Below are 57,671 nucleotides of genomic sequence, written 5' to 3' on the forward strand. Positions count from 1 at the left end.
ACCCTATTTCTTAACCAAATCAACTAATCCAACTTATTTAAACATCCTTATCTATTTAATATAGCTGTAGAAATTCAAATATTATTCAATATCTATTGCCATTCTATATCAATACAACCCCTATAATCTTACTATAATACCAATAGAAAGGCATTAAATTGGAATATCGTAAATACTTTTTGGATATAACTCATTAACATCACTTTCTTATTCTACACTATATAGAGTAGGCATACCTTTTTGAATTCCTTCTATGATATAGTATAGAAAGCTCAAACATTCAAACTCCCGCCGGGATAGCAGCACAAAAACACAGCTAAACAAAATAGTGTTCTGCCCAGAAATAGTACAAACAATTATAAAAAAAGCAGCAACCACCCATCTGGTAATTGCTGCTTTATACATAAGGAGAAATACTAAAAAGGAAATTACTCCTTTAATTTATTTTTTTGACTATCTATTGTCATATTAGAAATGACAGATTTATCTTGAAGCAAAATGTCCCTACCACTAGCATGCCTATCTTTTGATTTTATCAAAAGCCAGGTATTGGCCTGTTTTGTTTTTAATTTCAGTAAAGTAAATTCTCCTTTTAGCTTGTTTCCTTTTAAAACAAAACTAAGATGGCCGTTTTTTAAATCCTTTTTTATTTTATTCTCTCTATTATCAACACCCTCTCCCTCTACTAAAGAATATGTTCCATTATCCCACACAATAACATTTCCAGCGCCATAGTTTCCTTCTGGTATTACGCCTTCAAAATCTTTGTAATTGTAAGGATGATCTTCTACCATAATCGCAAGTCTTTTATCCTTTGGATTCATAGAGGGTCCTTTGGGTATGACCCAACTTTTTAATACTCCATCACTTTCCAAACGAAAATCGTAGTGTAAATGGGATGCAGCATGTTTTTGCACAACAAAAATCAATTCGGATCTTCCCTTTTTTATTACACCTTTTGGTTCAGCAGTAGCATTAAAATTACGGTTTTGACCGTATTCCTGTAAAGACATTTCAATATGATTCACATTTCAATTAATAAAAAACGCAGACTTTATCTTAACCCTTCAACTCTTCCCATCGGTATTCTCCTCTAGATTAGTGTGATCATCTCCCCCAATACTATAATGATTGTTCTCCTCATCTTCATTCCCAGAAATTTCTTTATCATCATCCAACTCTGAACCCGGAATGTCTAAATCAGCTCCAGACACATCATCCTTAAAATCTTTTTGATTCAATTTAGCACCATTATTCACTTCAACTGGCACCTTATTTTTAGAAATATCCTCTGGATCAATTTCCGTTTCTTTATGAAACTGATTGTAAATATCTTCGCTAGGAGGATACAAAAGAGAATCTGGTATCGTGTTTTTATCTTTCTTTCCTGATTTTCTTTTATCAAAATTCAACTTATCGTTTTTATTATTCATTCTGAATTTATTTAATTGATTTACATTACACTAAGTTAATCATTTATAAATGAAGCAAATACTAATACACTTAATTATTTTAAGTAAACAACTTATTTTAAACCCGTTAAATAAAAATTGAATCATATGTTTGATTTAAAAAAAATACAAACCCTATCAAGAAACCATGTTGTACCAAGAAACTGTATTCCTGTAGAACAACGCTAGATACTATTATGATCTACTTAAATTGTTAAATAATAAAGGACCCATTACAGTTTTTGTTATCGAATATTAATAGTTTTCTAAGAAGATTAACTGTAAAGAATTCCAATAAATCTCCATAAGTCCTATTTTAAAAAAAAACCTCTCAACATGTTTGTTTTAAATAATTATAATCGTAATATTGCAATATAAATATATAGCGATGGGAATTACTAAGTCACAACATTTTACAGAAGAGCAAAACGAATTGGCAACTTTGGCTAAAGCCATTGGTCATCCAGCACGTATCGCCATTATTCAACATCTCATTAAAGTTAATAGTTGTGTGTGTGGCGATATTGTCAATGAACTGCCTCTAGCCCAACCTACTGTTTCTCAACACTTGAAAGAGCTCAAAAATGCAGGACTAATAAAAGGCAACTTTGAAGGAAATGCTATTTGTTATTGCCTCAATGAAGATGGTTTTGAAAAAATAAAAGGCTTTTTTCAGCACATTAGTGCCTATTTAGAAAATAAAAAAAATCAATGTTGTTAATTTTTAAAATTATAAAAAATGAAGCTATCCGAAATAAAAAAACAATTGAGCCTACTCGAAAATGTTACTTTTGTTTTACCTAACGGGACATTTGTTCCAGAACATTTTCATGTAACTGAAGTAGGATTGATCACAAAACACTTTATTGATTGCGGTGGAAAAGTTAGAAAAGAGATTCTTGCCAATTTTCAATTATGGGATGCCAATGATTTTGATCACAGGTTAAAACCTCAAAAACTTTTGGATATAATCACCCTTTCAGAAAAAATATTGGGTATCGAAGATTATGATGTTGAAGTCGAATTTCAAGAAGAAACAATAGGTAAATATAGTATTGGTTTCGATGGTGTAAATTTTAAACTTTTAAACAAACAAACCGCTTGCTTGGCCCAAGACGATTGTGGCATTCCTTCAGATAAACAAAAGATAAAATTAGAAGCGATCTCTAACCAAAACAACAATAGCTGCTCTCCAGGCGGAGGATGTTGCTAATTTTTAATACCACACTTAAAATGAGTACTACTCCAACTATCATATACCCAGCAATCAACAAAGTAATTACCCGTTTTGATTTTAAAAGTATTTCTGATGAACGCATACTAACTTTACAACCGCTTATTGATTATATTCAAGCCAAGACCACTAGTCATAAAGAAGTAAGGCTGAACTTGATTTGTACACACAATTCCAGAAGAAGCCATTTGGCACAAGTCTGGGCACAAACAGCGGCGGCATATTATGGGATAAAAAATGTGTTTTGCTATTCAGGTGGGACTGAAACAACCGCTTTATTTCCAGTAGTAGTTCAAACTTTAGCACAAACAGGTTTCAAAATAAAAACAATTTCCGAAGGGAAAAATCCTATTTATAGTATAAAATATGGGGATAATGAACTTCCTATCATTGGTTTCTCTAAAACATTTGATGACGACTTTAATCCTCAAAGGGAATTTGCAGCGATTATGACTTGTTCGCAGGCAGATGGAGGTTGCCCCTTTATTTCTGGTGCCGAAAAACGCATTCCTATCACTTTTGAAGATCCAAAAGTATTTGATGGTACACCACAACAAGCAGAAAAATATGAAGAACGTAGTTTACAGATTGCAACCGAATTATTTTATGTGTTTTCCAAAATTAAAAAATAAATATGTCAGCAACTAATTGCGCTCCAGTAGTCGAGAGAAAAAAATTAAGTTTCTTAGATCGATTTTTAACACTATGGATATTTCTGGCCATGGCAATAGGCATTGGAATTGGGAATTTAATTCCTTCTAGTGGTAATTTTATCAACTCCTTTTCCAGTGGAACCACTAATATTCCGCTTGCCATTGGATTAATCTTAATGATGTATCCGCCATTAGCCAAAGTGAATTACAGTAAAATGGGTGAAGTCTTCCAAAACACAAAGGTATTAGGTGCTTCCTTGTTGTTAAACTGGGTGGTAGGACCTATCTTGATGTTTTCTTTAGCCTTACTTTTCCTAAACGGCTATCCAGAATATATGATTGGAGTTATCCTAATCGGACTAGCTCGTTGTATCGCTATGGTAGTTGTTTGGAATGATTTAGCCGATGGTAATAGAGAATACGCAGCGGGATTAATTGCTTTGAACAGTATTTTTCAAGTATTGCTTTATAGCGTTTACGCGTATGTATTCATAACGATTTTACCTCCTTATTTTGGCTACACTGGTTTTGAGGTAACAATCAGTATTGGTCAAATTGCAGAAAGCGTGGGGATTTATTTAGGAATTCCTTTTGCATTGGGAATCATTAGTCGTTACAGTCTTATTAAATTTAAAGGGGAAAACTGGTTTCAAAATAAATACATTCCATTTATTTCGCCTATTACTTTAGTGGCATTATTATTTACCATCGTATTAATGTTTAGCCTAAAAGGAGAATTAATTGTACAAATTCCTATGGATGTAATTCGCATCGCCATTCCTTTAGTCATTTATTTTACCCTAATGTTTATAATCAGTTTTTTCTTAGGAAAGTATTTTGGTGCTGATTATTCAAAATCTACCGCAATAGCCTTTACTGCAACTGGTAATAACTTTGAGTTAGCCATTGCAGTTGCAATAGGGGTTTTCGGTATCAACAGCGGACAAGCTTTTGCTGGCGTAATCGGACCATTGGTAGAAGTACCCGCATTGATTGCATTGGTAAATGTAGCTTTTTGGTTGAGAAAAAAGTATTATCCCTCCCCGATAGAATGACGAAGACCAAATTTACTATTTAACAAATAGTCCCAAAATCAAGAAAAAGATTTTGGGACTATTTGTTTGGTCACTTATTTAAAAACTATTCCACCGGGACAATAAGTTCCGAAGTAATTGCTTCTAAAACTTCAAATGCGGTTTCCGCCATCTTATTTCCTTTAGTGTCTAATAACGGATTAATCTCAACAAACTCAATACAAACCACTTTTTTGGTTTGAATAATTTGATTGATAATCGCAATCACTTCATATTGATCAAAACCTTTGGGAACAGGAGTTCCTGTGCCGTAGGAAATCATATCACAATCCATAGAATCTACATCAAACGAAATATATAAGACCTCACAATGTGCTAATTTAGTCAATGCTTCAGAGACACACTTTTCTAAGCCTCTATACCTAACTTCGGCTACTTTATAATTTTTGATGTGCAACTTTTCAATTTGCCTGTCTTCTTCTTCTTCTGTATCACGAACACCAAAATAAACTAAATTTTCAGCCAAAACTTTAGGGCCTTTAAAACCTATGTTTTTCATTGCTTCCCAATGTTGTTGCGTTTCCGCAGCCACTTCATTATTTTGACAATTTAAATTATCTTCGGCAAGCGCAGCTGACAAAGGCATTCCATGAATGTTTCCAGATGGTGATGTATAAGGAGAATGTAAATCAGCATGAGCATCAATCCAAAATACGCCTATATTTTGTTCTGGAAAAGCTGCTTTTATACCGCTTAACGTTCCTAATGCAGAAGAATGATCTCCTGATAAAACAATTGGAAAATAATTTCCTTCTATATTTTTCCTTACCGCATTACAAACCCGAGTACATTGTTCTACAACATGCTCAATCCTTTTAGCAGATGAACTTCGGTTTTTATCATAAATGGATTCATTGTGCGTTTTTACATCTTCAAATTCAAATTGATTAAAATAATCACTGTTTTTATTGATTGCAGCAATTTCGATAGCGTCGATTCCCAAATCAGATCCTCGAGTACCAGCCCCTATATCGGATCTGTTCTTTATTAATTTTAATGCTTTTCCCATTGTACTTAAATTATCTAAAATCATTTAAAGCTCTTTCAATAATAGCCAGACATTCCTGAATTTGAGATTCCGTTATTACTAGTGGCGGAGCTAAACGAATTTTATTGCCATGTGTTGGCTTCGCTAATAATCCGTACTCACTGAATTTCATACAAATATTCCAAGCTAAATCCGATTCTTCATCACAATTGATAACAATAGCATTCAACAAACCTTTGCCTCTAACCAATGTAATTAATGGGTTTCTTGAAGCAATCTCATTAAGACCCGTTCTTAATACTTCCCCTAGATGAGCGGCATTTTGTGCTAAATTTTCATCTTTTACAACTTCTAGAGCAGCAATAGCTACAGCTGCAGCAATAGGATTTCCTCCAAAAGTTGAACCGTGTTGTCCTGGTTTAATGACATTCATTATGTGATCATTTGCCAAAACAGCCGAAACTGGATAAACGCCTCCTGAAATAGCCTTTCCTAAAATAAGAATATCTGGTTTAACTTCTGGTTTGTTTTCACACCCTTTTTTACAGTCACACGCTCCACAAGTGGCCAATAATCTTCCTGTTCGGGCAATCCCAGTTTGCACTTCATCCGCAATAAATAAAACATTATGAGCTTCACAAAGCGCTTTAGTTTTAGCTAAATACCCATTCGCAGGAACATAAACACCCGCTTCTCCTTGAATTGGTTCTACTAAAAATCCTGCAATATTTTTGTTCGATTTTAATACCTTTTCTAAAGCTTCAACATCATCGTACGGAATTTTAATAAATCCGGCTGTGAAAGGCCCAAAACTTTTACGAGCGCTTTCATCATTTGAAAATGAAATAATTGTTGTTGTTCTTCCGTGAAAATTATTTTCACAAACAATGATTTGCGCTTCATTTTCAGCAATTCCTTTGACTTCATAAGCCCATTTTCTACATAATTTCAAGGCTGTTTCAACTGCTTCAGCACCAGTATTCATAGGCAATACTTTATCAAAATCAAAATACTTGGTTACATATTCTTCATACGGACCCAATTGATCGTTATGAAATGCACGTGAAGTCAATGTCAATGTTTGCGCTTGTTTTACCATAGCACCAACGATCTTTGGGTGACAATGCCCTTGATTTACCGCCGAATAGGCTGATAAAAAATCATAGTATTTTTTTCCATCTACATCCCAAACATAAACGCCTTCCCCTCGTTCTAGAACTACAGGTAAAGGATGGTAATTGTGGGCTCCGTACTGATTCTCTTTTTCGATAAGCGATTCCGATTTCGAAGAAAGGTTTTGTTGTGAATGTGTCATGGTATTTTACTTTAAAAATAATTAAAAAACAAAATTAGTATTTTTTTTTAGTTTAACAAAAAAAATAAACGTTTTGACTTTTTAAAGATATTATTTAAAAATATTTCTTTAATTTACATTGTAAATAAGTCATTTTAAATTATCGATTTGATTTACTGCTGTTTTTCAAATAAATAAAAAATAAGTACTTTTATACCAATACAAAACCACATTTATAATTAAAATAACATGGACTTATTAGACGAATTCGATATCAAGATCATAAAAGAGCTAGAAAAAGATGGAAGAATGGCCTATTCAGCAATAGCAAGCCATCTTAAAATATCAAATACAATGGTGCACCAACGCATCAACAGATTAACCGAACAAGGAATACTTACTGGAATAAAACCGGTGATTAATGAAAAAAAAATTGGATATGATTGGGGTTCATTTACCGGTATTACGTTGAATAAAGACCAAGATTCCGACAGGATTATTGAAGAATTAAAAAATATTCCAGAAATAACAGAGTGCTACTACATTACCGGATCGTTCACTCTTTACATTAAAATCATCGCCAAAAATCATGAACACATGCGAAAAGTCCTTTATGAAAAAATAGACACTATTCCGGGTATTGCCAAAACGGATTCTATAATTGAATTGGGGTGCGCCTTTAAACGAAATGTAAGTCTCTAATTTAACTATTGAATAAAAATGAAATATTTCAAAAATCATCTACCGCTTGCAATTTTAGTTTTTTGTTATAGTTTCTCGATGTTTGCACAAAAAATATCAAATCAAGAAACAGCAAGATTAAAAAAACTCTCGCAACAAGTAACGATTATCAGGGACAATTGGGGAATTGCTCATGTTTATGGCAAAACGGATGCCGATGCCGTTTTTGGAATGCTGTACGCGCAATGTGAAGACGATTTCAAACGTATTGAAATGAATTATATTGAAAAACTGGGACGTCTTTCAGAAATAAAAGGGCAGTCCGTTTTATATAACGATTTAGAAATTAAACTTTTAATTGATACCGATGAAGCTAAAACAGACTATAAAAATGCAGCTCCCTGGTTGAAAAAACTACTTAACAGTTATGCGGACGGAATCAACTTTTACCTCTACAATCATCCTGAAATAAAACCTGCTTTATTGACTCATTTTGAACCATGGTTTCCGTTACTCTGGACAGATGGTAGTATTGGTGCTATAAGCACTGCGGGACTTTCGACCGGAGAATTAAAAGCTTTCTATTCCGGGAACACTGATAAAGTCTCCTATATAGAAAGAGAAAAAGACGTTCAAACCGGTTCCAATGGCTTTGCAATCGCTCCTTCAAAAACAGCTTCAGGAAATGCGATTTTGTATATCAACCCCCACACCACTTTTTATTTTCGTCCTGAAATTCAAATGAACAGCGACGAAGGATTAAATGCATATGGAGCTGTAACCTGGGGACAATTTTTTATTTATCAGGGATTCAACGAGAATTGTGGCTGGATGCACACCTCTTCGAGCGTGGACGTAGCTGATATTTATGCTGAGAAAATTGTGACTAAAAACAACCGACTATTTTATGAATACGATAGCAAATTAATACCGGTTATAGAGAAAAAAATAACCATACAGTATCTAGAAAATGGGAGACTTGTTCCTAAAACATTCAATGCCTATTATACCAATCACGGACCAATAATGGCCAAAAGGGATGGGAAATGGATTAGCCTAAAATCGAATAATCGCTCGATGAAAAGTCTGGAACAAAGTTGGGTGAGAACAAAATCAAAGGGGTTTGAAGAGTATAAAAAAGCAATGGATTTAAAAGCCAACACCTCAAATAATACAGTTTATGCAGACAAAGAAGGAAACATAGCGTACTGGCATGGAAATTTTGTTCCTATTCGAGACAAAAAACTAAATTGGTCTAAAGTGATGGACGGCACAACATCAGCCACGCAATGGAAAGGATTACACGAGATTTCAGAAACGGTTCATTCCTATAACCCTACCAACGGCTGGCTACAAAATTGTAATTCTACACCTTATACTGTTGCTGGAGAAAATAGTCCAAAAGAGGCAAACTATCCTACTTACATGGCACCAGATGGGGAAAGTTTCAGAGGATTAAATGCTGTTCGATTATTGAACAAGGGCAATACTTATACCCTGGATAAAATTATTGCGGACGGTTATGACACAAAACTCACGGCTTTTGAAGTTTTAATTCCATCCTTACTTTCCAGTTTCGAAAAAAATATCAGTATCGAGGATCCACTCTATCAAGAGCTAATAGCACCAATAACCCTTTTAAAAAATTGGGATTATTATGCTAGAGAAAATTCTGTTGCTACAACTTTAGCGATAGAATGGGCCTATAAATTAGATCCAATTATTCAAAAAGTATACATTGATGAAGGTGAAATGGACCAAGTTGAAAACACGCTCAATTTTGCGAAAAATGCTTTTCCAGATCAATTGATTCCTCAGCTACAAATGGTGGTAAGTGAATTGAAAATTAAATTTGGTACTTGGCAAATTCCTTGGGGAGAAATTAATCGTTTCCAGAGAACTTCTGGAGATATTGCTATGATTTATAACGATGCCTTACAAAGTTTGCCTATCGGATATGGACCGGCGCTTTGGGGTAGTTTACCGGCTTTTAAGAGCAATTATCAAAAAGACACTAAAAAACGCTACGGCTTTAACGGAAACAGTTTTGTATGCGCTGTAGAATTTGGCCCTAGGATAAAAGCAAAGTCATTATTAGCAGGAGGAAATAGCGGTGATCCAAAATCAAAACATTTTTACGATCAGGCTGAAAGGTATCAAAAAGGGGAATTCAAAGATGTATTATTTTACAAAGAAGACGTTCAAAAAAATGCAGAACGAACGTATCATCCAGGAGAATAATACTCTTTTTTGATCATAAGATTAAAATATGTCATTATAAGAGAAACAAATTATGGGACACGTTTTATGATAAATTATTTTAGATATTTGTATAAACTAAATAAACTGATATGAAAAACATTTGCTTTTCCCTTTTAGGATTTCTATTACTATCCTATAGTTCATTTGCACAATTGAAACCAGTGAAATACACTGATAATAATCAAAAATTAAACGGATTGTTGAGTACTCCAAAAAATGGAGGTAAAAACAAACCCGGAATTCTTATACTTCCCGCTTGGAAAGGTATTGATACTCATGCTAAAGATTCCGCAAAAAAACTTTCCAATATGGGATATTATGCATTTGTCGCTGATATTTATGGGGAGGGAAATTATCCTACAAGTGTACAAGAGGCCGGAAAACAGGCTGGCTTTTATAAAAATAATGTAAGTGATTATCAAAGACGCATAAAATTAGCTTTAGATCAGTTAGTTAAAGCAGGCGCAAATCCGGACAATATTGTTGTAATTGGTTATTGTTTTGGAGGTACAGGAGTACTTGAAGCAGCTAGGGCAGGTATGAAAATTCAAGGAGTAGTTTCTTTTCATGGAGGCTTAGGGCGTGATGCTACTAGAATGAATAATCCTATCAGGACAAAAGTTTTAGTGCTACACGGTGCAGATGATACCTATGTTCCTCCTGCAGAAGTAACTGCTTTTCAACAAGAAATGAGAGATACTAAAGCCGATTGGGAAATGATTTATTATGCAAATTCAGTACATGCTTTCACAGATCCTGAAGCTGGGAATGATAACTCTAAAGGAGCCGCTTACAATGAAAAAGCCGCAAAACGTTCTTGGGAACGCATGAATTCTTTCTTAAAAGAAGTATTGAAATAATTTATTGAATATAATTTTTTAAAAACAGTATAAGTTCTAGATTTTTGTTAGTTTTATAAATTGAAATGCAACAAAATTTAGAATTTATACTGTTTTTTTATGTCAAAAAGTAAAATCAGGAACGACAAAACCTGTCTTAATTGCAGGTATGTGGTTGAAAATCGATTCTGTCCAAATTGTGGTCAAGAAAACACTGATACCAGAAAAACGTTTCATCACCTCTTTATCCATTTTTTTGAGGATTTGACACATTATGAAAATGCTTTTTGGAGGACCATAAAAAATCTCTTATTTAAACCTGCTGCTTTAACGAAAGAATACCTTTCCGGAAAACGATTGTCATATTTGGCGCCAGTTCGACTTTATATTTTTATCAGCTTTATCACGTTTCTATTAATTGCCATCTTCCCTACTGAAATCAATTCTTCAGAAAAAAATACGAAAAAAACAGCTGCCATTACCACCAAAAATAAGTCGTTTCAAAACAAGTCAATTAAAAATAACCAATCAAATCCAGAAGACGGAAATCAATTGTTTAATTTTGGCTACGAATCTGTAGATCAGTTAGATTCTATTCAAAAAAATGCTCCAGAATCTGAAAAATTATCCGATTTTAATTATTGGATGAACAAAAAAATTCAAATTGTTAAAGAGAAAAACACACAAAGCGAACTTATTGAAAAATTCGTTAGTTCCTTTATACATAATTTACCCAAGGTTCTTTTTATACTAATGCCACTCTTTGCCCTTTTTCTTTGGCTGTTCCATAATAAAAAACGGTGGTATTATTTTGATCACGGAATTTTTACATTGCATTATTTCTCTTTTTTATTACTGCTTTTTTTACTGTTGTTTCTAATTAACAAAGGACTTTCCTTAATTGAAAACTTAAACATCGGTTCTTTCCTGTTGGCAGTGATTAATTTTATCGGGATAGGATGGATGATTTATTATTTCTTTCCGGCACACCATCGATTTTATGGGGAGACCCGCATTATATCTTTTATAAAAAGTAGCCTACTGTTTTTTATCAACTTTGTCTTAATCATAATTATTTTATCAATTTTTGCTATTTACACTTTTATTAATTTACATTAAAAAATGAAAAAAATTCCTCTATTAGGTTTACTGGTTGTTACAACCATAAGCTGTACCACTCAAAAATTTAGTGTTTCAAATACAGACCCTACAAAGTATATGAACACCATTACCGCTAAAGAATTAAAAACACATCTTTACATAGTGGCTTCAGATGAAATGGAAGGCCGGGAAACTGGATCTGCAGGACAAAAAAAAGCTGGTGTTTACCTCATCAATCAATATAAAAAAAATGAAATACCATTTCCCAATGGCGCAACTGATTATTACCAAAAAATTCCAGCAGCTTTCTTAAATGCCAAACGAAACGAAAACTTACCCGATTCCGAAAATATTTGGGCTTTCATTGAAGGTTCTGAAAAACCAAATGAAGTACTTGTGATTTCTGCGCATTATGATCATGTAGGGATTAAAAATGGAGAAATTTACAATGGTGCAGATGATGATGGTTCCGGAACTGTTGCTATGTTAGAAATTGCACAAGCATTCCAAATTGCTAAAAAAGCAGGACACGGTCCAAAACGCTCGGTTTTATTTCTGCATGTAACCGGAGAAGAACATGGTTTGCATGGATCCAGATACTACTCTGAAAACCCCTTATTCCCGCTTGCTAATACAATTACTGACATCAATATTGATATGATAGGCCGCCGTGATGAAGCCCATAAAGCCAGCAGTAATTATGTATATGTTATTGGAGCAAACCGGTTATCCAGTGATTTAGATACCATTTGTACCCTAGCAAACGCTAAATACACCAAATTGGATTTAGATTACAAATACAATGATCCAAAAGACCCAAACCATTTCTATGAACGCTCAGATCATTATAATTTTGCTAAACATGGGATTCCGTCTGTATTCTTTTTCAATGGAGTTCATGCTGATTATCATAAACCAACCGACAGTCCAGACAAAATTGAATACGATGCCCTAACAAAAAGAGCTCAATTTGCATTTGTAACCGCTTGGGAACTGGCAAATCGTCCAGAAAGACCTGTTGTAGATAAAAAATAGATGAAGCACTTGGGCACTTCAAAGTTTTCACTACATTTCAAACAGTTGGGCTATCCGTTTCAATCTTTATTGTGATAAAAAATCACAATAAAGGTTTACAATTCCATCCCTTTTGCACCATAAAAAAAGAGCTTTGAAGTAATTTCAAAGCTCTTTTTTTATGAATTTTATTAAAATCTTTTGTCAAATTCTATTTTATCAGCACTATCAATTTTATACATGGGCTTCTCAAGAGGCAATGTAAAATAAAAAGTAGATCCTATTCCTTCGACACTTTCGACCCATATTTCACCGTCATTTTTTTCTAGAAATCCTTTTACTAATAACAAACCTATTCCGGCTCCCTTGTTGTCTTTCCTAGCCTTAGAAAGTGTACTCATTTGTGGGGTAAAAAGTTTGCTTTGTACCTCTTTAGACATTCCTATCCCTGAATCCTTTATCTGAATTATTACTTTTTCTGCTGTAATCTCAGCCGAAACCTCAATTTTCCCTCCAAGTAAAGAATGCTTAATGGCATTAGAAATTATGTTTTGAAGAATAGAAAGTAACATTTTTCCATCTGCAAAAACGATAGTATTAGCTTCAATCTTGTTATGAAGATTTATGGAATTCAAAGAAGCCGTTTCATGCAATGATTCAAAAGCCATTTGCACAGAATTAAAAAGTTCAATTTTTGTCGGAGAAAATACTTCTGAGGCATACTTTATTCTAGCCCATTCTACTAAATTGTCTAGCATGTTTAACTCATCAACAGCAGTTTTGTGAAGCAAATGAAGCATTTCTTTTACAATATCAGAATCTAAACTGTTTAGATTTGTTTTCAGATATTCTGCCGTTCCAATAATTCCAGATAATGGACTTCTTAAATCATGGGAAACAATTGCAAGAACATTCTCTTTGTGCGTATTAAGATCTTCCAGTTCTTTTACATATTTTTTTATAGCATCCTCTGATTTCTTTCTCTCGGTCAAATCCCGTAAAATTTTAACATATCCTAACATCTCGCCCTCAATTCCAATAAGCGGAAAAACCAAACCATAGGCGTAAAACAAACTTTGATCCTTACAAACGTGCCATCTGTTATCAGTTGCTCTTCCCTCTATTAAGGCAGCTTGAATTTCTGTTTGCGGAATACCATTTTGTATGTCATCTTCCGTAAAAATAACATCAAAATGCTGTCCTATAATTTCATCCGTCTCGTATCCAAATATTTTTGACGAACCAGAACTCCAGCTATTAATTATAAATTCTTTATCAAGTGTGAAAATCGAATAATCTTGTAAACTATCTATTATTTGGCTATAAAACTCGGCTGTTGGAAGGTAATTGCGTTTAAGAATTTTAGAATTTATTTTCTCGTTTTCCATTAAATTATGTAAAAAATATTTAAAATTTTGAAAGATTATTTCGGTTTGATTTCACTATAAAATGTGCCCAAAGATACACAAAAGAAAATACGATTTCAATAAAACAAATATTATACCTTAAGCAGGAATTTATATCCTAAAAGTTGTTGTCTTGAATTGTTTAATCCTTAAATCCTAAACAACTGCTTTGATAATAGCACGTTAATACCGGTTTCTCTTTTACAACAATCAAGCCGATAAAGTAGTGCCAACGATATCTTGAAACTTTATCCCACAAAAAAAGCCTCGAATTTCTTCGAAGCTTCTGCTTTCTGGGTGGGAGACGGGGCTCGAACCCGCGACCCTCGGTACCACAAACCGATGCTCTAACCAACTGAGCTACAACCACCATTTGCTTAGCGGTTGCAAATATACGACATAAGTTTACTTCTGCAAATATTTTTTTTAAAAATTTACATCAAATTCATATCAAATCTCCTAAGCTATTGACTGCCAAATATCTTTCTACCGTAAAACCTTCAGCGTATTCTACTCCTGTCAGTCTTCCTAGATCTCTCGATCGATAATTTAGACTTTCTAAGAAATTTTTACTGGTTATTGGCGACTCAGGTTCGTTAGAAGTTGCATCATAAAACTGAGAACCATAAGCCATAATAGATTCCGTTTTTTTATCCGTATAACCGGTAATATCAACCACAAAATCCGGCGCTATATTTTTCCACTGTATGTAATGATACACTAATTTTGGTCGCCATGCCGTTTGTTTCTCTCCGGCTAATGAGGTTTCGATTTTCATTAATCCAGATAAAAAACAAGCATCTGATACCAGTTTACTTCCCTTTGAATGATCAATATGACGGTCATCAATGGCATTACACAAAACGATTTCTGGTTTATACTTGCGAATCATTTTTATGATTTCCAATTGGTGCTTTTCATCATTCATAAAAAAACCATCTCGCATTTCTAAATTTTCTCGCACTGTAACCCCCAGAATTTTTGCAGCAGCATTCGCTTCTTGATCTCTAATTTCTGCTGAACCACGAGTTCCTAATTCCCCACGGGTCAAATCGATAATCCCAACTGTTTTTCCTAAAGAGATTTCCTTTAAAATAGTTCCTGCACAACCCAATTCCACATCATCAGGATGCGCACCAAAAGCAAGTATATCTAATTTCATTTCAATTCGTTTAAAGTTCTGTTTTTTTAAAGTTATAGATCATCTGAAATCTATAACCATTTGTTTTTTTGTATGAAACAAAAATTATATCTCTACAACTATTGCAGATCTAATATTTTTTTCATTGTCATTGATTTATAGACACTTTCTTTCCATTCTTTATCTGGAATACTGTCTTTTGTAATACCACAGCCCACATACAAATACGCCTGTTGATCTTTGATTTGCATGCATCGTAAATTGACGTACAAATCAGATTTTAATTCTTCTTTATGAAATCCTTCCTTGTTCAATTCCCCTAAAAACCCCGTGTAATATTCTCTATCATAGCCTTCATTTTCAATAATAAACTCTTTAGCGGCTTCTTTTGGCAATCCGCACACGGCAGGGGTTGGATGCAAAACGGAAACTAGTGTATTTAAACTTGAATTCTCATTAATTATCCCTTCAATATCTGTTTTAATATGTGCTAAAGTTCCTGCTTGTAGAGTGTAAGGGCTAGAAACGGCTACTTCGGAAGTAAGGTTCTTTAGATTGTTCAATATAAAATCGGTAACAAATTGCTGCTCTTCTATTTCTTTTTTCTTCCAGACAACTTCCGTTGTGTTTTTAATTTTTTGCGTGCCCGCCAATGCCATCGTATAAAAGGTATTATTATTGGACTTTAATAATCGCTCTGGTGTAGCGCCCATCCATAATCCTATTTTTGGATGAAACCAACAATAGCAAAAAGCAGTTGGATACTTTTCAATTAATTTTTCGAAAATTGAAACAAGATCGAAAACGGACAAGTCGACAATTTCTTTTCTGGATAGGACTACTTTTTTTAAAGTCCCTTTTGCAATAGCATCAACTCCTTTTTGAACAAGTATTTCAAAATGTACTTTAGCTTGATCATTTTCTGAATATATGATTTCAGTATCATCTTTTTCCTTACAAGAAGTGATTAGAGTTTCCCATTTTACAGATTGATTTTTAGGAATCAATATCATTTGGCTTCCTTCAAATGGGGCAAAAACAAAACCAGTTTCTTCAAAATTTTCAGCAAAATACAAATGATCGTTATTTTGAAAAAATCCGACTACTTTAATATTATTTGGTTTTCTGTACAATACAAAAGGTAAATTTTGAGCTTTGTGTTGTTTTACTTTTATAAAAAAATCAATCATATATTACATTTAAAAATAAATTTCAATAAAAAACTACTCAATTCACATTTTTCCTTTTTGGCAAAATCATATTTGTCAACTTACAAAGTGAAATTAATGAATCGTTTTCATCAGTAATTCGGATTTCCCAAAGATGGATACTTCTCCCTTTGTGAACAATTCTAGCTGTAGCTGTTACAACTCCCTCCCTTTTTGCTTTCAAGTGATTGGCTGAAATCTCAATTCCACGAACTTCACTCAATTCAGCGTTTACATATAACATTGAAGCAGCACTTCCCACGCTTTCGGCTAAAGCCACAGATGCACCTCCATGTAACAGACCCATAGGTTGATGTACCAATGGATTTACGGGCATTGTTGCTACTAAAAAATCTTCTCCTGCATCAGTATATTCAATATTCAAGGTTTGCATGAGAGTATTTTTAGAAATTTCATTGCAATATTGAAGTATTTTTTCTTTGGCGAATGTCATAATTATTTATTTTTAAAATGTAAAAATAAATAAAAGATGAGTTCCATAACAGTAATTACAATTGTTATTCTGATTTCAAAATAGATTTTTCCTATTTTTACAAAAAATCTAATTGAATGCGTCTCAAAATAGTATTGCTTTATATTGGAATAGTATTCGCTATTAGTTCTTGCCGTTCTGATTTTGAAACTGTAGCCAGTTCAGGTGATTTGAAATTTTCAAAAGATACCATCTACTTAGATACTGTTTTTACCAATATAGGTTCCAGTACCTATAGACTCAAAGTATACAACAAAAGTAAAAATGACATCACTATTCCAAGTATTAAATTAGGGAAAGGATTAAATTCAAAATACCGAATGACGGTAGATGGAATGCAGGGAACAGAAGGAAAAACATTCAATAATATAGTTCTTTTGGCAAAAGACAGTTTGTATATTTTCATAGAAACTACCGCTAATATTGCCGATGCCAACCCAACCGATTTTTTATACACGGACCAAATTCAATTTGATAGTGGCTCCAATCTTCAAAATGTGGAACTGGTAACCCTTATACAAGATGCCGTTTTTTTATATCCAAAACGTTTTGCGGATGGAACCACCGAAACTCTCCCTATTGGTAAAGAAAAAATTGATGGTTTTTATCTTGATGATACTGACTCTACAAATGGCAATGAATTGTTGTTTACCAATACAAAACCGTATGTGATTTATGGCTATGCAGCTGTTCCTGCTAATAAAACGGTAACTTTCGAAGCGGGAGCCCGAGTCCATTTTCATGCTAATTCTGGACTTATTGTTGCCAGCAAAGCGTCGATCCAAGTGAATGGGGGACGATCTATTACTAATAAACTAGAGAACGAAGTCATTTTTGAAGGTGACCGACTTGAACCAGATTTTTCGGATGTGCCTGGACAATGGGGAAGCATTTGGCTTATCGATGGCAGTACTAATAATAGTATTAATCACCTTACTATCAAGAATGCAACTATTGGATTATTGATTCAAAATAATGATGGCACAACCGTTTCCGTCAAAAACACCCAAATTTACAATAGCAGTAACTACGGAATTTTAGCGCAGACCGCAAGAATAGATGGAGAAAATCTAGTCATCAATAATGCGGGACAAGCGAGTCTGGCCTGCACATATGGCGGAAATTATAAATTCACCCATTGTACTTTCAATAACAACTGGAACAGTTCACAACAAGTAGCTGTTTTAGTCAGTAATAATATTCCTGGAGCAAGTCCTGAAGTAAAAGACCTTACAGCCGCAACATTCAATAACTGCATCATTTATGGTTCGTATGCTAACGAAATGATTATAAATAAAAAGACGGATGCTACTTTCAAATATCAATTCAACAATTGTCTAATTAAATTTGACAACATATCCAATTCATTTACAACGAATCCAAAGTATCAATTCAATACAGACCCAGCACATTACAATGCTATACTTTTAAACAAGGATCCAAAATTCCTGAATGTTTCACAGAACAAATTTAATATTGACCATACTTCTGCCGCTTTCGCTAACGGAAATCCAGCATATTTGATTTTATTAGATATTACTGGAAATACCAGAACGCTCCCTCCAGATTTAGGCGCCTATCAAAACAACACCTTTCCAAAATAGATCTTTGCCAATAGCCCTCCATACCTTTAAAACAGTGAAGAACTCTTGATTTAATTAAACATTTAGTAACATCTAGTAGCGCTACAAATATTATTTTTGTTGAGACTTTACTTTAACAAATCAAATTTATTTAAACAAAACTAATCGTTTATTAGACTATGAAACAAATCTACTCGCTACTCTCTTTATTTCTTTGTATCTTAGGTTATGCTCAAGCTCCAACTGGATATTATGCGAATGCCACCGGTACAGGTTACACATTAAAAACACAATTATACACCATTATTAAAGACCATGCTGTAAAGGATTATGCCGGTTTATACATCACTTATGAAACTTCTGATATTGATAATTTCTTTGAAAAGGACGGAACTGTTTTAGATATGTACTCTGAAAACCCTGCTGGTGCTGATCCATATACGTACACTATTGCAACTACGCAACGATGCGGAAACTATACCAATGAAGGAGACTGTTACAATAGAGAACATATTATCCCACAATCCGTATTTAATGAACAATCCCCAATGGTTTCTGATGCACATTTTATTACGCCTACTGACGGAAAAGTAAACGGGATTAGATCTAATTACCCACATTCCGTGGTAGCGAGTGCAACTGAAATTACTAGAAATGGAAGTAAACTTGGAGCGAGTACAACTTCAGGGTATACAGGTCCGGTTTTTGAACCAATAGATGAATTTAAAGGAGATATTGCCCGAATGTATTTCTATTTTGCAACCCGTTATGAGAATACTGTTGCCGGATATTCGTACCCTATGTTTAACAATTCAACTAATAAAGTTTTTACTACTGCATTTTTAAATCAGTTATTGGCTTGGCACAATCAAGATCCGGTAAGCGCCAGAGAAATTGCTCGTAACAATGCTATTTATGCGCGTCAAAACAACAGAAATCCTTATATAGATCATCCTGAATATGCTACGGCTGTCTGGCAAACTGAGGTTGTAGATACGGTAGCTCCTACTGCAGCTACTAACTTAACCGTTACTGCTACAACATCAAACTCCGCTACTTTGACTTGGACAGCTGCTACAGATAATGTTGGTGTAACTGGATATGATCTGTATGTAAACGGAGGCTTAAAAACTACAGTGACTGGATTAACGGCTACTGTGACTGGATTAGCTGCAGCTACAACTTATTCGTTTTATAGTATAGCTAGAGATGCCGAAAGAAATTCTTCGGTTGCCAGTACCACTGTACAAGGAACCACAAAAGCTCCCGCTGCCGGCACAACTTCTTGTGCCTCGGAAGATTTTCAAACAATTCCTGTAAATGCAAGTTCTTATGGCACACAAACCTGGACTAATGCTGGAATAACCTGGACTGCCACTGATTCTCGTACAGACCAAGTGTTAAATGCAAGAGCAATAACAATTAGAAATGGGACTCTTACCTCTTCTGATGTTGCAAATGGAATCAAAGATTTAACAATAACGACCCAACTTATTTTTTCTGGATCTAGTGGAACTTTTAAAGTACGTGTCAACGGTACTGAAGTAGGTACGATCCCTTACAGCTCAACTGCTACAACTACAAGTATCTCAGGTCTTAATATAACAGGAAATGTAATAGTAAGTTTTACAGATAATAGTTCTGCTACCAATAGAGTTCGGTTTGACGACCTTTCTTGGACTTGCGCTACTTCACTTGCAGTGAAAGAACTGGAAGAACAAAGTTTCGAAATCTTTCCAAATCCCTCGAATGGAAATGTCAAAATAAATTTCGATAATTCAGATAAAAAACATTCTGTTCAAGTCTTTTCAATTTCGGGACAGAAAATTTTTGATAAAGAATATAGTAACAGTTCATCTGGATCGATAAACAATCTACAAAAAGGAATTTATTTAATTAAAATAACAAATGATTCTACATCGGTTACTAAAAAACTAATTGTAAACTAATTTGCAAGAAATAGTAAATTAAAGCGGCTTACATTGCCGCTTTTTTGTGTTGCTTTTGGCGCTACCCTCGCTTTTTTTCTATAATTTAAATTACATTTTTTTACTACTATCCAGCCTAAATAGATCTCTTTCTTTTGGCTACTTTCTTAAAGTAAGATTACAACTACTTTACCTTAACTATTAGCATTTATGTTAACAAAACCATAATTATCTTCATAATTTATTAACATAAACCATCATAAAAGTTATAAATTTGCGCGCCTACCGTTTTTAAAAACGGTAACAACCCCATAACCTAAAACAACTTTAAATTATGAAAAAAATCTACTCTGTATTATTATTGTTATTCATCATGACCGCAAGTGCACAAGTTCCAAGTGGCTATTACACTAATGCCTCCGGAACGGGTTACACCTTAAAAACGCAACTATACAATATCATAAAAGGGCATACCGATAACGGATATGCAGGTTTGTACACTATTTATCAGACCTCTGACAGGGATTATTACTTTGAAAATGATGCTACCATATTAGACATGTATTCTGAAAATCCTTCAGGAACAGATCCCTACACCTATTCTTCCGGCACCACCCAAAGATGTGGTACTTACAGCGTAGAAGGCGATTGCTACAATAGAGAGCACATCATTCCGCAGTCTACTTTTAGTTCAGCAGCTCCAATGGTTTCAGATGCCCATTTCATCACACCCACAGACGGAAAAGTTAATGGCCAACGGTCTAATTATCCGCACGGACCGGTAACTTCTGCAACTTGGACTTCTTTAAACGGTAGTAAACTTGGAGCGAGTACAACTGCTGGTTATTCTGGACCTATATTCGAACCTATTAATGAATTTAAAGGAGATATTGCCCGAATGTATTTTTATTTTGCCACCCGTTACGAAAATACAGTTGCAGGTTATTCGTATGCGATGTTCAATGGCACCAGCAATCAAGTTTTTACAACCGCTTTTTTAAACTTATTGATCACTTGGCACAATCAAGATCCGGTAAGTACCCGAGAAATTGATCGTAATAATGCTATCTACACGGCTCAAAACAATAGGAATCCATACATTGATCATCCGGAATATGTACAAGCAATCTGGAACCCGACTGCAGATGCACAAGCACCTACCACTCCAACGAGTTTAGTCGCTTCTGGAACTACATCAAACTCCGTTTCATTAAGCTGGAATGCTTCCACTGATAATATTGGGGTGAATGGATATAATGTATACCTGAACAGTGCTTTAAAAACAACAGTAACCAGTACAACAACAACTATTTCTGGACTAACCGCTTCTACTGCCTACTCTTTCTCGGTCAAAGCTACAGACGCTGCAGGAAATATCTCTGGAGCGAGTAATACGGTAAATGCAACAACTAGTCCTACCGGTGGCTCTGCTGCAACCGATTTATTATTTTCGGAATATATTGAAGGCTCATCAAACAACAAGGCATTGGAGATTTCAAATGCAACGGGTACAGCAATTAACTTATCGATTTATCGCATCAAAAAGCAAACGAATGGAGCTGGTGCTTGGAGTACAGGATTAGCCCTAACAGGGACTTTGAACAACGGTAGTAAATACACAATCGTAAATAGTTCTATGGCTTCCTCCTGTTATCCTACAAGCTCAGCAAACCTTTCTACATCAGCAACTGAAATGACTTTTAATGGGAATGATGCTGTAGGTTTATTCAAAAATGGAGTCTTAATTGATATCATTGGAACTTTTAACGGTGGAACTGCAAACTTTGCAGCGGATCAAACCCTAAGAAGAAAAGCTTCCGTTACATCACCAACGACTACTTTCAATAAAACAACCCAATGGGATTCCTTCACATCAGATACGTGTAACAATTTAGGTAGCCGTATGGTTGAAAAAACGCCAAAAGCCAGCGATACTTTAGATATAAATGATATTGTTCTCTATCCAAATCCATCCAATGGAAACTTCGCTATCAACAATTCGAATAAAGTGTATTCTATAGAAATTTATTCTATTATTGGTCAGAAAATTTTCGGAGAAGAAAACAGTACCAATTCAGAAATCACGCTACCCAATAGTGCGAAAGGAACGTACTTTGTTCGAGTTACCATTGATTCTAATTCGGTCATCAAGAAATTAATAATCAACTAATTAAAAAAGCGGCAAATTGCCGCTTTTTTTTTATTCAAAATTTAATCTTAATTGACTAAATTTGCACCGCAATACAACAAACTAAACTACAATGATCCATTTCTTTGAAAACCAAAGCAAAACTGTTTTTGCAGTACATACGCAAAACGAAATTTCGGCTCAAGACATTTCAAAACTCAACTGGCTTTTTGCCGATTCAAATAAAATAGAAAAATCCGTATTGACGGATTTTTTTGTTGGTCCTCGCGCCACTATGATTACGCCTTGGAGCACTAATGCTGTGGAAATCACCCAAAACATGGGAGTTTCCGGAATCATCAGAATCGAAGAATTTCACAAAGCAACCGCTGATTTTTCTGATTTTGACCCGATGCTTTCGCAAAAATACGCTGAGTTAAATCAAGATATTTTCACTATCAATGTACTTCCGGAAGCCATTTTGGATATCGATGATATTGCTGCCTACAATAAAAAAGAAGGATTGTCTTTAAGTCCAGAAGAAGTCGATTATTTAGACACTTTGGCGCTTAAATTAGGACGCAAACTAACAGATTCTGAAATTTTTGGTTTCTCACAAGCCAATTCAGAACACTGTCGTCATAAGATTTTCAACGGAAAATTTATAATTGATGGCGAAGAAAAAGAATCTTCTTTATTCAAATTAATCAAGAAAACATCTCAGGAAAACCCGAACGATATAGTTTCGGCTTACAAAGACAATGTTGCTTTTGTAAAAGGGCCTCGAGTACAACAATTTGCTCCAAAAAGCGCTGACAAACCTGATTTTTATGAAATAAAAGAATTTGATTCTGTTATTTCATTAAAAGCAGAAACACATAATTTCCCAACAACAGTGGAGCCTTTCAATGGGGCTGCAACGGGTTCTGGTGGAGAAATCCGGGATCGTTTAGCAGGTGGACAAGGTTCGTTGCCAATGGCAGGAACGGCAGTTTACATGACTTCATACTCTCGTTTAGCCGAAAACAGACCTTGGGAAAATGGTATGACCGAAAGAGAATGGTTGTATCAAACCCCAATGGATATTTTGATCAAAGCGTCCAACGGAGCTTCTGATTTTGGAAATAAATTTGGACAACCGTTAATTACAGGTTCTATCCTGACTTTCGAACACGAAGAAGACGCTCGCAAACTAGGTTTTGACAAAGTTATTATGCAAGCGGGTGGAATTGGTTACGGAAAATTAGACCAAGCAATTAAGAAAAAACCACAAACAGGCGATAAAATTGTTATCCTTGGTGGTGAAAATTATAGAATTGGAATGGGTGGAGCCGCAGTTTCTTCAGCAGATACCGGTGCTTTTAGTTCAGGAATTGAATTGAATGCGATCCAACGTTCGAACCCAGAAATGCAAAAACGTGCTGCCAATGCCATTCGTGGTTTGGTAGAAAGCGATATCAATCCAATTGTTTCGATTCACGATCACGGAGCTGGAGGACATTTAAACTGTCTTTCGGAATTAGTGGAAGATACCGGTGGATTAATTGATTTAGATAAATTGCCTGTGGGAGATCCTACCCTTTCGGCAAAAGAAATAATCGGTAACGAATCTCAAGAAAGAATGGGATTGGTTATTGCTAAGGAAAATATCGATTTGTTGCAAAAAATTGCCGACCGAGAACGTTCTCCAATGTATCAGGTGGGAGACGTAACCGGAGACCATCGTTTTACTTTCGAATCAAAATCAACAGGTGCTAAGCCAATGGATTTTGCGTTAGAAGACTTTTTTGGAAGTTCTCCAAAAGTGGTGATGACGGACAAAACGATCAAAAGAAATTATACTGATTTAACATACGACAAGAAAAACATAACCACCTACTTAGAGCAAGTACTTCAACTAGAAGCGGTTGCGTGTAAGGACTGGTTGACCAACAAAGTAGACCGTTGTGTGGGTGGTAAAGTGGCCAAGCAACAATGTGCCGGACCCTTGCAATTGCCATTGAACAATTGTGGTGTAATGGCTTTGGATTATCAAGGAATAGAGGGAGTAGCGACTTCGATTGGTCACTCTCCTGTTGCAGCATTAATTGATCCTGTTGCGGGAAGTAGAACTGCCATTGCAGAAGCATTGTCTAACATTGTTTGGGCACCAATTAAAGATGGTTTAGACGGACTTTCATTGTCTGCTAACTGGATGTGGGCTTGTAAAAACGAAGGAGAAGATGCTCGTTTGTATGCCGCAGTGCAAGGTTGTTCGGATTTTGCAATCGAACTGGGGATCAATATTCCAACCGGAAAAGATTCCCTTTCCATGAAACAAAAATATCCAAATGAAGAAGTAATCGCCCCAGGAACAGTCATTATTTCAGCAGGTGGAAATTGTACCGACATTAGAAAAGTAGTGGAACCCGTTTTACAAAGAGACGGCGGTTCTATTTATTACATTAATTTATCGCAAGATGATTTCAAATTAGGCGGTTCTTCGTTTGCACAAACATTGAATACTATTGGAAAAGAAGTACCAACGATTAAAGATGCTGCTTTTTTCAAAAGAGCCTTCAACACTATTCAAGAATTAATTTTAGATAATAATATCCTTGCAGGACATGACATCGGGAGTGGTGGATTAATTACTACTTTATTAGAAATGTGTTTTGCCGATGTAAATTTAGGAGCTAAAATAGACTTCTCTGTTTTCGAAGAAAAAGACATTATCAAATATCTTTTTGCTGAAAATATCGGAATTGTTTTCCAAGCAAAATCGGATGCTCATGTAGAATCTAAATTAAACGCCAATGCCGTTTCTTTCTATAAATTAGGAACAGCTACAAATGAAGCGACATTAGACCTTGGACTTTTGACTTTTGACATAAAAGAATACAGAGATATTTGGTACAAAACTTCCTTTTTATTAGACCAAAAACAATCGAAAAACGGAACGGCTCAAGCGCGTTTCGACAATTACAAAAACCAAGCGTTACACTATACTTTTCCAACACATTTTACAGGAAAAAAACCAGTTATTGACAACTCTAAGCCAAAACCTAAAGCCGCTATTATCCGTGAAAAAGGAAGTAACTCGGAGCGTGAAATGGCTAATGCGATGTACTTGGCCGGTTTTGATGTAAAAGACGTTCACATGACCGACTTGATTTCAGGTCGTGAAACGTTAGAAGACATTCAGTTCATCGGGGCTGTTGGAGGATTCTCCAATTCAGATGTGTTGGGTTCTGCCAAAGGTTGGGCCGGAGCCTTTTTATACAATGAAAAAGCGAAAACAGCTTTAGACAATTTCTTCAAAAGAGACGATACGCTGTCTGTTGGAATTTGTAATGGTTGCCAATTGTTTATGGAATTGGAAGTGATTAATCCAGAGCATGAAATACACGGGAAAATGTTACACAACGAAAGTAACAAACACGAAAGTATTTTTACATCGGTAACGGTACAGGAAAACAATTCAGTGATGCTTTCTTCATTAGCAGGAAGTACACTTGGAGTTTGGGTTTCGCATGGAGAAGGGAAATTCAATTTACCAATGGGTGAAGAAAATTATAACATCGTTTCTAAATATGCCTATGAAGGCTATCCAGCTAATCCAAACGGCTCTCATTTTGACGTTGCAATGCTTTGCGACAAAACAGGACGTCACTTGGTTATGATGCCACACATTGAGCGTTCTACGTTCCAATGGAACTGGGCGCATTATCCAAAAGGCCGTAACGATGAAGTTTCGCCTTGGCATGAAGCTTTTGTCAATGCCAGAAAATGGATGGATAAAAACTAATTTTTTGATTTACTATATAGAAAGCGTTCCTGAAAAGGAGCGCTTTTTTTGTGGGAACTAATTTAAAATCCCTTAAGAAATTTGTAAGAAAACAATTAAAGCGTATATTTGAAAGTAATACGCTACACAGTAGCGCTTATCCAGCCAAAATGAGATGTATATGCGCTATTTTGTAGCGCATATATACAAGTTGTGAGCAATTATCAAGAAATGAACGTACCAAAAACAATATACAAATACAGAGACTGGTCTTGCGAAAATCATCGCAAAATATTAAACAGTAACGAAATTTATCTAGCAAGTCCTGGCACTTTTAATGATCCATTTGATTGTAAAATATCTACACATTATTTGTCATTAGATACGCCTGAAAAAATCTCAAGTTATATCCAAAAAAAACAAGAAGAAAGCGAAACAGAGCTGACAGAAAATTTTATTGAAACTTTAAAATATAGATTAACTAATATTCAAGAATATTGGGATATGTTTGAGGCTTTTGAATTGTCAACATTTGACCAAAATCATGGAATAATTTCATTAAGTTCAAGATGGAATTCAATTCTAATGTGGTCCCATTACGCTAATCTTCATAAAGGTTTTTGCGTAGGCTTCAATGAAGAAAAAATGCGAACTTCTGGTCACTTTGGTTTTGGTGGTTCAGTAATTTACTCAGATGATTTCCCAATAATAAATCCATTAGAAGTTGATGAAAAAACTCCATTCTTACAACTTCAATATAAAGCGAAAGATTGGAAATATGAAGAAGAATATCGTTTAAATAAACTATTCTTCCCTGAAATCCCAACTGATGATGATAGAAAAATAATTTTAAATGAGGGGATTATAGAGGAAGTAATTGTGGGTATGAATTCGAGCAGAGAAGATACTGAGGAAATTGTAAAAATCTGCAAGCGAAAGAACATTAAAGTCTATGGCGCAAGCAGAGAACCATATAAATTTGGAATGGTAAGATATGAACTATAACTGCTCACAACACACGCTACAAGCAATTTGGGTATTTGGCTTAATTTAAATATGGTTTTGTATTTGGAAGATTAGGCAAACCCCAACCGCGCTGATATACCAAAATCGGTAGCGCATTCTATGATAAAAAATATTTTTTTATACAGAAAGCATTCTCGAAAAGGAGCGCTTTTTTTATGCAACTCGGTTTGAAAGTTCCTATTAACTTTATACAGCTAAAAAATTCTGTTTAATACTATCCTTTTATACTACTAATCAATGGGTATCAAACTCGTGTACGATTTCGTTGGTCATAGACGGAAGGTTGGAAAACCCCTATGTACTTGATGCCATTGTGCCAACCTATCAAATTAGTAACAATACTATTAAACAGAATTTATATATTCTAAAACACTATACAAACCATTAATCACTTTCAAAAAACTGCCTTACAACGGTAACGTACTCTAGTGTAAAGTTACAACTTAGCTTTATAAAAAGCTACATTTTTGGGATTTTAATCAATCAAAAACAATTGTATTAACAAAATATAATATTCATTTGTAGGAGACAGAAGCAAAGATTCTAAAGAGTAATCTATTAATCCAAAATTCATGCGGTACCAACATTTTAGCTTAAAATCAGTCTATTAAACTTTATTTCTAGAAAACGTTTTCGTAAAATGGAATAATTCTGGTTTAATTTTCCATTTAATTTTTGAAAATTAAAAATTATTATTAATTTTTATTTAATTTGCGAGTCAATTCAACATTCGAATAATGACTTCTATAACCAGACTTTTTGATTTTCCCTATTATCAGCAAGATAAATATACTTCAATTCCAGATGCTTTAGTAAGCAAACAGAATGGTGTTTGGGTAAAAACCTCTACCCAAGAATATATAGCAAAAGCAAATGCTATTTCAAGGGCACTATTAAAAATGGGTATTCAGAAAGATGACAAAATTGCCATCATCTCTTCAAATAATAGAACTGAATGGAATATTATGGATATTGGCGTGTTGCAAACTGGCGCACAAACGGTTCCTATTTATCCTACAATTTCTGAAGATGATTATGAATACATTCTAAATCATTCCGGAGCCATGTATTGTTTTGTATCCGATGCTGAAGTGCTTCGAAAAGTAAATTTAATTAAAGATAAAGTTCCTACACTTAAAGAAGTGTATTCTTTTAACGAAATTGAAAGCTGTAAAAACTGGAATGAATTATTGATACTAGGTGTAGATACGGGCAATCAAAGTGAAGTTGAAAACCGTAAAAACAACGTAAAAACAGAAGATTTAGCGACTATTATTTACACTTCCGGAACAACAGGAAGACCAAAAGGAGTCATGCTTTCCCATAAAAACATTGTCTCTAATGTTTTAGACAGTGCGTCGAGAATTCCTTTTGAAGCAGGAAAAACTAGGGCTTTGAGCTTCCTCCCTATTTGCCATATTTTTGAACGAATGATTTTGTACTTGTACCAATATTATGGCGTTTCCATCTATTTTGGAGAATCCATTGAAAAAATCAGTGACAACATCAAAGAAGTAAAACCCACTGTAATCACAGCGGTTCCAAGACTTTTAGAAAAAGTATACGATAAAATTTATGCTAAAGGAACCGAATTAACAGGTATCAAAAAAAAATTATTCTTTTGGGCCATTGATTTAGGACTAATTTATGAGCCGTATGGTAAAAATGGTTTTTGGTATGAGTTAAAACTCAAAATTGCTCGCAAACTGATTTTCAGCAAATGGAAAGAAGGTTTAGGCGGAAACCTGGACTTAATGGTTTCCGGAAGTGCCGCATTGCAACCGAGACTGGCCAGAGTTTTTGCTGCTGCAGAAATTCCCGTAATGGAAGGGTACGGTTTAACCGAAACCTCTCCAGTAATCTCTGTAAATGACATCCGAAATGGTGGTTTCAGAGTGGGAACTGTTGGAAAAGTGATTGATAATGTATCCGTTATTATTGCCGATGATGGTGAAATCCTTTGCAAAGGACCTAATGTCATGATGGGCTATTACAAAGATGAGAAATTAACAAATGAAGTAATTACAGACGGGTATTTTCATACTGGTGATATTGGAGTTTTTGACGAAGACGGATTCTTGAAAATTACAGATCGCAAAAAAGAAATGTTTAAAACCTCTGGAGGGAAATATATTGCCCCACAATTAATCGAAAACACCATGAAACAATCCCGTTTCATTGAACAAATCATGGTGATTGGTGACGGACAAAAAATGCCGGCAGCTTTTATTCAACCCAGTTTTGATTTCATTAAGGAATGGGCTGTTATTCATGGAATTAATATTGGAAAAAGTAATGAAGAAATTGTTTCAAATGAAAAAGTTATTGCAAGAATACAGGAAGAAATTGATGCTTTGAATGACAAATTTGGAAATTGGGAGAAAATAAAGCGTTTTGAGCTTACTCCTGATATTTGGTCTATAGAAGGCGGACAACTTACTCCTACTTTAAAACTGAAAAGAAAAATTGTAATGGAGAAATATTCTGATTTATTCCATAAAATCTATAACTAGCCATTATGAAACTAAAAGTACTTATTTGTGCGGTTATCAGTATGTTCTTTTTTTCTAATTGTATGGAAAGACCAAAGGAAGATTCCATAAAAGCAAATTATTTAGATTTTTCCAAACGGGACGACCAACTCACCGGCGGTATCAAAATGATTCCGATAAAAACAGCAAAAGGCACCTTCAAGGTTTGGACCAAACGCGTGGGCAACAATCCAAAAATAAAAGTGCTGCTCTTACACGGCGGACCTGGATTGACTCATGAATTATACGAATCTTTTGATGGGTATTTCCCCAACGAAAGCATTGAATACATTTATTACGACCAATTGGGTTCATATTACAGTGATCAGCCCAATGACAATAGTTTGTGGACCAACGAACGCTTTGTTGAAGAAGTGGAGCAAGTCCGCATCGCGTTAGGCTTAGACAGTTCCAATTTTTACCTGATGGGACAATCTTGGGGCGGAATTCTGGCAATGGAATATGCATTGAAATACCAAAAGAACCTAAAAGGTTTGATTATCTCTAATATGATGGCGAGTGCTAAGGAATATAACGCTTACGCAAAAGACGTTCTGGCACCTCAAATGGATCCTAAAATCCTAAAGCAATTGCAGGATATCGAAAAAAACAATGATTTTGAAAATCCAAAATACAGCGAACTGCTGTTCAAACATTACTACACCGAACATATTTTGAGAATGCCACTGGAGAAATGGCCGGAATCGATCAACAGATGTTTTAAGCATATCAATCCAAATGTATATGTGTTTATGCAAGGTCACAGTGAATTTGGCATTACCGGAAACGCCACGCTTAAAAATTGGGATGTCAAAGCCAGACTAAAAACCATTACTGTTCCAACCTTAAGTATTGGTTCTAAATACGACACAATGGATCCCGAACACATGAAATGGATTGCGAACGAAGTTCAAAACGGACGCTTCTTATTTTGTCCTAACGGAAGCCACCTTTCACAGTATGACGATCCCAAAACCTATTTTCCAGGCGTGATTAAGTTCTTGAAAGATGTAGATAATGGGGAGTTTAAGAAAGGATAAAGAAATATTTAGTATACAAAAACCACGAATAGCCATTCGTGGTTTTTTGGTTTTAATAGGGTACGATAAAATACAAAGCAATAATTGGGATAGTTAAACTTATCATTCTATTATGTAAAACTTTTAAAGAAAATTGTTGTTTCAAGATGAATACAATTTATAGTATAATTCATTTAACAACATTTTAGAATTTAACAAATTTCATTTTTAGATTCTCTATAATATTCTTTATATAAAACTTACAATTACATCCTTATAGGAATAAAACTAGAATTCTCAATCTTTTTTTTAATACGATTCACGTAGCCTATGGAAATGGCATTCTATTATCAAGCCATGGCGAAATAAAAGATACAATGCACAATACGACCCGTAGGGATTCATACAAAAAAATTTAATTACTCTTAAAAAATGGTATAATTACCTCTATTTGAGCAGCGTTTTTTTATATTTAATTCATTTTAACAAAAAAATAATTTAATATATTATGCATGCATAGTATTTTTTATTATATTTGAAAACGATAGAGTTACTTATGAAAGATAAAACGATAGATTATATTTTACGTGCCACATGGCAAGCAGTGGCCAGAATGTATAATGAAGAGGCGTCAAAATACGATGCGAGTATGGCTACAGGATTCGCTTTGTTGAGTATTGATAAGGAAGGTGGAACGCCATCTACCTCTTTGGGACCAAAAATGGGAATGGAAGCGACTAGCCTGACCAGAACCTTAAAGTCGATGGAAGAAAAAGGATTAATTATCCGAAAGAAAAACCCCGAAGACGGCCGTGGCGTATTGATTTACCTGACGGATTTTGGTAAAGAAAAAAGAGAATTGTCTAAAAACACAGTGTTGAAATTCAATGAAACCGTAAAACAAACTATTCCAGCAGAAAAACTTCAACACTTTATAGAAGTGGCCGAAACCATCAACGAATTAATTCAAGATAAAAATATATTTAATCACACGAACGTCAGCGAAATGGCGGAGCACACTGAAAAAACAAATACAAACGAAGTATGAAACGCACAATTAAAAAAGTTGCAGTAATAGGATCCGGAATTATGGGGTCAGGAATTGCCTGCCATTTTGCTAACATTGGAGTTGAAGTCTTACTGTTGGACATTATTCCAAGAGAACTTACCGAAGCAGAGGCTAAAAAAGGACTGACTCTTGAAAGCAAAATAGTAAGAAACCGATTGGTGAACGAGCATTTGGCCAATTCTTTAAAATCAAAGCCATCCCCTATTTACAATCAGAAATTTGCCAGCCGAATTACTACTGGAAATACCACTGATGACATGGCAAAAATTGCTACTGTTGACTGGATCATTGAAGTTGTAGTGGAACGTTTGGACATTAAAAAACTAGTTTTCGAACAAATCGAAAAGTTTAGAAAACCTGGAACTTTGATCACTTCAAACACGTCTGGGATTCCAATTCACTTTATGAGTGAAGGAAGAAGCGAAGATTTTCAAAAACACTTCTGCGGAACACACTTTTTTAACCCTGCGCGTTACTTAAAATTATTTGAAATTATTCCTGGCCCACAAACTTCAACAGAAGTTTTAGATTTCCTAACTGATTATGGTTCAAAATTCTTAGGGAAAACTTCGGTAGTTGCCAAAGACACTCCGGCGTTTATTGGGAACCGAATCGGGATTTACGGGATTCAGAGTTTGTTTCATTTGGTAAAAGAAATGGGACTTACGATTGAAGAAGTAGATAAGTTGACTGGCCCGGTTATTGGCCGCCCAAAATCAGCTACTTTCAGAACCGTAGACGTTGTTGGATTGGATACTTTGGTACATGTTGCGAACGGAATCTATGAAAATTGCCCAAACGACGAACAACACGAGTTGTTCAAGCTTCCTGATTTTGTCAATAAAATGATGGATAATAAATGGTTGGGAAGCAAAACCGGACAAGGTTTTTATAAAAAAGTAGACAAAGACATATTGTCTTTGGATTTAGATACTTTAGAATACCGAGTTGCAAAAAAAGCTTCTTTTGCCACTTTAGAACTGACAAAAACAATTGATAAACCTATCGACCGTTTTAAAGTTTTGGTAAAAGGAAAAGACAAAGCAGGCGAATTCTACCGAAAAAGCTTTGCTGGAATGTTTGCCTATGTATCGAACCGAATTCCTGAAATCTCAGACGAATTGTATAAGATTGACGATGCGATGAAAGCGGGTTTTGGATGGGAAAATGGTCCTTTCGAAATTTGGGATGCCATAGGTGTTGAAAAGGGTATCGAAATCATGAAAGCCGAAGGTCTAGCGCCAGCTGCCTGGGTAACAGATATGTTGGCTTCCGGAAGTACAAGTTTTTATAGTATTAAAGAGGGTGCTACTTTTTTCTACAATATACCGACTAAATCACAAACTAAAGTTCCGGGTCAGGACGCGTTTATTATCCTAAACAACATCCGCGAAAGCAAAAAAGTATGGAGCAACAGCGGAGCAATTATACAAGATTTAGGAGACGGAATCTTGAATTTAGAATTCCAATCTAAAATGAATACAATTGGTGGCGATGTATTGGCAGCCATCAATAAAGCGATTGATTTATCTGAAAAGGAATATCAAGGATTAGTTATTGGAAATCAAGCAGCGAATTTCTCTGTGGGTGCCAATATCGGGATGATCTTCATGATGGCCGTCGAGCAAGAATACGATGAGTTGAATATGGCCATCAAAATGTTCCAAGACACAATGATGCGCGTGCGTTACTCCGGAATTCCAGTAGTCGTTGCGCCACACGGAATGACTTTTGGTGGTGGTTGCGAAATGAGTCTACACGCTGACAAAGTGGTAGCTGCTGCGGAGACCTATATGGGATTAGTAGAATTTGGTGTTGGAGTAATTCCTGGAGGTGGCGGATCGAAAGAAATGGCATTGCGTGCCTCGGATTTGTTCCATAAAAATGACGTAGAATTGAATGTTTTACAAGAATATTTCTTGACTATAGCTATGGCAAAAGTGTCTACTTCGGGATACGAAGCTTTTGACACCGGACTTTTACAACATGGAAAAGATAGTATTGTGGTAAACAAAGACCGTCAGATTGCAGAAGCGAAAAAACACGCTTTACTAATGGCAGAAGCCGGTTACACACAACCCATACGCAGAACGGATGTGAAGGTTTTAGGAAAACAAGCTTTAGGAATGTTTCTTGTAGGAACGGACCAAATGGAAGCTGGAAAATACATCTCGGAACACGATAAAAAAATTGCTAACAAACTAGCGTATGTTATGGCGGGTGGTGATTTATCAGAACCAACATTAGTAACCGAACAATATTTATTGGATATCGAGCGGGAAGCTTTCTTATCCCTTTGTACCGAAAGAAAAACGTTGGAACGAATTCAGTTTATGTTAACCAAAGGGAAACCGTTGAGAAATTAGAAAATAGAATAAAGAACCAAGAAGCAAGATTCCAAAACTGAGTTTTTTCTTTTCTCTTGCCTCTAGCCTCTTTCTTTTAAATCTTAAAAAATAAAAAATATGAAAACAGCCTATATAGTTAAAGCATACAGAACTGCCGTGGGAAAAGCCCCAAAAGGGGTGTTTAGATTTAAACGTCCTGATGAATTGGCAGCCGAAACGATTCAGTTTATGATGAATGAGCTGCCTGATTTCGACAAAAAACGTATTGACGACGTGATGGTAGGAAATGCCATGCCGGAAGCAGAACAAGGACTAAACGTGGGACGATTGATTTCCTTAATGGGATTGAAAATTGAAGATGTTCCAGGTGTAACCGTAAACAGGTATTGCGCATCTGGATTAGAAACGATTGGTATGGCTACAGCCAAAATTCAATCGGGAATGGCAGATTGTATCATTGCTGGTGGTGCCGAAAGCATGAGTTTTATTCCAATGGGAGGGTATAAACCAACTCCGGATTATGCTGTTGCAAAAGCGGGGAATGAAGATTACTATTGGGGAATGGGACTTACTGCAGAAGCAGTTGCCAAACAATTTAATGTCTCTCGTGCCGACCAAGATGAGTTTGCTTACAACTCTCACAGGAAAGCGCTGAAAGCGCAAGCTGAAGGCAGATTTGACAAACAAATTGTCCCTATAACGGTGGAACAGACGTTCATCAATGAGAATGGTAAAAAAGAAACCAAATCGTATGTCGTAAATAAAGATGAAGGTCCTAGAGCCGGAACTTCTGTAGAAGCGTTAGCAGGTTTAAGACCAGTTTTTGAAGCGAACGGAAGCGTTACTGCAGGAAACTCTTCTCAAATGAGTGATGGAGCGGCCTTTGTTTTAATCATGAGCGAAGAAATGGTAAAAGAACTAAACCTTACTCCTATCGCACGTTTAGTCAACTTCGCATCAGCTGGAGTTGAACCAAGAATCATGGGAATTGGACCGGTAAAAGCGATTCCAAAAGCGTTGAAACAAGCGGGTTTAACATTGAATGATATTGATTTAATCGAATTGAATGAAGCTTTCGCCTCACAAGCATTAGCTGTTACTAGAGAATTAAACTTAAATCCTGATATTATCAATGTCAATGGTGGAGCAATTGCATTAGGCCATCCATTGGGTTGTACCGGAGCAAAACTGTCTGTACAATTATTCGACGAAATGAAACACCGAGGTAGTAAATACGGAATTGTAAGTATGTGTGTGGGAACCGGTCAAGGAAGCGCTGGAATATATGAGTTGCTTTAAGCTATTTTAAAAAGGAAGAAAGAAACAAGAAGCAAGATCTTAAGATATAATTTTAGTGGGAATTAGAATTAAAAAAGGCAAATGAGACACAATTTCAAGAACTTGAAAATTTGGAATTTAGCAATGGATATCACGAATGATATTTATAAACTTACTGCTATATTTCCAAAATCTGAAATATATGGTCTAGTTAGTCAAATGAATAGATGTTCCGTTTCAATGCCATCTAATATTGCAGAAGGTTCGAATAGAGGGGATAAACATTTTCAGCATTATTTAAATATCAGCTTAGGTTCATCATTTGAATTACAAACTCAATTGCTAATTGCTAATTGCTAGTCAAAATGATTATTTATCGAAAGAAAAAACAGACGAAATAGAAAATAAAATAATTGAATTTCAAAAGATGACAACAGGTTTCATAAATAAGTTAGACAATAATCTTTCTTCTTGATTCTTTCATCTTTTATCTAAAAACAAAAAAAATGAGCGACAAAACAAGAGGAGGTCAATTCCTGGTTAAAGAAACAAAGTGCGAAAATATCTTTACTCCAGAAGATTTTTCGGAAGAGCAATTAATGATGCGTGACTCTGTAAAAGAGTTTGTCGATAAAGAATTGTGGGCACACAAAGATCGTTTTGAGAAAAAAGATTATGCGTATACACAAGAAACCATGAAAAAAGCGGGTGACTTAGGACTTCTTGGAGTTGCTGTACCTGAAGCTTATGGTGGATTAGGAATGGGATTTGTTTCTACAATGTTAGTTTGTGATTATATTTCTGGGGCAACGGGATCCTTCTCGACTGCTTTTGGAGCACATACCGGAATTGGAACCATGCCAATTACATTATACGGAACTGAAGAACAAAAACAAAAATACGTTCCTAAATTAGCCACTGGCGAATGGTTTGGTGCGTATTGTTTGACAGAACCGGGCGCAGGATCTGATGCTAATTCTGGAAAAACAAAAGCGATTTTATCGGAAGACGGAACACATTATAAGATCACAGGACAAAAAATGTGGATTTCGAATGCTGGATTTTGTTCTATATTCATTGTTTTTGCACGTATTGGGGATGATAAAAATATTACTGGTTTTATCCTAGAAAACTCCGCTGATAACGGAATTTCAATGGGTGAAGAAGAGCATAAGTTAGGAATTCGTGCTTCTTCTACGCGTCAGGTTTTCTTTAGTGAAACGAAAGTTCCTGTTGAAAACATGTTGTCAGAAAGAGGAAATGGCTTTAAAATCGCAATGAATGCTTTGAATGTGGGTCGTATCAAATTGGCAGCAGCTTGTTTAGACGCTCAAAGAAGAGTGATTACAAGTTCTGTTCAGTACGCTAATGAAAGAATTCAGTTCAATACTCCAATTTCTCAGTTTGGTGCTATTCGTGCAAAACTAGCGGAAATGGCAACGAGTTGTTACTCTGGAGAAAGCGCTTCTTACAGAGCAGCAAAAGATATTGAAGATAGAATTGCAACTCGTGAAGCGGAAGGATCTTCGCATCAAGAAGCAGAGTTAAAAGGTGTTGAAGAGTATGCTATTGAATGTTCCATACTTAAAGTGGCGGTTTCTGAAGATGTTCAAAACTGTGCTGATGAAGGCATCCAAATTTTTGGTGGAATGGGATTCTCTGAAGACACGCCTATGGAAAGCGCTTGGAGAGATGCACGTATTGCTCGTATCTACGAAGGAACTAACGAAATCAACAGAATGTTATCTGTAGGGATGTTGATTAAAAAAGCAATGAAAGGACATGTTGATTTACTTGGACCTGCATCAAAAGTACAAGAAGAATTAATGGGAATTCCATCATTTGAAACTCCTGATTATGCTGAATTATTTGCCGAAGAAAAAGAGATGATCAGTAAATTGAAAAAAGCATTCTTAATGGTTGCTGGTGGAGCTGTTCAGAAATATGGTCCAGATTTAGATGCACACCAACAATTATTGATGGCAGCTTCTGATATCTTGATTGAAATCTATATGGCAGAGAGCACGATTCTGAGAACGGAGAAATTAGCCAAAAAAGAAGGTGAGGCCAAAGTTCAGGAGCAAATTGCCATGGCAAAATTATACTTATACAAAGCAGTAGACATTGTCACTCAAAAAGGAAAAGAAAGTGTCATCTCATTTGCTGAAGGCGATGAACAACGTATGATGTTGATGGGTTTACGCCGTTTTACTAAATATACTAACATGCCAAATATAGTAGGATTAAGAGAAACAATTACTACTAAATTAGTAGTTGCAAATGAATATTGCTTTTAACTAGAAGATAGATTTTTAACCGCCTTGTCCTTCAAAACAAGGCGGTTTTTTTATTTATTTAAAACATATTCATTAGCAGTTTTTCTTACGATTCCTTTTCCTTCAGCATTTATTTGTATTAATGTATTGTCACCTACTTTTACCGATATGGTTTTCCTATTAAATCTTTTAAAGAAATTATTGAACCTGTTTCATTCCAAGTAAAAATTCCTGTTTTTCAAAAACACTTTGATCACCATTACCTAACTATTTTGTTTTATGTGAAAAATATAAATTCGCATTCAAAGTAATTTAGGTTTCTATTCCTTCGCAATCAACACAGGGAAGTATACCCTTATGTGTTCCTTGCCAATCTAATGAATTTTGAGAATTATGGGTTTCAATTCTACTCGTGTTCGCATCAATTGAGAGGGAATCACTTTTTATTTCTTTCATTTCTTTTTTACAATTAAAAAAAAACAATGATGTCAGTATAAGGTATCGCTATTTTATTCTTCCTTTTATTATTTGTTAACCCGTTGGTAAAAATCTATTTGCTTTTTTGGTTCCATTATTATGGTTTTTGCATAAAACGATAGATTTTTAATTTCATGTTTTCTGAGAAGTATATTTTCATTTTTTAACAGTAAATCATTGAACTCTGGATTGAATTTCAATATTCTATAATAACTAAAAGTCCATTTACTTATATAGTCGTTCCTCAATTCTTAATATTAAGTGATTTTGTACTCTTTAAATCAAGATTTATGAGGTCTCCAAGAATTTTTAATTGCCCATTAGTAACACCTTTTAATTTGCTAAAAGTGGTATTAAAAACCCTACTGATTTTTATTTAGTTGAAACCTTCTTGATACTAAATTTTTACTTCCAATGCATCTAGTGATTCATACCTAAAATAACGACATGAACATATTCAAAAAAAACATAAAGCCCAACTGCTTTATAAAAGTCAATTGGGCTTAAGTAGGTTGTTTCGGTTTAAACAAACAAACCTTCAATACTCAAATAATGTTCGCCCGTATCATAACAAAAAGTCAATATTTTAGCGTTTTCAGGAATCTCTGATATTTTTTTAGCCACAGCAGCCAGTGAAGCACCAGAGGATATTCCAATGAAAATACCTTCTTCTTTTGCTGCCCTTTGGGTATAAGTAAACGCTTCGTCTTTACTCACCTGAATGGTTCCATCCAGCAAATTTACATGTAAGTTTGTAGGAATAAATCCGGCTCCAATCCCTTGAATTGGGTGTGGAGCAGGAGCGCCCCCACTGATTACTGGTGATGCCTCAGGCTCGACAGCATATACTTTTAAGTTTGGAAAATGGTCTTTTAATATAGCAGCACAACCGGTAATATGACCGCCAGTGCCTACTCCTGTTATCAGGCAATCCAATCCGTCAGGGAATGCCTTTATAATTTCCTGAGCAGTAGTTGTTTTATGAATCTCAATATTAGCTGGATTCTCAAATTGAAGTGGTGACCAGGCGTTCGGCATTTCAGTTACTAATTCTTGTGCTTTTTCCAAAGCACCTTTCATTCCTTTTTCACGAGGAGTCAGTACGAATTCGGCGCCATAAAGACTCATTAGTCGACGTCTTTCCACTGACATTGACTCAGGCATTACTAAAATTAATCGATACCCTTTTACAGCTGCTACCATTGCTAAACCAATTCCTGTATTCCCTGATGTAGCTTCAATTATAGTACTGCCTTCTTTTAATAATCCTTTATCCTCGGCATCCTCAATCATTGCTAGCGCAATTCTGTCCTTGATACTGGCGCCTGGGTTAGCCCGTTCCAGTTTAATCCAGACATTATGGTTTGCACCAAATAATCGATTGATTTTTACGTGAGGTGTGTTTCCTATTGTTTCTAGTATGTTGTTGTATTTCATAATATTTATATAGAGAAGAAATTAATATCTTTTATTTCCTGTTGATTCAAAACAGTATTTTTTGTGGACTGCAACACAAATGAATATGGATTCACACTTTTGGTAATAAACGTATTTCCACCTATAATACTATGATTGCCTATAATTGTACTACCTCCTAAAATAGTTGCATTAGCATAAATAATCACATGATCTTCCACAGTAGGATGACGTTTTTTTTCCTGCATGTTTTTCTCCACTTGCAAAGCACCTAAAGTAACACCTTGATAAATACTCACGTGCTTTCCTATAATAGTGGTTTCTCCAATGACAATTCCGGTACCATGATCAATCATAAACGGAACGTCAATTGTTGCACTGGGGTGAATGTCAATTCCGGTTTTGCTATGGGCATATTCCGTCAGAATACGAGGTAACAGGCAAGTGGTATGAGAAGCAATAGCATTAGCAATGCGATATACTTCAATAGCAAAAAAGCCAGGGTAGGAATTAATGATTTCCTGAATACAATCTGCAGCAGGATCAGTGTCTAAAATAGCCTTTGCATCTTTTTGCATTGATTGGTATAATCCCGGAAGTGCAGTATAGAAAGACTCCGCAACATCCAAAATTTCATTGGCCGTTTTATCTTTTGCAATCTCAGAAAGTATCGCAATAAAATTAGCTTTATTTTGATCTAATAGCAATTCGATTTGGATAGTTTCCAATGGTTTTTCAGGAAATAATATTTTGAAAAGATCATCGATCCAATTAATAATTTTTGAAGAATCAATGGCTCTTACCCAATTTTTATTTTGGTTTTCATGCAGTAAATTCGAAAAACGGGTGGGTTCAGTGTTCATTTATAATATAATAGTAATCGGAATAACATTAGTAAAACAACTCAAAATACAAATATAGAGTAGAATAGTGTAGGTTCAAAACCCTGATTAGTAAATAAATGTTAATATGCTTAATCCCCACAAAAAGGACGCTTTGTGTTAGAAATGGTACTATAAAAAAATCCGATTTGCTTTCACAAATCGGATTTTATATTTTTCTGTAAAGACGCGCTGCAGTACGTCTCTACGTTACATGATTATTTATTTACAAATGTATTACCTCGCCATACGCATCAGCTACGGCTTCCATAACTGCTTCACTCATGGTTGGATGTGGGTGAATTGATTTTAGGATTTCGTGTCCTGTAGTTTCAAGTTTACGCGCCACAACTGCCTCAGCAATCATATCGGTAACTCCTGCCCCAATCATGTGACACCCTAACCATTCTCCGTATTTAGCATCAAAAATTACTTTTACAAATCCATCTGGTGTTCCGGAAGCTTTCGCTTTTCCTGAAGCTGAGAATGGGAATTTACCAATCTTTAATTCGTAACCTTTTTCTTTAGCTTGCTTTTCAGTCAACCCTACCGAAGCAATTTCAGGAGTTGCATAGGTACAACCTGGAACGTTTCCGTAATCAATCGGTTCTACATGCAGTCCTGCGATTTTCTCCACGCAATTGATTCCTTCAGCTGACGCTACGTGAGCTAATGCTTGCCCTGGTGTTATATCACCAATAGCATAATAACCGGGTATATTAGTTTGATTGTAAGCGTTTACTAAAATTTTATCTTTGTCGGTGGCAATCCCTACTTCTTCTAATCCTATATTTTCTATGTTGGTTTTAATTCCGACAGCCGAAAGCAAAATTTCAGCTTCCAGAACTTCTTCTCCTTTTGCCGTTTTAACAAAGGCTTTAACACCGGCTCCAGTGGTATCAATTCTTTCTACAGAAGAACTAGTCATGATCGTAATCCCTGCTTTTTTCAAAGAACGTTCCATTTGTTTTGAGATATCTTCATCTTCAACAGGAACTACATTTGGCATAAATTCTACAATGGTTACTTGAGTTCCCATTGAGTTATAGAAGTGTGCAAATTCAACTCCAATCGCTCCAGAACCTACAATAATCATCGATTTTGGCTGGGTAGTCAATGTCATTGCCTGACGGTACCCTATTACTTTTACCCCATCTTGTGGCAAGTTCGGCAATTCACGAGAACGTGCTCCAGTTGCAATAATGATATGATCTGCAGTATATTCTGATACTTTATTTTCTTTATCCGTAACATCAACTTTTTTTCCAGGTTTTAGTTTTCCAAAACCATCAATTACATCGATTTTATTTTTTTTCATTAGAAATTGAACCCCTTTACTCATTCCGTCAGCAACTGTTCGACTGCGTTGCACCACGGCAGGAAAGTCTTTGTCAAATGATGAAACAGTCAATCCATAATCAGAAGCATGTTTTAGATAATCAAAAACCTGGGCTGATTTTAGTAAGGCTTTTGTTGGAATACATCCCCAGTTCAAGCACACACCACCTAAGTTTTCTTTTTCAATTACGGCTACTTTAAACCCTAATTGTGAGGCTCTAATTGCGGTAACATACCCGCCTGGACCACTTCCTAAAACTATAATATCGTATTTCATTTTTTGTGTTTTTCTTATTTAATTGATTGGGCGAATTTAAGGATTTATTCTGTTTTGAGAAAGTTTCAAAGTAATAAAGTAGTAAACTAACCAATTTTGATAAAAAGACCTTTGTTTAAAACAAACTACAGTCGTGTAAATCAATTTCTGCTCTCTATAAACCCACAATTAAGAATTTTAAAGTAAATTAAAAAACCATATCGCGATTGAGAGCTTAGAGTAGAAAACTAATTAGCCACAGAGAATTGTGAATCATACAAATTCTTATAATAGCCACGCTCACGATTGATTAATTCCTGATGAGTCCCCTGTTCTACAATAAGTCCTTTGTCCATCACAACAATTTTATCTGCATTTACAATTGTTGCTAAACGATGGGCTATAACAATTGAGGTTCTCCCTTTTGTAATTGTTTCCGTAGCACGCTGAATCAGTTCTTCTGAATAAGTATCTATCGAAGAGGTAGCCTCATCGAGAATCAAAATACTTGGATTGCTTACATATGCTCTCAAAAAAGCGATTAATTGACGCTGTCCAGAAGAGAGCATAACCCCTCGTTCTTTGACATCAAAATCATAATTATCTGGTAAACTCATGATGAATTCATGAACGCCAATTTTTTTGGCAGCAGCCAAAACCTGTTCTCTACTAATTTCCGGACTGTTCAAGGTAATATTGTTAAAAATAGTATCGGCAAAAAGAAAAACATCCTGTAAGACAACTGCGATTTGTTTTCGTAATGAACCTAATGTATAATTTTCAATGTTGTGACCGTCAATATAAATAGAACCGCTGTTGATTTCGTAAAAACGATTCAGTAAATTGATGATTGTTGATTTCCCTGCACCTGTAGAACCTACAATAGCAATAGTCTGACCCGCATGTACGTTTAAATCAATTCCTTTTATTACTTCTTCATCTGGAATGTACCCAAAACGTATGTTCTTAAATTCAATATCTCCTTTAAAGACTGGAGCTTCAATAATTCCGGTATCCTGAATTTGATCTTGAGTATCCAAAATATCAAAAACACGGTTTGCGGCAATCATTCCCAATTGCATTTCATTGAATTTATCCGCAATCTGACGCAATGGATTAAACAACATCCCAATAAACATCGTATAAGAGAATAAATCTCCAAAAGTTGTAAAGGTATCGCCATTCAATATTTTTACACCTCCATACAATACTATAAAGCCTAATGTCAAAGATGAAATAATATCCGCAATAGGAAAAAAGATGGAGTTATAGAGTATGGTTTTTATCCACGCTTTTTTATGTTTGTCGTTGATACTTTTAAATTTTTCGTGTTCAATTTTCTCCCGATTAAAGAGTTGCACTATCTTCATTCCCGTTACACGTTCTTGTACAAAGGAATTCATATTGGCAATTTGGTTTCGCACTTCCTCAAATGCGACTTGCATTTTCTTTTGAAAAATACGTGTGAAGAAAACTAAAATTGGCATGGCTACAATCACAATCCAAGTCAATTTCCAGTTCATATAAAACATAAAAATCAATACAACAACCATTTTCATCAAGTCACTGATAATCATGAATAATCCCTGACTAAAAATCCGGGCAATAGACTCAATATCCGAAACAGAACGCGTCACTAATTGCCCCACGGGAACGTGATCAAAATATTTCATTCGGAAACTCAGAATATGTTGAAAGAGTTTGGTTCGTATATCTTTTACAATATCCTGACCTAACCAGTTGGCCCAATATACAAAGTAAAATTGAGAGAATACTTCCAGTAATAGGACAATTCCCATCAGGATTACATACACCAACAAACCCTGCTGATCTTGGGTTGCAATGTAACCATCCACCGTTTGTTTCAATAAATAAGGGCGTAATGCCGCAAATACCGAGAGTGAAATAGCAAAAATAATCACCCCGTTAAAACGCCATTGGTATGGCTTTGTAAATTTTAGTATTCGTTTGAATAACCTAGTATCAAATGCTTTTGCTTTCATGTGTTTTGGGAGCTATTTCCTGATTTTACAATAATTCTATTATTTGCCAAATGAGCTAATAAAAATGATTTTAATTTCAAATATTTTCATAACCTGAGTTATCTGAAAATAAAATTTAGTAAAAGTAATCAGGGTTTTTTCGTAATATAATTGTACTCTATTTTCGTTAAATATAAACCATGCGCCGGAACCGAAAAACCAGCCTTCTCTCGGTTTTTACTTTCTATAATCGCGGTAAAATCAGCCAGTGTAACCTTATGTAATCCTACATTAACTAATGTTCCCACAATGGCACGAACCATATTTCGTAAGAAACGATTGGCTGAAATCGTAAAAATCAATTTATTATTTTCTGGTTTCCAATAGGCTTCGTAAAGGGTGCAGTCAAAAGTATTTACATCCGTATTGACTTTTGAAAAACATTGAAAATCAATGTGATTAAACAATAATTTTGCCGCTTCGTTCATCAAATCCACATCTAATCTTTGATGAAAATACCAACTTTGATCTTGCGAAAAAACATCTTTAAAGGTATTTATATGGTATTCATAAGTACGTTTTACAGCATCAAACCGTGTGTGTGCATCATTATGTACTGGTATCAGATCATAAACAGTTATGTCTTTCGGTAGATAAGAGTTCAGTTTGTGTATCAAACTAGGAATATCAAATGCCTTTTCAAAATCAAAATGCGCATACATTTCTGTTGCGTGAACTCCAGTGTCAGTTCGTCCGGCTCCCATAAGATTAATGGTTGTATTCAATAGAACCGAAAACGCTTTGCTCAACGTCTCTTGAACTGAAGCAGCATTGGGTTGGTATTGCCAGCCATGGTATTGGGTTCCGTTGTATGCTAATTTGATGAAATATCTCAAGTGTTCTTAATTGCAAAGTTTCAAAGTGCAAAGGTACAACGTTTTTATGTGCTGTAAAGGTTAAAAAATTATGCCCTTGTTGGTTTTGTATCATAAATTAAGAAACTAAACTCAGCAACTTTGTACCTTTGTATCTTTCTACCTTTAAAATAATGAAAAAAATACTACTCCTTTCTGATACGCACAGTCATATTGATGATCTAATTTTAAAATACGTTGCTCAAGCTGATGAAGTATGGCACGCAGGAGATATTGGTGATCTAGCGGTAACCGATAGCTTAAAAAAATTAAAACCGCTACGTGGCGTGTATGGCAATATTGATGACGCTACAGCCCGATTAGAATTTCCGCTTCACAATCGCTTTATGTGTGAAGATGTGGATGTTTGGATTACGCATATTGGCGGTTATCCTGGAAAATACAATGCAACAATTAAATCAGCAATCGAAACTAATCCACCTAAATTATTTATTTGTGGACATTCGCATATTCTAAAAGTGATATTTGACAAAAAAAACAATTTATTACACATGAATCCTGGAGCAGCAGGTAAAAGCGGATTTCATAACGTGCGAACAATGCTGCGTTTTGTAATTGACAAAGACAAAATCAAGGATTTAGAAATTATTGAGATTGAAAAACGGGTCTAATCGTTTTTTTATGATACGTAATAGGAACAATTATTTCAATGGATGTCCCCGCGTTTGGCTTTGAATTGATTGCAACATTTCCTTTCAAATTACTAATTCGGGCTTTGATTTGATTGAGACCAAACCCTTCCAAAATATGAAATTTACCGGTATCAAATCCTTTGCCATTATCTATAATATCAATATGAAGAAATTTGTTGTTCTCCTCGATGCTCAATTTTGCAAGCTCCGCTTGACTGTGCTTTATAATATTATTTAGAAGTTCCATGATAATGAAATAAATTTTCATTTCGAAATCTTCATCGTAACGCGTTTTTTTATCTACAGAACTCGAATATTCAAAGCCAAGAATAGAATTTGAGTTTTTTTCGCATAAATCGTCCAATGCATAAAATAATCCAAACCGAGCTAAAAGCGAAGGCATTAATTCATGGGACAAATCCCTGACTTGATCGTGTGCTTCCTCAAGAATGGCTTTGGTTTTACTAATTTCTTGCGATGAAGATTGATTTTTAGAGGTGTAGGCATGAAGATGCAATCCAGCAGAAGAGAGTAAAGCACTAATGTTATCGTGTAAAAAAGAAGCAATTTTTTTTCGTTCCAATTCTTGACCATTTATCGATGCATTGATCATATTTTCTTGGACTTTACTTCGCAGATCTTTAAGTTTATTCTTTTGTTTAAGCTGTGCGTTTTGGGAATAGAAGTAAAAAAGAAAGAATAACAACAGTAGGATAGCAATTATTACAATAACAATTTTTTTGTTTTTGTCTTGCTCTTGTAGTAACGCATTTTCTTTAATTTTAAACTCACTTTCAATTTTATCAATTTCTCTCTTATATTCATCAATTTCAAGATTAATACCCGCTACATTGGCTTTGTTTAATTTTTCTTCATTGTTTAGCTCATCTGTTAATACATTAAAATGTGCAAGGTTCTTGTAGGCATTTTTATAATCTCCATTTTTTAATAAAAACTTAGAAAACTCATAATGTGAATAGGACAAATCAGATTTTTCATCCCCTGCATTCCCTAAATCTATGGCACTTTGGAAGTAAAAAAACGCTTTCTTGGTATCATTTATAGAATTATAATACATCCCATTCAGCATATTTAGAGCAACTATAGTAGAAGATTCTCCATATTTTTTGTGGTATTTATTAATATATTTTAAATAAGGTAGTCCTTCATCATAACGGTCAATATCAAAATAAGCCCAAGTCAAATTAAGTTTTGTAAAGACTATTTCAGCGGAATCTTTAATTTTAGTACTGTATTGTAATGATTTTTTATAATGATAAATTCCTTTTGCATATTGCTTTTTATCAAAACAATAAATGTTCCCCAAATTGTTGTTCAACCAATTTTTCAAAACATCATTATTCGTTTTGTTGGCGTATGTCAAGCCCTTATTATAGTAATAAAATGCTTTATCAGATTCAGATAACTGATCAAAATTTGCAGCAATAGTATTGTAAGATCCAGCAATCAAGTTATTGTCTTTTAAGAGAATCGCCTGACTTAAAGCAAGTCTCGATTTTATCAAGGAACTCTCAAAATTACCTACTTTCATCAATTGATTGGCTTCTTTTGCAAGCGAAACAACGTCATTTTTTGTAAAGATTTTTTTTTGAGCAAAGCCAGAAAAATTAAATACTAAAATTAGTACCGTAAAGATGTGTTTCAGCGACATAAATAATTTTATTTTAACCCTTGTATGTAATAGGCTTTAACAAAAACAATGGTGAGTCAATTGTTTAAGCTCAAAAAATAATTTTAAATTTAGAATTGTTTCAAAAAAAATTGATTCGTGAAATTTAAATAAATTTTATTTTGAAAGATTATTGAGAAGGGTCAGGTCTTTATCAACTTGTTTTTAATGGCATACTTAACCAGGCTTATGGAATTCTTAGCATCCAGTTTTTTCATTATGTTTTTGCGATGCGTTTCCACGGTATTTACACTGATGAACAACTGGTCACTAATTTCTTTACCACTAAATTCTAATGAAATTAAGATAATAATTTCCAATTCTCTTTCAGTTAAAATTAAATTCCCATTGCGATAGGATTTATTTAGTTTTGGATTATCCTTAGCGACAGTGCTAAAAATTTTCTCTCGAACAGCATTACAAAAATATTCCTCGCCATTATTAACCGCAAGAATAGCTTCAACAATATTTTCTCCTGCGCATTTTTTGGTCAAATAACCGCTGCTCCCTAATTTCATCACCTCCTTAATTATTCTAAGGTCATCGTGACTCGAAAGTATAATAATTTTACATGGAAATCCTTTTTCAGCAAACTCTTTAATGACTTCAATACCATCTTTTTCGGGCATGTTAATATCCAAAATTAGTATATCGGATTCGTTGTTGATTACTTCATCATAGATATTATTTCCGTTAATAGAAGACCCTACCACTTCAAATGTGGGATTGGTGTGAAGTAAAGTTCTGATTCCATCAATAAGTATTTGATGATCATCAGCCAGATGAATTCGTATTTTTTTTAACATATCAAGATCGTTATTGCCAAATTTATGAAATAAAAACAACAGATTCTTGTTTTATTAAATCTTTATTCTAAAATAAAAATAGGATTATGGATACAAAAAAACCCGAATTATTACATTCGGGTTTCCTTCGCACTAATAAACTAAAGTTTATAGGTTTACCTCAATCTGTCCACTGATTTTACAAGATCTTCATCCTTTTTGATAGCTTTATTAGCCAAAACTAATAAAACGATAGCAACTACAGGCAGAAACATCCCAATACCTTTCTCTGAGACAACGGGTGTCTCTCCAGATACGTTTAGTGAACGATATACAAACAATCCTAATAAAATCAAATTTAATATTATGTTCAATCTGCCAATAACAAACTGATTTTGTCTTTTTTTATAGGAAACTATACTTAACAACGTTAGTGTAGTACTCAACCCTAAAACTATAGTATATACTTGACTTTGCATGAAATAATACGCTTTACCATCACTCATTGTCCATAACGGAATGAAAAATAATAAAATGCTAGTAACAACAAAAGTAAGTAGTAAATAAATAGTCTGAATTCTTTGTATCATGTGTTAAATATCTTTTACAAAAATATATTTTCTTTTTTAAAAATACTATTGTCTGGTTAAATTTTATTCGTATTATTGCATCATAATTCCGTAAGCACTTCATACTGCGGTTGATTCAATATTAAAGTTTACTACCTATCTTTTACATTTTTCCAACAATTAATTAAATTCATAGAACATTCATGTTTGATATTTCTGCATTAAAAGAAATGAAGCTTTCTGAGCTTCAAGAAATAGCTAAATCAGCTAAAACCATAAAATTTAACGGTGTAAAAAAAGAGACTTTAATCAGTCAAATTCTCGATCACCAAGTGGCTAACGTTGACGCAACATTAGATTCAACAGTTGAAAGTAATTTTGAAGACGATAAACCTAAAAGAGTTAGAATTTTACCTGTAAAAAAAGTAGCCATTCAAAAAGCAGTAAAAAATTCTCTTTTTGAAACAGAACAAATTGTTACAGAAAATAGTCTTCCTCTTGAAAATAATGATTCTTTCCAAGAAATTCCAAAAGAGCAAGAACCTTCTTCAATTCAAGAACCTATAATTGAAGATAAAAAAGGCAAGGTAATTAAGTTTAATAAATCAGCATACGAAAAGAAAATAGCCTTAAAAAAGGATAAGGAAGAACTTAAAGACGCTATAAAAGAAAATGAAAGTGTAGCAGAAACAGCAACTGAAGGAAAAGTTGAAGTTCCAGTTCCTGCAAAAAAATTGAATCCAAACCAGCTACATAAGCAGAATTTGAATCCAAATCAAAATGGGAATGGAAACGGAAATCAAAATCCAAACTTCAAAAATAAGAAAAGCAATTTTGCAGCATCTGATTTTGAATTTGATGGAATTATTGAGAGTGAAGGCGTTCTAGAAATGATGCCGGACGGATATGGTTTCTTACGTTCTTCTGATTACAACTATTTGGCTTCACCAGATGATATATATTTATCAACTTCACAAATAAGATTGTTTGGTCTTAAAACAGGAGATACCGTAAAGGGAGTCGTACGTCCCCCAAAAGAAGGAGAGAAATTTTTCCCACTAGTACGGGTTTTAAAAATAAACGGACACGATCCTCAAGTAGTTCGTGATAGAGTTTCATTCGAACATCTAACACCTGTTTTCCCATCGGAGAAGTTCAAATTAGCAGAGAAGCAAAGCACGATTTCAACCCGAATCATCGATTTGTTTTCACCAATAGGAAAAGGACAACGTGGGATGATTGTAGCCCAGCCTAAAACAGGTAAAACGATGTTGCTAAAGGAAATAGCCAATGCGATTGCGGCGAATCATCCTGAAGTATATTTGATTGTTTTATTAATTGATGAACGCCCAGAAGAGGTTACCGATATGCAACGTAGTGTGCGTGGGGAAGTAATTGCTTCTACATTTGATAGAGAACCGCAAGAGCATGTGAAAATTGCCAATATCGTTCTGGAAAAAGCAAAACGGTTAGTAGAATGTGGTCACGATGTGGTGATTTTATTGGATTCCATTACGCGTTTAGCCAGAGCTTACAATACCGTACAACCTGCTTCAGGTAAAGTTTTAAGTGGTGGTGTGGATGCCAATGCATTACAAAAACCAAAACGTTTCTTTGGAGCTGCTCGTAATGTAGAAAATGGTGGTTCATTAAGTATCATTGCTACTGCATTGACAGAAACTGGTTCAAAAATGGATGAAGTTATTTTCGAAGAATTTAAAGGTACCGGTAATATGGAATTGCAATTAGATAGAAAAATTGCCAACAAACGTATTTTCCCAGCGATCGATTTAACCTCTTCAAGTACCAGACGTGACGATATGTTATTGGATCAAAAAACATTGCAACGCATGTGGATTATGCGAAAGTACCTTTCGGATATGAACCCAGTAGAAGCAATGGATTTTATCAATGACCGTTTCAAGAAAACGAAGAATAATGAAGAGTTTTTAATCTCGATGAATGATTAGAAACATTAAAAAATAAAAACATTCATAAAACGCATAAAAAAAGTCCTCGAAATTCGAGGACTTTTTTTATGAATTATGGAGTCTAAAATCTATATTCTATTCTATTTCTTTTTGTACTCTTTTCTCTTTCTGTTCTAAGTTTTCTTTACGTTCTAGCAAAGCCATGTAAAATCCATCAAAACCAGATTCTGAAGCCAATATTTTTTGGTCTTTCACAAAGTTGAATTGTTTTCCAATCTCAGTAGTCAGGAAACGAGCGATTTGCTCTTGATTTTCGGAGGGAAGTATAGAACAAGTAGCGTATACTAATTTTCCACCTGGTTTTACAATTTTAGAATAGCTTTCTAAAACTTCCGATTGTACTTTACGAATGTTGTCAATAAATTCCGGTTTTAATTTCCATTTAGCATCAGGATTTCTTTTCAAAACTCCTAAACCACTACATGGTGCATCAATTAAAACGCGGTCTGCTTTTTCATGTAGCTTTTTAATGATTTTTGTCGAGTCAATAATGCGGTATTCAATATTAAAAGCACCATCTCTTTTGGCTCTTATTTTTAATTGCTTTAATTTACTTTCATACAAATCCATAGCGATTAACTGCCCTTTGTTTTCCATTAAAGAAGCAATGTGCAATGTTTTACCACCAGCACCAGCGCAAGTATCAACAACACGCATTCCAGGTTTTACATCAAGGAAAGCAGCTACTAATTGTGAGTTGGCATCCTGAACTTCAAAGAAACCTTGTTTGAAAGCATCAGTCAAGAAAACATTGGCTCTTTCTTTTAGAACCAAAGCATCAGGTTGATTTTTAAGCGTTTCCGTTTCAATATTCAAATCCATCAAAATAGCACGTAAAGCTTCTCTTGTGGTTTTAAGTGTATTTACCCTTAAAATTACTTTAGCAGGCTGATTTTGGGCTGTAATTTCAGTTGCCCAAACTTTTTCCCCTAATTCCTTAACTCCTAATTCATCCATCCAGTCTGGTATAGACTCTTTCAAAGCTCTGATTTTAGAAAGTTCATCAAAACGACCTTTTATTTTTCGCTCTGGGGTACCTTCCAGTTGACGCCAGTCCGGAATAGGATAGCCTCTTAAAACGGCCCAAACAGAAAACATTCTCCAAAGATTATCTCTATCAAAAGGTTCTTTTACTTCGGCAATTTCTGCGTATAAACGTTTCCAACGTACAATTTCGTAGATGGTTTCAGCAACAAACTTTCTATCAGAGCTTCCCCAACGTTTGTCTTTTTTTAATGATCTGGCCACCACTTTATCTGCATATTCACCTTCATTAAAAATGGCGTTTAATGCGTCTATTGTTGTGTAAACTAAATTTCTGTGTAATCTCATTTTAAATAATTGAGGTGCAAAGGTACTATTAATTGATTTGAATGCTATATTTTAAATAATGAATGTTGTTTTTAAATTTTTCGACAAAAAAAACATCGTATTCAATACGATGTTTTTTACATTTTTAAAAAACTAAAAGATTATTTTACTCTTGTCAATGCTATTTTTTCAGGTGCATGAAGTACCATTGGAAATTTTTCGATTTTAACCGAGCTACTGTCTAAACCAAACGCTCTTTCTTCAGATAAACTTAATTTTTTAATGAAAAAATACGAGTTCATAATTATTTTTTCATGCCATCTCAAGTCACTATCATTTGAAAGGAATTTTTCGGATAAAACAAATTTAAAATCACCAATGATGTTATTTTTATTCAACGATTCGTATCTGCTGGTGATATCTACTTCCCCTTTTTGAACCATATCTTTAATAACCTCTTTAAACATTAAGTTTATTTTAGTAGGCTCTCTAAAACCAAGATTAAAATCTACACGATACAAATCATCTTTAACGATTTCAGTAACTTTATATTCTGTTTTATAAGGCTCCGTTAATATGTTCACATGTACAAACCAATAGATATCGGCTCTTTTAGGTCGTTTTTGCAAGATGGAATACATTACTTTTTCTTCAATTTCATCAGTTCTACCAGCATTAGTCATGTAAACTAAATGTGTAGCATATTTAGGAATTGATAAATCCTTGCTCAATTCGACTAGTACTTTTTTATAATCCTCAATTTTAACAATTTTAGTATAACTTTTATTAATTTTCTTAGCTAGATACCAAATTGTCATTATACTAATCAAAGTGATTGCTATAAGCAGAGTAACATAACCTCCTTCGGCAAACTTGGTAATGTTTGCAATTAAGAAACTAAATTCAATTATGAGATATATCGTAATCAAGGGTACGATAAAATACAACTTTACTCTTTTCATTATCAAATAAAAATTAAGTAATACAGTTGTCATTATCATACACAGAATGATTGCTAATCCATAAGCATGTTCCATGTTACTGGATTCTTCAAAGTGCAACACGATACCAACACATCCAATGAATAATAACCAGTTTATGGACGGAATATACAATTGCCCTTTTAATTCAGTAGGATATTTTATTTTAACTTTTGGCCAAAAATTCAAGCGCATGGCTTCATTTATCAATGTAAAGGAACCGCTGATTAATGCTTGGGAGGCTATTACGGCTGCAAGTGTTGCTATAATAATTCCTATTGGTTGAAACCAGTCCGGCATAATAAGATAGAAAGGATTTCCATTCTTTCCGCCTAAGCTTTGTAATGTTTCGCCCTCCTGACGGATCAAAAAAGCAGCTTGTCCAAAATAATTTAGCACTAATGCCGATTTCACAAAAATCCAACTGATTCTAATGTTTTTTCGTCCACAATGCCCCATGTCTGAATACAAGGCCTCAGCACCAGTGGTACACAGGAATACAAAACCTAATACAAAAAAACCTTCAGGATGAATTGTCAATAAATGATAAGCATAATACGGATTGATTGCTTTTAAAACTTCGGGATTTTGCACAATTTGCGAAGCACCCAGAACAGCCAGCATTCCAAACCAAATAAGCATCATTGGGGCAAAAAATTTACCAACTAATTTTGTTCCAAATTGCTGAATTGCAAAAAGTACAAATAAGATACCTATAACAATTGGTATTGTATTTATTTCAGGATAATAAGTCCTAATTCCCTCTACTGCTGATGAGACAGAGATGGGGGGCGTAATGATCCCATCAGCCAGTAAAGCACTTCCTCCTATAATAGCTGGAACAATTAACCATTGAATTTTTGTTTTTTTAACTAAAGCATATAACGCAAAAATCCCTCCTTCACCATGATTGTCCGCACTTAATGTTATTAGAACATATTTGATTGTAGTTTGCAAGGTTAGCGTCCAAAAAACACATGAAATTCCACCTAAAACAACCGCAGGATCAATAACATGATCCCCCAATATGGCTTTCATTACATACAATGGGGAGGTCCCTATATCACCATAAATTATTCCTAATGAAATTAATAATCCACCTAATGTTAATTTACTATGTAAGTCTTTGTGAGATGTGCTCATGTAATATTTTTAAAAAACTTGTCAAAAGTACACTTTTAAAATAAATTTAGAGCTTTTTTATACTCAAAAAAACACACGACTTTGATAGCCGTGTGTTTCGTTTTATAATAGTATTCGTTATGATCTTCTATTGTCATTTCTTGAAGACGAATTGCCTCTTTGAGATTCACTTCTTTGTGGTGCTGCCTCTCTAGCAGAATTCCCTCTATTCTGAGAATAATCTCTAGGTGCTTCTGTTCTTTGTGGTGCCGCTTCTCTGGCAGTATTTCCTCTATTTTGAGAGTAATCTCTTGGTGATTCTGTTCTTTGTGGTGACGCCTCTCTAGTAGAATTTCCTCTATTTTGAGAATAATCTCTTGGTGCTTCTGTTCTTTGTGGTGCCGCCTCTCTGGCAGAATTTCCTCTATTTTGAGAATAATCCCTTGGTGATTCTGTTCTTTGTGGTGCCGCCTCTCTCGCAGAATTACCTCTATTTTGAGAATAACCTTTTGGTGCTTCTGTTCTTTGTGGTGCTGCACCCCTTGATGAGCTAGTTCTGTTTTGAGAATAATCTTTTGAAGAATCAGATCTTTGTGGTGTCGCCTCTCTAGAAGAATCCCCTCTATTTTGTGAATAATCTCTAGGTGATTGAGCTCTCTGTGATACTGATTCTCTTGATGAACTGATTCTGTTTTGAGAATTGTCTCTTTGAGCTAAATTTCTTCTATTAGTAGCGCTAATTTCATTTCTTGAACCTCTTCTCTGATCTAATTCGTACCGGTTTGTAACATTAGTATTTCTTCTGGAAAAAGAATAATTTGGATTTTGTCTTTCATAACCATTAGAACGCCTTGAATTATGTAAAACAACTGCACGATCACTTCGCCTATGGCTTACATAATTATAATTGTTATTAATGTTTAAGCAAATATTGATGTTATTTCTATATCGAAATACTGGAAATGGGTTCCATGCATAGTAATACGAAGGATAATAATTCCAGTTCCATGAGGAATAGTAAGGACGGTAATTAGTAGACCAAAACGATGCGTAAATTAATGGAGTACTATAATAAACCGGTTCATAAATATAATTTTGGCCATACATAAAAACATCCCCTACTACTTGCACGTGAATTTTGTTGTTTCTGTCTTTTTCTACATCAATAGTAGCTACATCTTGGTACACATCTTCATCAATAACAGATTGAACAATGATAAGGTGTGTCCTGTTTTCTACCGTTTCTATAACACGTAAATAATCAACTTGATTATCATTATTCAAATCTAAATTGGATATTTGAAGTTCCGGATCATTTAGTCTTCTTTCAAAATCCTGTAGGTCCCTTGAATCGCCAAAAATAGAAGCAACCGCCCTTAAATCTAGGTTATCGCTGATTTCGGAATTCATGGCATTTACTGAAGTTCTGTTTTGCGCTTGCAGTTGTATTGAGAAAACAGTAGTCAATAGACTCAATAATATTAGTTTCGTTTTCATAGTTGATTGGATTAAGTTCTTCTTTTTCGATATCCAATTATTATGCCAATTAATTTATGACTCTGTTTGCTGTTATATTTTTATTTGTAAATTAGCTTCAAAATGTAGGCAAATGAAAAATATTATTTTAGTCTTAATGTGTCTGTTTGTTTTTGTGTCTTGTAAAACAAGCGTAAACACAACTAGTTTATCATCTATCATAATTGATACATTATTCCAAGATAAAATAAGTATTAGAGCGATTCAAATTGATAAAAACAAAATTTGGTATGCTGCTGATAATGGAAGATATGGTTTTTATAATTTGAACACCAATAAAAAAACTGAAAAAACAATCGTTAATGATTCTTTAAAACTTGAATTTAGAAGTATTGCTCAAACACGAAAACATATTTTTATTTTAAATGTAGCAAATCCTGCATTTTTGTATCAGATTTCAAAAGATAACAACAAAAATCAATTAGTATATCAGGAAAACCATGAGAACGTTTTTTATGACAGCATGCAATTCTGGGATGCTAAAGAGGGAATTGCTATGGGTGATCCAATAAATAATTGTCTCAATATAATTACAACTCTCGACGGAGGCAAGTCTTGGCAAAAGATACCCTGTAGCAAGTTACCAAGCATTACTACTGGTGAAGCTGCTTTTGCGGCTAGCAACACTAACATTGTAATTAAAAAAAATAATACCTGGATTGTTTCAGGCGGAAAAAAATCTAGAGTTTTCTATTCCCCCGATAGAGGAAATAATTGGTCTGTATATGAAACGCCTATTGTACAAGGAAAATCAATGACAGGAATTTTCACTGCTGATTTTTATGATTCCAATAATGGATTTGTGGCGGGAGGTGATTATGAAGTTAAGAACCAGAACTTTTCTAACAAAGCTGTAACGGCAGACGGTGGAAAAACCTGGAAACTTGTTGGTCAAAATCAAGCATTCGGTTACGCTTCATGTGTACAATATATTCCTAAAAGTAACGGGAAAAAACTTATTTCAGTAGGAACTTCGGGAATCTATTATTCCAGAGACAGTGGTACTTCATGGACACAATTAGCTGCGGATTCTAGCCTTTTCACGATACGTTTTATAAATAAAAAAACGGCTATTGCTGCCGGGCAAAACAAAATGATCCGCATTAATTTTAAATAAAAAATCCTAAGTACCAAATTTAACAAGCACTTAGGATATCTTACGAATTAATAAAAAAACAATTATTTCTTTGGACCTTTATTACGGTATTGATGCAGTAATTTTCTATTAAAATCTTCTTCTGCTTTCCTAAGTTTAATAATTTTCACAGCAGGGATTATTGTTCTCAAATTTTGGGTGAATTTTTTTCGAATTAAAAATAATTCTTCTTCGGTATCTTCCATTTGAACTAAGAAAGTATTTGCTTCCTTTTCAGTTATTTTATCTAATGAACCGTCACCCATTCTCTTCATAAAAGCCCTCATTTTTTGATGTCTTAATTCAAATTGTTTTTCATCAAATGTATTGTAAAGTGGCCAGAATTTTTCTGCTTCACTGGAAGTTAAATCTAGTTCAGTTGCAAAAAAAGCTACTTTCAACGCTTTTATTTTTTCTTTTTTTTCTTTCATGCTTTCGCCTTGAGCGTAAAAGTTACATGAAAAAAAAAGGAATACTACAGGTAATAATTTTCTAATGTTCATTTTATTATTTTTAATTTAAGCTTAAAAGCAAGTTTATTATTTACTCTAAAATAAGATTTTCTAAATTTGAGTTTGTAGATAAAATATCTTCTATGGCTTCATCTTCTAATACAACACTAGAGTTAATAGTGTTAATATCTTCCGTTTCAAGAATAGTTATCAAATCATATTGATTCACATTAGAATGGTAGGTAATGTAATTTTCTAATGCAGCTGAATCCAATTCTTTGGCACTACTAGAGGAATAATTTATTATAGGAATCATTAAAGCCAGTAAGAAAACTGCAGCTACCATTAAAATTAAATTTTTTCTTTTTTGAA

Annotated in this window: 45 protein-coding genes and 1 tRNA gene (1 of these 46 running past the window's edge); 24 read left to right on the forward strand and 22 right to left on the reverse strand. The window is 34.6% G+C overall.

Translation table 11 applies throughout. The features are described 5' to 3' along the window. Positions 1-428: 428 nt before the first annotated feature. A complete protein-coding gene (locus ACNQF9_RS13095) occupies positions 429-1,028 on the reverse strand; it encodes a DNA polymerase ligase N-terminal domain-containing protein (RefSeq protein ID WP_417990356.1) in 600 nt (199 codons plus the stop codon). A gap of 39 nt (positions 1,029-1,067) precedes the next feature. Beyond that, the gene (locus tag ACNQF9_RS13100; protein ID WP_417961247.1) at positions 1,068-1,433 is read right to left on the reverse strand and encodes a hypothetical protein; all 366 of its coding nucleotides are present in this window, start codon (positions 1,431-1,433) and stop codon (positions 1,068-1,070) included. Between the two features lie 406 nt (positions 1,434-1,839). Here ACNQF9_RS13100 and ACNQF9_RS13105 point away from each other — a divergent pair, with 406 nt between their 5' ends. Genes ACNQF9_RS13105 through arsB form a run of 4 tightly spaced genes read left to right on the forward strand, consistent with a single transcriptional unit; the run spans position 1,840 to position 4,393 of the window. Then, positions 1,840-2,172, forward strand: a complete 333-nt coding sequence (locus tag ACNQF9_RS13105; RefSeq protein ID WP_417961249.1) for an ArsR/SmtB family transcription factor — start codon at positions 1,840-1,842, stop codon at positions 2,170-2,172. Positions 2,173-2,190: 18 nt separating this feature from the next. Further along, positions 2,191-2,664: a DUF6428 family protein gene (locus ACNQF9_RS13110; protein ID WP_417961251.1), complete on the forward strand. Its 474-nt coding sequence runs from the start codon at positions 2,191-2,193 to the stop codon at positions 2,662-2,664. Between the two features lie 20 nt (positions 2,665-2,684). Beyond that, the gene (locus ACNQF9_RS13115; protein ID WP_417990357.1) at positions 2,685-3,317 is read left to right on the forward strand and encodes a low molecular weight phosphatase family protein; all 633 of its coding nucleotides are present in this window, start codon (positions 2,685-2,687) and stop codon (positions 3,315-3,317) included. A gap of 2 nt (positions 3,318-3,319) precedes the next feature. After that, positions 3,320-4,393: an ACR3 family arsenite efflux transporter gene (arsB, locus tag ACNQF9_RS13120; protein ID WP_417990358.1), complete on the forward strand. Its 1,074-nt coding sequence runs from the start codon at positions 3,320-3,322 to the stop codon at positions 4,391-4,393. Between the two features lie 85 nt (positions 4,394-4,478). Here the strand turns inward: arsB and ACNQF9_RS13125 are convergent, their stop codons facing one another. Next, the gene (locus tag ACNQF9_RS13125) at positions 4,479-5,465 is read right to left on the reverse strand and encodes an arginase (protein WP_417961257.1); all 987 of its coding nucleotides are present in this window, start codon (positions 5,463-5,465) and stop codon (positions 4,479-4,481) included. Next, entirely contained in the window at positions 5,452-6,735 is a 1,284-nt protein-coding gene (gene rocD, locus ACNQF9_RS13130) for an ornithine--oxo-acid transaminase (protein WP_417990359.1), read from the reverse strand. Before rocD ends, ACNQF9_RS13125 begins: the two co-directional genes overlap by 14 nt. A gap of 228 nt (positions 6,736-6,963) precedes the next feature. Here rocD and ACNQF9_RS13135 point away from each other — a divergent pair, with 228 nt between their 5' ends. From ACNQF9_RS13135 to ACNQF9_RS13155, 5 genes are all read left to right on the forward strand, one after another. Further along, positions 6,964-7,416 carry an Lrp/AsnC family transcriptional regulator gene (locus tag ACNQF9_RS13135; protein ID WP_417961261.1) on the forward strand — a complete coding sequence of 151 codons (453 nt, stop codon included), beginning with the start codon at positions 6,964-6,966 and terminating at the stop codon, positions 7,414-7,416. A gap of 18 nt (positions 7,417-7,434) precedes the next feature. Then, the gene (locus tag ACNQF9_RS13140; protein ID WP_417990360.1) at positions 7,435-9,636 is read left to right on the forward strand and encodes a penicillin acylase family protein; all 2,202 of its coding nucleotides are present in this window, start codon (positions 7,435-7,437) and stop codon (positions 9,634-9,636) included. Positions 9,637-9,746: 110 nt separating this feature from the next. Continuing rightward, complete coding sequence (locus tag ACNQF9_RS13145) at positions 9,747-10,517, forward strand: dienelactone hydrolase family protein (RefSeq protein ID WP_417990361.1); 771 nt, start codon at positions 9,747-9,749, stop codon at positions 10,515-10,517. 99 nt (positions 10,518-10,616) lie between these two features. Further along, entirely contained in the window at positions 10,617-11,615 is a 999-nt protein-coding gene (locus ACNQF9_RS13150; RefSeq protein ID WP_417990362.1) for a DUF3667 domain-containing protein, read from the forward strand. A 3-nt stretch (positions 11,616-11,618) separates the two neighbouring features. Further along, positions 11,619-12,632 (forward strand): M28 family metallopeptidase, encoded by a 1,014-nt coding sequence (locus ACNQF9_RS13155; RefSeq protein WP_417990363.1) that lies wholly within the window; start codon positions 11,619-11,621, stop codon positions 12,630-12,632. A gap of 170 nt (positions 12,633-12,802) precedes the next feature. On the opposite strand, the gene ACNQF9_RS13160 is transcribed toward ACNQF9_RS13155, so the two are convergent. From ACNQF9_RS13160 to ACNQF9_RS13180, 5 genes are all read right to left on the reverse strand, one after another. Further along, positions 12,803-13,999: a PAS domain-containing sensor histidine kinase gene (locus ACNQF9_RS13160; protein WP_417990364.1), complete on the reverse strand. Its 1,197-nt coding sequence runs from the start codon at positions 13,997-13,999 to the stop codon at positions 12,803-12,805. 313 nt (positions 14,000-14,312) lie between these two features. Beyond that, positions 14,313-14,388, reverse strand: a tRNA-His gene (locus ACNQF9_RS13165). A gap of 74 nt (positions 14,389-14,462) precedes the next feature. Further along, positions 14,463-15,179: a bacillithiol biosynthesis deacetylase BshB1 gene (bshB1, locus tag ACNQF9_RS13170; RefSeq protein ID WP_417961273.1), complete on the reverse strand. Its 717-nt coding sequence runs from the start codon at positions 15,177-15,179 to the stop codon at positions 14,463-14,465. A gap of 98 nt (positions 15,180-15,277) precedes the next feature. Beyond that, on the reverse strand, positions 15,278-16,348 hold the full coding sequence (locus tag ACNQF9_RS13175) for an isochorismate synthase (RefSeq protein WP_417990365.1): 1,071 nt from the start codon (positions 16,346-16,348) through the stop codon (positions 15,278-15,280). Between the two features lie 37 nt (positions 16,349-16,385). Continuing rightward, positions 16,386-16,820, reverse strand: coding sequence for a PaaI family thioesterase (locus ACNQF9_RS13180; RefSeq protein ID WP_417990366.1), 435 nt, complete (start codon positions 16,818-16,820; stop codon positions 16,386-16,388). 116 nt (positions 16,821-16,936) lie between these two features. Here ACNQF9_RS13180 and ACNQF9_RS13185 point away from each other — a divergent pair, with 116 nt between their 5' ends. From ACNQF9_RS13185 to ACNQF9_RS13240, 12 genes are all read left to right on the forward strand, one after another. Continuing rightward, positions 16,937-18,463 carry a hypothetical protein gene (locus ACNQF9_RS13185; RefSeq protein WP_417990367.1) on the forward strand — a complete coding sequence of 509 codons (1,527 nt, stop codon included), beginning with the start codon at positions 16,937-16,939 and terminating at the stop codon, positions 18,461-18,463. 158 nt (positions 18,464-18,621) lie between these two features. Further along, entirely contained in the window at positions 18,622-20,391 is a 1,770-nt protein-coding gene (locus ACNQF9_RS13190) for an endonuclease (protein ID WP_417961281.1), read from the forward strand. A gap of 313 nt (positions 20,392-20,704) precedes the next feature. Next, positions 20,705-22,540 (forward strand): endonuclease, encoded by a 1,836-nt coding sequence (locus ACNQF9_RS13195; RefSeq protein ID WP_417961283.1) that lies wholly within the window; start codon positions 20,705-20,707, stop codon positions 22,538-22,540. 91 nt (positions 22,541-22,631) lie between these two features. Further along, entirely contained in the window at positions 22,632-26,285 is a 3,654-nt protein-coding gene (gene purL, locus ACNQF9_RS13200; RefSeq protein ID WP_417990368.1) for a phosphoribosylformylglycinamidine synthase, read from the forward strand. 210 nt (positions 26,286-26,495) lie between these two features. Next, complete coding sequence (locus ACNQF9_RS13205; RefSeq protein ID WP_417990369.1) at positions 26,496-27,269, forward strand: DUF2971 domain-containing protein; 774 nt, start codon at positions 26,496-26,498, stop codon at positions 27,267-27,269. 758 nt (positions 27,270-28,027) lie between these two features. Then, positions 28,028-29,803, forward strand: coding sequence for an AMP-dependent synthetase/ligase (locus tag ACNQF9_RS13210; protein WP_417990370.1), 1,776 nt, complete (start codon positions 28,028-28,030; stop codon positions 29,801-29,803). A 5-nt stretch (positions 29,804-29,808) separates the two neighbouring features. Continuing rightward, positions 29,809-30,861 carry a proline iminopeptidase-family hydrolase gene (locus ACNQF9_RS13215; RefSeq protein WP_417990371.1) on the forward strand — a complete coding sequence of 351 codons (1,053 nt, stop codon included), beginning with the start codon at positions 29,809-29,811 and terminating at the stop codon, positions 30,859-30,861. 535 nt (positions 30,862-31,396) lie between these two features. Further along, positions 31,397-31,888: a MarR family winged helix-turn-helix transcriptional regulator gene (locus ACNQF9_RS13220; RefSeq protein WP_417990372.1), complete on the forward strand. Its 492-nt coding sequence runs from the start codon at positions 31,397-31,399 to the stop codon at positions 31,886-31,888. Beyond that, positions 31,885-34,275 carry a 3-hydroxyacyl-CoA dehydrogenase/enoyl-CoA hydratase family protein gene (locus ACNQF9_RS13225; RefSeq protein WP_417961293.1) on the forward strand — a complete coding sequence of 797 codons (2,391 nt, stop codon included), beginning with the start codon at positions 31,885-31,887 and terminating at the stop codon, positions 34,273-34,275. The genes ACNQF9_RS13220 and ACNQF9_RS13225 overlap by 4 nt, the downstream gene beginning before the upstream one ends. A 99-nt stretch (positions 34,276-34,374) precedes the next feature. Next, entirely contained in the window at positions 34,375-35,556 is a 1,182-nt protein-coding gene (locus tag ACNQF9_RS13230) for an acetyl-CoA C-acyltransferase (RefSeq protein WP_417961295.1), read from the forward strand. 81 nt (positions 35,557-35,637) lie between these two features. Further along, positions 35,638-35,895: a four helix bundle protein gene (locus tag ACNQF9_RS13235; RefSeq protein ID WP_417961297.1), complete on the forward strand. Its 258-nt coding sequence runs from the start codon at positions 35,638-35,640 to the stop codon at positions 35,893-35,895. Positions 35,896-36,041: 146 nt separating this feature from the next. Then, positions 36,042-37,832 (forward strand): acyl-CoA dehydrogenase family protein, encoded by a 1,791-nt coding sequence (locus tag ACNQF9_RS13240; RefSeq protein WP_417961299.1) that lies wholly within the window; start codon positions 36,042-36,044, stop codon positions 37,830-37,832. 978 nt (positions 37,833-38,810) lie between these two features. Here ACNQF9_RS13240 and cysK read toward each other — a convergent pair. The 5 genes from cysK to truA form a co-directional block, all read right to left on the reverse strand. Next, positions 38,811-39,725, reverse strand: coding sequence for a cysteine synthase A (gene cysK / locus ACNQF9_RS13245; RefSeq protein WP_417990373.1), 915 nt, complete (start codon positions 39,723-39,725; stop codon positions 38,811-38,813). Positions 39,726-39,730: 5 nt separating this feature from the next. Then, positions 39,731-40,567 carry a serine O-acetyltransferase gene (locus tag ACNQF9_RS13250; protein WP_417961303.1) on the reverse strand — a complete coding sequence of 279 codons (837 nt, stop codon included), beginning with the start codon at positions 40,565-40,567 and terminating at the stop codon, positions 39,731-39,733. Positions 40,568-40,811: 244 nt separating this feature from the next. Beyond that, positions 40,812-42,200 (reverse strand): dihydrolipoyl dehydrogenase, encoded by a 1,389-nt coding sequence (gene lpdA / locus ACNQF9_RS13255; RefSeq protein ID WP_417961305.1) that lies wholly within the window; start codon positions 42,198-42,200, stop codon positions 40,812-40,814. A gap of 227 nt (positions 42,201-42,427) precedes the next feature. Next, on the reverse strand, positions 42,428-44,182 hold the full coding sequence (locus tag ACNQF9_RS13260) for an ABC transporter ATP-binding protein (RefSeq protein ID WP_417990374.1): 1,755 nt from the start codon (positions 44,180-44,182) through the stop codon (positions 42,428-42,430). Between the two features lie 128 nt (positions 44,183-44,310). Further along, positions 44,311-45,057, reverse strand: coding sequence for a tRNA pseudouridine(38-40) synthase TruA (gene truA, locus ACNQF9_RS13265; RefSeq protein ID WP_417990375.1), 747 nt, complete (start codon positions 45,055-45,057; stop codon positions 44,311-44,313). Positions 45,058-45,209: 152 nt separating this feature from the next. Between truA and ACNQF9_RS13270 the strand changes: the two genes are divergently transcribed. After that, positions 45,210-45,707 carry a metallophosphoesterase family protein gene (locus ACNQF9_RS13270; protein WP_417990376.1) on the forward strand — a complete coding sequence of 166 codons (498 nt, stop codon included), beginning with the start codon at positions 45,210-45,212 and terminating at the stop codon, positions 45,705-45,707. On the opposite strand, the gene ACNQF9_RS13275 is transcribed toward ACNQF9_RS13270, so the two are convergent. The 3 genes from ACNQF9_RS13275 to ACNQF9_RS13285 form a co-directional block, all read right to left on the reverse strand. Continuing rightward, entirely contained in the window at positions 45,682-47,400 is a 1,719-nt protein-coding gene (locus tag ACNQF9_RS13275; RefSeq protein WP_417961313.1) for a tetratricopeptide repeat-containing sensor histidine kinase, read from the reverse strand. The two genes, ACNQF9_RS13270 and ACNQF9_RS13275, sit on opposite strands and share 26 nt — an antisense overlap. A 161-nt stretch (positions 47,401-47,561) precedes the next feature. Then, the gene (locus ACNQF9_RS13280) at positions 47,562-48,224 is read right to left on the reverse strand and encodes a response regulator (RefSeq protein ID WP_417961315.1); all 663 of its coding nucleotides are present in this window, start codon (positions 48,222-48,224) and stop codon (positions 47,562-47,564) included. A gap of 155 nt (positions 48,225-48,379) precedes the next feature. Then, positions 48,380-48,793: a DUF4293 family protein gene (locus tag ACNQF9_RS13285; protein ID WP_417990377.1), complete on the reverse strand. Its 414-nt coding sequence runs from the start codon at positions 48,791-48,793 to the stop codon at positions 48,380-48,382. A 182-nt stretch (positions 48,794-48,975) separates the two neighbouring features. Here ACNQF9_RS13285 and rho point away from each other — a divergent pair, with 182 nt between their 5' ends. Continuing rightward, positions 48,976-50,742, forward strand: a complete 1,767-nt coding sequence (rho, locus tag ACNQF9_RS13290) for a transcription termination factor Rho (RefSeq protein ID WP_417990378.1) — start codon at positions 48,976-48,978, stop codon at positions 50,740-50,742. 96 nt (positions 50,743-50,838) lie between these two features. On the opposite strand, the gene ACNQF9_RS13295 is transcribed toward rho, so the two are convergent. From ACNQF9_RS13295 to ACNQF9_RS13305, 3 genes are all read right to left on the reverse strand, one after another. After that, positions 50,839-52,095, reverse strand: a complete 1,257-nt coding sequence (locus ACNQF9_RS13295) for an RsmB/NOP family class I SAM-dependent RNA methyltransferase (RefSeq protein ID WP_417961321.1) — start codon at positions 52,093-52,095, stop codon at positions 50,839-50,841. 140 nt (positions 52,096-52,235) lie between these two features. Then, positions 52,236-54,197 (reverse strand): KUP/HAK/KT family potassium transporter, encoded by a 1,962-nt coding sequence (locus tag ACNQF9_RS13300; RefSeq protein ID WP_417961323.1) that lies wholly within the window; start codon positions 54,195-54,197, stop codon positions 52,236-52,238. A 117-nt stretch (positions 54,198-54,314) separates the two neighbouring features. Next, complete coding sequence (locus ACNQF9_RS13305) at positions 54,315-55,673, reverse strand: hypothetical protein (RefSeq protein ID WP_417990379.1); 1,359 nt, start codon at positions 55,671-55,673, stop codon at positions 54,315-54,317. A gap of 112 nt (positions 55,674-55,785) precedes the next feature. Between ACNQF9_RS13305 and ACNQF9_RS13310 the strand changes: the two genes are divergently transcribed. Next, the gene (locus ACNQF9_RS13310) at positions 55,786-56,829 is read left to right on the forward strand and encodes a sialidase family protein (protein WP_417990380.1); all 1,044 of its coding nucleotides are present in this window, start codon (positions 55,786-55,788) and stop codon (positions 56,827-56,829) included. A 62-nt stretch (positions 56,830-56,891) separates the two neighbouring features. Here ACNQF9_RS13310 and ACNQF9_RS13315 read toward each other — a convergent pair whose 3' ends face one another. Then, the gene (locus ACNQF9_RS13315) at positions 56,892-57,278 is read right to left on the reverse strand and encodes a sensor of ECF-type sigma factor (RefSeq protein WP_417990381.1); all 387 of its coding nucleotides are present in this window, start codon (positions 57,276-57,278) and stop codon (positions 56,892-56,894) included. A 112-nt stretch (positions 57,279-57,390) separates the two neighbouring features. Further along, on the reverse strand, positions 57,391-57,671 hold the 3' portion of the coding sequence (locus ACNQF9_RS13320; RefSeq protein ID WP_417990382.1) for a hypothetical protein. It continues 133 nt past the right edge of the window; only the last 281 of its 414 coding nucleotides appear in the window; its start codon lies off the right edge, out of view; the stop codon is at positions 57,391-57,393.

This window comes from Flavobacterium amylolyticum (genome assembly GCF_048284335.1).
Lineage (GTDB): Bacteria > Bacteroidota > Bacteroidia > Flavobacteriales > Flavobacteriaceae > Flavobacterium.

Coding starts and splice junctions, on each gene's coding strand:
- rho (WP_417990378.1), top strand. CDS start 48,976: ATGTTTGATATTTCTGCATTAAAAGAAATGAAGCTTTCTGAGCTTCAA.
- ACNQF9_RS13195 (WP_417961283.1), top strand. CDS start 20,705: ATGAAAAAAATCTACTCTGTATTATTATTGTTATTCATCATGACCGCA.
- ACNQF9_RS13305 (WP_417990379.1), bottom strand. CDS start 55,673: ATGAAAACGAAACTAATATTATTGAGTCTATTGACTACTGTTTTCTCA.
- ACNQF9_RS13110 (WP_417961251.1), top strand. CDS start 2,191: ATGAAGCTATCCGAAATAAAAAAACAATTGAGCCTACTCGAAAATGTT.
- ACNQF9_RS13145 (WP_417990361.1), top strand. CDS start 9,747: ATGAAAAACATTTGCTTTTCCCTTTTAGGATTTCTATTACTATCCTAT.
- ACNQF9_RS13220 (WP_417990372.1), top strand. CDS start 31,397: ATGAAAGATAAAACGATAGATTATATTTTACGTGCCACATGGCAAGCA.
- lpdA (WP_417961305.1), bottom strand. CDS start 42,200: ATGAAATACGATATTATAGTTTTAGGAAGTGGTCCAGGCGGGTATGTT.
- ACNQF9_RS13275 (WP_417961313.1), bottom strand. CDS start 47,400: ATGTCGCTGAAACACATCTTTACGGTACTAATTTTAGTATTTAATTTT.
- ACNQF9_RS13190 (WP_417961281.1), top strand. CDS start 18,622: ATGAAACAAATCTACTCGCTACTCTCTTTATTTCTTTGTATCTTAGGT.
- ACNQF9_RS13300 (WP_417961323.1), bottom strand. CDS start 54,197: ATGAGCACATCTCACAAAGACTTACATAGTAAATTAACATTAGGTGGA.
- ACNQF9_RS13230 (WP_417961295.1), top strand. CDS start 34,375: ATGAAAACAGCCTATATAGTTAAAGCATACAGAACTGCCGTGGGAAAA.
- ACNQF9_RS13280 (WP_417961315.1), bottom strand. CDS start 48,224: ATGTTAAAAAAAATACGAATTCATCTGGCTGATGATCATCAAATACTT.
- ACNQF9_RS13205 (WP_417990369.1), top strand. CDS start 26,496: ATGAACGTACCAAAAACAATATACAAATACAGAGACTGGTCTTGCGAA.
- rocD (WP_417990359.1), bottom strand. CDS start 6,735: ATGACACATTCACAACAAAACCTTTCTTCGAAATCGGAATCGCTTATC.
- ACNQF9_RS13105 (WP_417961249.1), top strand. CDS start 1,840: ATGGGAATTACTAAGTCACAACATTTTACAGAAGAGCAAAACGAATTG.
- ACNQF9_RS13215 (WP_417990371.1), top strand. CDS start 29,809: ATGAAACTAAAAGTACTTATTTGTGCGGTTATCAGTATGTTCTTTTTT.
- bshB1 (WP_417961273.1), bottom strand. CDS start 15,179: ATGAAATTAGATATACTTGCTTTTGGTGCGCATCCTGATGATGTGGAA.
- ACNQF9_RS13225 (WP_417961293.1), top strand. CDS start 31,885: ATGAAACGCACAATTAAAAAAGTTGCAGTAATAGGATCCGGAATTATG.
- purL (WP_417990368.1), top strand. CDS start 22,632: ATGATCCATTTCTTTGAAAACCAAAGCAAAACTGTTTTTGCAGTACAT.
- ACNQF9_RS13150 (WP_417990362.1), top strand. CDS start 10,617: ATGTCAAAAAGTAAAATCAGGAACGACAAAACCTGTCTTAATTGCAGG.
- ACNQF9_RS13160 (WP_417990364.1), bottom strand. CDS start 13,999: ATGGAAAACGAGAAAATAAATTCTAAAATTCTTAAACGCAATTACCTT.
- cysK (WP_417990373.1), bottom strand. CDS start 39,725: ATGAAATACAACAACATACTAGAAACAATAGGAAACACACCTCACGTA.
- ACNQF9_RS13260 (WP_417990374.1), bottom strand. CDS start 44,182: ATGAAAGCAAAAGCATTTGATACTAGGTTATTCAAACGAATACTAAAA.
- ACNQF9_RS13235 (WP_417961297.1), top strand. CDS start 35,638: ATGAGACACAATTTCAAGAACTTGAAAATTTGGAATTTAGCAATGGAT.
- ACNQF9_RS13240 (WP_417961299.1), top strand. CDS start 36,042: ATGAGCGACAAAACAAGAGGAGGTCAATTCCTGGTTAAAGAAACAAAG.
- arsB (WP_417990358.1), top strand. CDS start 3,320: ATGTCAGCAACTAATTGCGCTCCAGTAGTCGAGAGAAAAAAATTAAGT.
- ACNQF9_RS13270 (WP_417990376.1), top strand. CDS start 45,210: ATGAAAAAAATACTACTCCTTTCTGATACGCACAGTCATATTGATGAT.
- ACNQF9_RS13210 (WP_417990370.1), top strand. CDS start 28,028: ATGACTTCTATAACCAGACTTTTTGATTTTCCCTATTATCAGCAAGAT.
- ACNQF9_RS13180 (WP_417990366.1), bottom strand. CDS start 16,820: ATGACATTCGCCAAAGAAAAAATACTTCAATATTGCAATGAAATTTCT.
- ACNQF9_RS13140 (WP_417990360.1), top strand. CDS start 7,435: ATGAAATATTTCAAAAATCATCTACCGCTTGCAATTTTAGTTTTTTGT.
- ACNQF9_RS13315 (WP_417990381.1), bottom strand. CDS start 57,278: ATGAAAGAAAAAAAAGAAAAAATAAAAGCGTTGAAAGTAGCTTTTTTT.
- ACNQF9_RS13175 (WP_417990365.1), bottom strand. CDS start 16,348: ATGATTGATTTTTTTATAAAAGTAAAACAACACAAAGCTCAAAATTTA.
- ACNQF9_RS13155 (WP_417990363.1), top strand. CDS start 11,619: ATGAAAAAAATTCCTCTATTAGGTTTACTGGTTGTTACAACCATAAGC.
- ACNQF9_RS13295 (WP_417961321.1), bottom strand. CDS start 52,095: ATGAGATTACACAGAAATTTAGTTTACACAACAATAGACGCATTAAAC.
- ACNQF9_RS13250 (WP_417961303.1), bottom strand. CDS start 40,567: ATGAACACTGAACCCACCCGTTTTTCGAATTTACTGCATGAAAACCAA.
- ACNQF9_RS13285 (WP_417990377.1), bottom strand. CDS start 48,793: ATGATACAAAGAATTCAGACTATTTATTTACTACTTACTTTTGTTGTT.
- ACNQF9_RS13135 (WP_417961261.1), top strand. CDS start 6,964: ATGGACTTATTAGACGAATTCGATATCAAGATCATAAAAGAGCTAGAA.
- ACNQF9_RS13115 (WP_417990357.1), top strand. CDS start 2,685: ATGAGTACTACTCCAACTATCATATACCCAGCAATCAACAAAGTAATT.
- ACNQF9_RS13310 (WP_417990380.1), top strand. CDS start 55,786: ATGAAAAATATTATTTTAGTCTTAATGTGTCTGTTTGTTTTTGTGTCT.
- ACNQF9_RS13185 (WP_417990367.1), top strand. CDS start 16,937: ATGCGTCTCAAAATAGTATTGCTTTATATTGGAATAGTATTCGCTATT.
- ACNQF9_RS13125 (WP_417961257.1), bottom strand. CDS start 5,465: ATGATTTTAGATAATTTAAGTACAATGGGAAAAGCATTAAAATTAATA.
- ACNQF9_RS13100 (WP_417961247.1), bottom strand. CDS start 1,433: ATGAATAATAAAAACGATAAGTTGAATTTTGATAAAAGAAAATCAGGA.